General features: G+C 61.1%; 54 protein-coding genes (2 of these 54 cut by a window edge). 29 read left to right on the plus strand and 25 right to left on the minus strand.

The genetic code is table 11. The features are described 5' to 3' along the window. The 3 genes in view from BLR63_RS15045 to BLR63_RS15055 are tightly spaced (at most 31 nt apart) and all read right to left on the minus strand, a layout consistent with a single transcriptional unit that may run on beyond the window. Positions 1 to 99, minus strand: partial view of a TPM domain-containing protein gene (locus tag BLR63_RS15045; RefSeq protein ID WP_010563621.1) — the 5' portion only. It extends 519 nt beyond the left edge of the window; the window shows 99 of its 618 coding nt (coding positions 1-99); the start codon lies at positions 97 to 99; its stop codon lies beyond the left edge, outside the window. Between the two features lie 31 nt (positions 100 to 130). After that, positions 131 to 862 (minus strand): TPM domain-containing protein, encoded by a 732-nt coding sequence (locus BLR63_RS15050; protein ID WP_010563620.1) that lies wholly within the window; start codon positions 860 to 862, stop codon positions 131 to 133. Positions 863 to 880: 18 nt separating this feature from the next. Further along, complete coding sequence (locus BLR63_RS15055) at positions 881 to 1,492, minus strand: LemA family protein (RefSeq protein WP_010563619.1); 612 nt, start codon at positions 1,490 to 1,492, stop codon at positions 881 to 883. A 241-nt stretch (positions 1,493 to 1,733) separates the two neighbouring features. Between BLR63_RS15055 and bglX the strand changes: the two genes are divergently transcribed. After that, entirely contained in the window at positions 1,734 to 4,025 is a 2,292-nt protein-coding gene (bglX, locus tag BLR63_RS15060) for a beta-glucosidase BglX (protein WP_010563618.1), read from the plus strand. A gap of 145 nt (positions 4,026 to 4,170) precedes the next feature. On the opposite strand, the gene BLR63_RS15065 is transcribed toward bglX, so the two are convergent. From BLR63_RS15065 to BLR63_RS15080, 4 genes are all read right to left on the minus strand, one after another. After that, on the minus strand, positions 4,171 to 5,328 hold the full coding sequence (locus tag BLR63_RS15065; RefSeq protein ID WP_010563617.1) for a phospholipase D-like domain-containing protein: 1,158 nt from the start codon (positions 5,326 to 5,328) through the stop codon (positions 4,171 to 4,173). Position 5,329: 1 nt separating this feature from the next. Further along, positions 5,330 to 5,911 carry a YceI family protein gene (locus tag BLR63_RS15070; RefSeq protein ID WP_010563616.1) on the minus strand — a complete coding sequence of 194 codons (582 nt, stop codon included), beginning with the start codon at positions 5,909 to 5,911 and terminating at the stop codon, positions 5,330 to 5,332. Between the two features lie 75 nt (positions 5,912 to 5,986). Next, the gene (locus tag BLR63_RS15075) at positions 5,987 to 6,301 is read right to left on the minus strand and encodes a hypothetical protein (RefSeq protein WP_010563615.1); all 315 of its coding nucleotides are present in this window, start codon (positions 6,299 to 6,301) and stop codon (positions 5,987 to 5,989) included. Next, the gene (locus BLR63_RS15080; protein WP_010563614.1) at positions 6,298 to 7,380 is read right to left on the minus strand and encodes a serine hydrolase domain-containing protein; all 1,083 of its coding nucleotides are present in this window, start codon (positions 7,378 to 7,380) and stop codon (positions 6,298 to 6,300) included. The genes BLR63_RS15075 and BLR63_RS15080 overlap by 4 nt, the downstream gene beginning before the upstream one ends. 185 nt (positions 7,381 to 7,565) lie before the next feature. On the opposite strand from BLR63_RS15080, the gene olsB reads away from it, so the two are divergent. Beyond that, on the plus strand, positions 7,566 to 8,321 hold the full coding sequence (gene olsB, locus BLR63_RS15085) for an L-ornithine N(alpha)-acyltransferase (RefSeq protein ID WP_010563613.1): 756 nt from the start codon (positions 7,566 to 7,568) through the stop codon (positions 8,319 to 8,321). Then, on the plus strand, positions 8,321 to 9,109 hold the full coding sequence (locus tag BLR63_RS15090) for a lysophospholipid acyltransferase family protein (protein WP_010563612.1): 789 nt from the start codon (positions 8,321 to 8,323) through the stop codon (positions 9,107 to 9,109). The genes olsB and BLR63_RS15090 overlap by 1 nt, the downstream gene beginning before the upstream one ends. A 79-nt stretch (positions 9,110 to 9,188) precedes the next feature. Here BLR63_RS15090 and BLR63_RS15095 read toward each other — a convergent pair whose 3' ends face one another. Beyond that, positions 9,189 to 9,776: an acyl carrier protein phosphodiesterase gene (locus BLR63_RS15095; RefSeq protein ID WP_010563611.1), complete on the minus strand. Its 588-nt coding sequence runs from the start codon at positions 9,774 to 9,776 to the stop codon at positions 9,189 to 9,191. A 154-nt stretch (positions 9,777 to 9,930) separates the two neighbouring features. Here BLR63_RS15095 and BLR63_RS15100 point away from each other — a divergent pair, with 154 nt between their 5' ends. The 3 genes from BLR63_RS15100 to BLR63_RS15110 are packed head-to-tail and all read left to right on the plus strand — an operon-like array spanning position 9,931 to position 12,508. Beyond that, the gene (locus tag BLR63_RS15100) at positions 9,931 to 10,245 is read left to right on the plus strand and encodes an ArsR/SmtB family transcription factor (protein WP_010563610.1); all 315 of its coding nucleotides are present in this window, start codon (positions 9,931 to 9,933) and stop codon (positions 10,243 to 10,245) included. A gap of 13 nt (positions 10,246 to 10,258) precedes the next feature. Further along, positions 10,259 to 11,425: an MFS transporter gene (locus BLR63_RS15105; protein ID WP_010563609.1), complete on the plus strand. Its 1,167-nt coding sequence runs from the start codon at positions 10,259 to 10,261 to the stop codon at positions 11,423 to 11,425. A gap of 27 nt (positions 11,426 to 11,452) precedes the next feature. Further along, positions 11,453 to 12,508: an alkene reductase gene (locus tag BLR63_RS15110; protein WP_010563608.1), complete on the plus strand. Its 1,056-nt coding sequence runs from the start codon at positions 11,453 to 11,455 to the stop codon at positions 12,506 to 12,508. Positions 12,509 to 12,742: 234 nt separating this feature from the next. On the opposite strand, the gene BLR63_RS15115 is transcribed toward BLR63_RS15110, so the two are convergent. Continuing rightward, positions 12,743 to 13,375 (minus strand): TetR family transcriptional regulator, encoded by a 633-nt coding sequence (locus BLR63_RS15115; RefSeq protein ID WP_010563607.1) that lies wholly within the window; start codon positions 13,373 to 13,375, stop codon positions 12,743 to 12,745. Positions 13,376 to 13,661: 286 nt separating this feature from the next. Between BLR63_RS15115 and BLR63_RS15120 the strand changes: the two genes are divergently transcribed. Genes BLR63_RS15120 through adeC form a run of 3 tightly spaced genes read left to right on the plus strand, consistent with a single transcriptional unit; the run spans position 13,662 to position 19,429 of the window. Next, positions 13,662 to 14,810: an efflux RND transporter periplasmic adaptor subunit gene (locus BLR63_RS15120; protein WP_010563606.1), complete on the plus strand. Its 1,149-nt coding sequence runs from the start codon at positions 13,662 to 13,664 to the stop codon at positions 14,808 to 14,810. A 3-nt stretch (positions 14,811 to 14,813) separates the two neighbouring features. After that, positions 14,814 to 17,975: an efflux RND transporter permease subunit gene (locus BLR63_RS15125; RefSeq protein WP_010563605.1), complete on the plus strand. Its 3,162-nt coding sequence runs from the start codon at positions 14,814 to 14,816 to the stop codon at positions 17,973 to 17,975. Further along, positions 17,972 to 19,429, plus strand: a complete 1,458-nt coding sequence (gene adeC, locus BLR63_RS15130; RefSeq protein ID WP_010563604.1) for an AdeC/AdeK/OprM family multidrug efflux complex outer membrane factor — start codon at positions 17,972 to 17,974, stop codon at positions 19,427 to 19,429. Before BLR63_RS15125 ends, adeC begins: the two co-directional genes overlap by 4 nt. A gap of 77 nt (positions 19,430 to 19,506) precedes the next feature. Here the strand turns inward: adeC and BLR63_RS15135 are convergent, their stop codons facing one another. Continuing rightward, on the minus strand, positions 19,507 to 19,953 hold the full coding sequence (locus BLR63_RS15135) for a hypothetical protein (RefSeq protein ID WP_010563603.1): 447 nt from the start codon (positions 19,951 to 19,953) through the stop codon (positions 19,507 to 19,509). Positions 19,954 to 20,204: 251 nt separating this feature from the next. Between BLR63_RS15135 and BLR63_RS15145 the strand changes: the two genes are divergently transcribed. From BLR63_RS15145 to BLR63_RS15155, 3 genes are all read left to right on the plus strand, one after another. Beyond that, positions 20,205 to 21,455 carry an OprD family porin gene (locus tag BLR63_RS15145; RefSeq protein WP_010563602.1) on the plus strand — a complete coding sequence of 417 codons (1,251 nt, stop codon included), beginning with the start codon at positions 20,205 to 20,207 and terminating at the stop codon, positions 21,453 to 21,455. Between the two features lie 85 nt (positions 21,456 to 21,540). Then, positions 21,541 to 22,440 (plus strand): polysaccharide deacetylase family protein, encoded by a 900-nt coding sequence (locus BLR63_RS15150; RefSeq protein WP_010563601.1) that lies wholly within the window; start codon positions 21,541 to 21,543, stop codon positions 22,438 to 22,440. Positions 22,441 to 22,806: 366 nt separating this feature from the next. Further along, a complete protein-coding gene (locus tag BLR63_RS15155; protein WP_010563600.1) occupies positions 22,807 to 24,258 on the plus strand; it encodes a M91 family zinc metallopeptidase in 1,452 nt (483 codons plus the stop codon). A 22-nt stretch (positions 24,259 to 24,280) separates the two neighbouring features. Here the strand turns inward: BLR63_RS15155 and pcaC are convergent, their stop codons facing one another. From pcaC to pcaR, 9 genes are all read right to left on the minus strand, one after another. Continuing rightward, positions 24,281 to 24,673, minus strand: a complete 393-nt coding sequence (gene pcaC, locus BLR63_RS15160; protein ID WP_010563599.1) for a 4-carboxymuconolactone decarboxylase — start codon at positions 24,671 to 24,673, stop codon at positions 24,281 to 24,283. Positions 24,674 to 24,683: 10 nt separating this feature from the next. Next, positions 24,684 to 25,475: a 3-oxoadipate enol-lactonase gene (gene pcaD / locus BLR63_RS15165; RefSeq protein WP_010563598.1), complete on the minus strand. Its 792-nt coding sequence runs from the start codon at positions 25,473 to 25,475 to the stop codon at positions 24,684 to 24,686. Between the two features lie 10 nt (positions 25,476 to 25,485). After that, on the minus strand, positions 25,486 to 26,850 hold the full coding sequence (locus BLR63_RS15170) for a 3-carboxy-cis,cis-muconate cycloisomerase (RefSeq protein WP_010563597.1): 1,365 nt from the start codon (positions 26,848 to 26,850) through the stop codon (positions 25,486 to 25,488). 10 nt (positions 26,851 to 26,860) lie between these two features. Beyond that, positions 26,861 to 28,156: an MFS family transporter gene (locus BLR63_RS15175; protein WP_010563596.1), complete on the minus strand. Its 1,296-nt coding sequence runs from the start codon at positions 28,154 to 28,156 to the stop codon at positions 26,861 to 26,863. A gap of 290 nt (positions 28,157 to 28,446) precedes the next feature. Then, the gene (gene pcaF / locus BLR63_RS15180; RefSeq protein WP_193384738.1) at positions 28,447 to 29,655 is read right to left on the minus strand and encodes a 3-oxoadipyl-CoA thiolase; all 1,209 of its coding nucleotides are present in this window, start codon (positions 29,653 to 29,655) and stop codon (positions 28,447 to 28,449) included. After that, on the minus strand, positions 29,652 to 30,431 hold the full coding sequence (locus BLR63_RS15185; RefSeq protein ID WP_010563594.1) for a CoA-transferase subunit beta: 780 nt from the start codon (positions 30,429 to 30,431) through the stop codon (positions 29,652 to 29,654). The genes pcaF and BLR63_RS15185 overlap by 4 nt, the downstream gene beginning before the upstream one ends. Beyond that, positions 30,431 to 31,288, minus strand: a complete 858-nt coding sequence (locus BLR63_RS15190; protein WP_010563593.1) for a CoA transferase subunit A — start codon at positions 31,286 to 31,288, stop codon at positions 30,431 to 30,433. The genes BLR63_RS15185 and BLR63_RS15190 overlap by 1 nt, the downstream gene beginning before the upstream one ends. A gap of 161 nt (positions 31,289 to 31,449) precedes the next feature. Next, positions 31,450 to 32,790 carry an MFS transporter gene (locus tag BLR63_RS15195; protein WP_010563592.1) on the minus strand — a complete coding sequence of 447 codons (1,341 nt, stop codon included), beginning with the start codon at positions 32,788 to 32,790 and terminating at the stop codon, positions 31,450 to 31,452. A gap of 142 nt (positions 32,791 to 32,932) precedes the next feature. After that, positions 32,933 to 33,775: a pca regulon transcriptional regulator PcaR gene (gene pcaR / locus BLR63_RS15200; RefSeq protein WP_010563591.1), complete on the minus strand. Its 843-nt coding sequence runs from the start codon at positions 33,773 to 33,775 to the stop codon at positions 32,933 to 32,935. Positions 33,776 to 34,339: 564 nt separating this feature from the next. Between pcaR and BLR63_RS15205 the strand changes: the two genes are divergently transcribed. Together BLR63_RS15205 and BLR63_RS15210 are read left to right on the plus strand one after the other, a co-directional pair. Next, the gene (locus BLR63_RS15205; protein WP_010563590.1) at positions 34,340 to 34,540 is read left to right on the plus strand and encodes a hypothetical protein; all 201 of its coding nucleotides are present in this window, start codon (positions 34,340 to 34,342) and stop codon (positions 34,538 to 34,540) included. Between the two features lie 313 nt (positions 34,541 to 34,853). Next, on the plus strand, positions 34,854 to 36,329 hold the full coding sequence (locus BLR63_RS15210) for an inorganic phosphate transporter (RefSeq protein WP_010563589.1): 1,476 nt from the start codon (positions 34,854 to 34,856) through the stop codon (positions 36,327 to 36,329). A 155-nt stretch (positions 36,330 to 36,484) separates the two neighbouring features. Here the strand turns inward: BLR63_RS15210 and ccoM are convergent, their stop codons facing one another. From ccoM to BLR63_RS15215, 3 genes are all read right to left on the minus strand, one after another. Continuing rightward, positions 36,485 to 36,601, minus strand: a complete 117-nt coding sequence (ccoM, locus tag BLR63_RS32195; RefSeq protein WP_010563588.1) for a cytochrome c oxidase subunit CcoM — start codon at positions 36,599 to 36,601, stop codon at positions 36,485 to 36,487. A 143-nt stretch (positions 36,602 to 36,744) separates the two neighbouring features. Next, positions 36,745 to 36,906, minus strand: a complete 162-nt coding sequence (locus tag BLR63_RS31510; protein WP_010563587.1) for a hypothetical protein — start codon at positions 36,904 to 36,906, stop codon at positions 36,745 to 36,747. A gap of 178 nt (positions 36,907 to 37,084) precedes the next feature. Then, complete coding sequence (locus BLR63_RS15215; protein ID WP_010563586.1) at positions 37,085 to 37,426, minus strand: hypothetical protein; 342 nt, start codon at positions 37,424 to 37,426, stop codon at positions 37,085 to 37,087. A gap of 218 nt (positions 37,427 to 37,644) precedes the next feature. Between BLR63_RS15215 and rapA the strand changes: the two genes are divergently transcribed. After that, positions 37,645 to 40,491 carry an RNA polymerase-associated protein RapA gene (gene rapA, locus BLR63_RS15220; protein WP_010563585.1) on the plus strand — a complete coding sequence of 949 codons (2,847 nt, stop codon included), beginning with the start codon at positions 37,645 to 37,647 and terminating at the stop codon, positions 40,489 to 40,491. Positions 40,492 to 40,552: 61 nt separating this feature from the next. Here the strand turns inward: rapA and BLR63_RS15225 are convergent, their stop codons facing one another. Further along, the gene (locus BLR63_RS15225) at positions 40,553 to 41,899 is read right to left on the minus strand and encodes a spinster family MFS transporter (protein WP_010563584.1); all 1,347 of its coding nucleotides are present in this window, start codon (positions 41,897 to 41,899) and stop codon (positions 40,553 to 40,555) included. 254 nt (positions 41,900 to 42,153) lie between these two features. On the opposite strand from BLR63_RS15225, the gene BLR63_RS15235 reads away from it, so the two are divergent. Together BLR63_RS15235 and BLR63_RS15240 are read left to right on the plus strand one after the other, a co-directional pair. Then, positions 42,154 to 42,522 (plus strand): YkgJ family cysteine cluster protein, encoded by a 369-nt coding sequence (locus BLR63_RS15235; RefSeq protein WP_042946527.1) that lies wholly within the window; start codon positions 42,154 to 42,156, stop codon positions 42,520 to 42,522. A 347-nt stretch (positions 42,523 to 42,869) separates the two neighbouring features. Continuing rightward, positions 42,870 to 45,047, plus strand: coding sequence for a hypothetical protein (locus BLR63_RS15240; protein ID WP_042946526.1), 2,178 nt, complete (start codon positions 42,870 to 42,872; stop codon positions 45,045 to 45,047). A 221-nt stretch (positions 45,048 to 45,268) separates the two neighbouring features. Here BLR63_RS15240 and BLR63_RS15245 read toward each other — a convergent pair whose 3' ends face one another. Then, positions 45,269 to 45,571: a DUF2288 domain-containing protein gene (locus tag BLR63_RS15245; RefSeq protein WP_010563581.1), complete on the minus strand. Its 303-nt coding sequence runs from the start codon at positions 45,569 to 45,571 to the stop codon at positions 45,269 to 45,271. A gap of 339 nt (positions 45,572 to 45,910) precedes the next feature. Here BLR63_RS15245 and BLR63_RS15250 point away from each other — a divergent pair, with 339 nt between their 5' ends. From BLR63_RS15250 to BLR63_RS15290, 9 genes are all read left to right on the plus strand, one after another. After that, positions 45,911 to 47,038, plus strand: coding sequence for a branched-chain amino acid ABC transporter substrate-binding protein (locus BLR63_RS15250; RefSeq protein WP_010563580.1), 1,128 nt, complete (start codon positions 45,911 to 45,913; stop codon positions 47,036 to 47,038). A 226-nt stretch (positions 47,039 to 47,264) separates the two neighbouring features. Next, the gene (gene livH / locus BLR63_RS15255) at positions 47,265 to 48,188 is read left to right on the plus strand and encodes a high-affinity branched-chain amino acid ABC transporter permease LivH (protein ID WP_010563579.1); all 924 of its coding nucleotides are present in this window, start codon (positions 47,265 to 47,267) and stop codon (positions 48,186 to 48,188) included. Then, a complete protein-coding gene (locus BLR63_RS15260) occupies positions 48,185 to 49,438 on the plus strand; it encodes a high-affinity branched-chain amino acid ABC transporter permease LivM (RefSeq protein WP_010563578.1) in 1,254 nt (417 codons plus the stop codon). Before livH ends, BLR63_RS15260 begins: the two co-directional genes overlap by 4 nt. Next, on the plus strand, positions 49,435 to 50,202 hold the full coding sequence (gene livG, locus BLR63_RS15265) for a high-affinity branched-chain amino acid ABC transporter ATP-binding protein LivG (RefSeq protein ID WP_010563577.1): 768 nt from the start codon (positions 49,435 to 49,437) through the stop codon (positions 50,200 to 50,202). The genes BLR63_RS15260 and livG overlap by 4 nt, the downstream gene beginning before the upstream one ends. A gap of 1 nt (position 50,203) precedes the next feature. Beyond that, positions 50,204 to 50,905, plus strand: coding sequence for an ABC transporter ATP-binding protein (locus BLR63_RS15270; protein WP_010563576.1), 702 nt, complete (start codon positions 50,204 to 50,206; stop codon positions 50,903 to 50,905). 245 nt (positions 50,906 to 51,150) lie between these two features. After that, positions 51,151 to 51,456 carry a BufA1 family periplasmic bufferin-type metallophore gene (locus tag BLR63_RS15275; RefSeq protein ID WP_010563575.1) on the plus strand — a complete coding sequence of 102 codons (306 nt, stop codon included), beginning with the start codon at positions 51,151 to 51,153 and terminating at the stop codon, positions 51,454 to 51,456. A 23-nt stretch (positions 51,457 to 51,479) separates the two neighbouring features. Continuing rightward, entirely contained in the window at positions 51,480 to 52,358 is an 879-nt protein-coding gene (gene bufB / locus BLR63_RS15280) for an MNIO family bufferin maturase (RefSeq protein WP_042946524.1), read from the plus strand. Next, positions 52,355 to 53,131: an HvfC/BufC N-terminal domain-containing protein gene (locus tag BLR63_RS15285; protein ID WP_010563573.1), complete on the plus strand. Its 777-nt coding sequence runs from the start codon at positions 52,355 to 52,357 to the stop codon at positions 53,129 to 53,131. The genes bufB and BLR63_RS15285 overlap by 4 nt, the downstream gene beginning before the upstream one ends. Further along, a complete protein-coding gene (locus BLR63_RS15290; protein ID WP_010563572.1) occupies positions 53,128 to 53,613 on the plus strand; it encodes a DoxX family protein in 486 nt (161 codons plus the stop codon). Before BLR63_RS15285 ends, BLR63_RS15290 begins: the two co-directional genes overlap by 4 nt. Here BLR63_RS15290 and BLR63_RS15295 read toward each other — a convergent pair. Further along, positions 53,610 to 54,518, minus strand: coding sequence for a LysR family transcriptional regulator (locus BLR63_RS15295; protein ID WP_010563571.1), 909 nt, complete (start codon positions 54,516 to 54,518; stop codon positions 53,610 to 53,612). The genes BLR63_RS15290 and BLR63_RS15295 overlap by 4 nt on opposite strands. Positions 54,519 to 54,731: 213 nt before the next feature. On the opposite strand from BLR63_RS15295, the gene BLR63_RS15300 reads away from it, so the two are divergent. The 3 genes from BLR63_RS15300 to BLR63_RS15310 all read left to right on the plus strand — a co-directional run. Then, positions 54,732 to 55,331: a short chain dehydrogenase gene (locus BLR63_RS15300; RefSeq protein ID WP_010563570.1), complete on the plus strand. Its 600-nt coding sequence runs from the start codon at positions 54,732 to 54,734 to the stop codon at positions 55,329 to 55,331. A gap of 96 nt (positions 55,332 to 55,427) precedes the next feature. Beyond that, positions 55,428 to 56,099: a COG3650 family protein gene (locus BLR63_RS15305; RefSeq protein WP_010563569.1), complete on the plus strand. Its 672-nt coding sequence runs from the start codon at positions 55,428 to 55,430 to the stop codon at positions 56,097 to 56,099. 106 nt (positions 56,100 to 56,205) lie between these two features. Then, positions 56,206 to 56,431: the beginning of an NAD(P)/FAD-dependent oxidoreductase gene (locus BLR63_RS15310; RefSeq protein WP_010563568.1), read on the plus strand. It continues 1,388 nt past the right edge of the window; only the first 226 of its 1,614 coding nucleotides appear in the window; it begins with the start codon at positions 56,206 to 56,208; the stop codon falls past the right edge of the window.

Below are 56,431 nucleotides of genomic sequence, written 5' to 3' on the forward strand. Positions count from 1 at the left end.
GGCAGCCAGCACCGTCACCAGTTCGGCGTCGGTCTGTTGCTCGACCCGGGCAATCGCCTCGGCGACCTGGCGCTGCTCGTGTTCACTCAGTAATGCCATGGTTGTAGATGCTCTTTTCTCGTTATTGTCATTACCAGCCGCCCGACGCCCCGCCGCCACCAAAGCCGCCACCGCCGCCCCGGAAACCACCGCCGCCACCGCCTCCGTCATTGCCGCCACGGCCACTGCTGCTGAGGATCGCCAACAGGATCGCCCACACCGGCAGGCCCAGGCGATTGCACAGCCACAACACGCCGATCAACAGGATGAACAAGCCGATGGAAAACCCCGGATTATCCTTGGCGAAGTTGGCATCCGCCACATGGGCCGGCACCGCCAGGGGCTCGCCGCCCACCACCTGGATCATCGCCGCCACGCCATCGCTGATGCCCTGGCTGAAATTACCCGCCTTGAACTTGGGCGTGATTACCTGGTTGATGATCACCCACGACTGCGCATCGGTGAGCACACCTTCCAGGCCATAGCCGACTTCGATGCGCAACCTGCGCTCATCGCGGGCGACGATCAACAGCGCGCCGTTGTCCTTGCCCTTCTGGCCGATGCCCCAGTGGCGGCCCAGTTGATAACCGTAGTCTTCAATGGGCACGCCCTGCAGGTCGGGCACGGTGACCACCACGATCTGGTCGCCACTGCTTTGCTCCAGCGCCTGCAACTGCTGGGTGATGTGCTCGCGTACCTCCGGGTCGATCATCTGGGCGGTGTCCACCACCCGTCCGGTCAACGCCGGGAACGTCAACGCCGCCTGGGCCAGACCCACGCAAGCCAACAGCCACAGCGCCAGGCTTATCCTTAATAAACGCATCGACACCTCAATGAAGCCTTATTTGAACTTCACTTGCGGCGCTTTATCAGCATCGGCGCTGGTGGCTTCGAACGTGGCGCGGATCGGCAGATCGCTGTACATCACGCTGTGCCACAGGCGGCCGGGGAACGTGCGGATCTCGGTGTTATAGGCCTGTACGGCCTGGATGAAATCGCGGCGAGCCACGGCGATGCGGTTTTCCGTGCCTTCAAGCTGCGACTGCAGGGCCAGAAAATTCTGATTGGCCTTCAGGTCCGGATAGCGCTCGGACACCACCATCAAACGGCTCAGGGCACCGCTCAAGCCATCCTGGGCTTGCTGGTACTGCTTGAGTTTTTCCGGGTTGTCGAGAGTGCTGGCATCGACCTGGATCGACGTCGCCTTGGCCCGCGCCTCGATCACGGCGGTGAGGGTGTCCTGCTCATGGGCCGCGTAGCCCTTGACCACTTCCACCAGGTTGGGAATCAGGTCGGCCCGGCGTTGATACTGGTTCTGCACCTGGCCCCAGGCCGCCTTGGCCTGTTCATCCAGGGTCGGAATAGTGTTGATGCCACAACCGCTCAGGACTGTGCTGATCAATAGCAAAGCCGCGGCTTTCAAGCCCCAGCGGTAACCTTGTGCTGCTTGCATGGTGTTTCTCCTGCCCAACCTTTAAGGAATTTGACGACTCGCCCTATAAACCACGCGCATGGGGCATAATCCGCCCCCATCACTGGAATGCATCGAGCCAATCAGCTAAAAAGATGCCCAGCGCGATAAAGAGTTCAGAGTGTGCGGCATTTATCTGAACGACACCCGAATAACAATAGACGCTCCCCACATTTTGGCCGACCAGCCTAACCGCTGTGCAGTGCGCCGAAAAAGGATATTCATGAAGAAGCTGTGTTTGCTCGGCCTTGTTGCCACTTTGGCTACCCAACCCGTCTGGGCAGAAACAAAGCCTGCTGCGCTTAAAGACAAGGACGCCTTCGTCAGCGACCTGCTCGGACAGATGACCCTCGATGAAAAGATCGGCCAATTGCGCCTGATCAGCATCGGCCCGGAAATGCCCCGCGAGCTGATCCGCAAGGAAATCGCCGCCGGCCGCATCGGTGGCACGTTCAACTCCATCACCCGCCCGGAAAACCGTCCGATGCAGGACGCGGCCATGCGCAGCCGCTTGAAGATCCCGATGTTCTTCGCCTATGACGTGATCCACGGCCACCGCACGATCTTTCCGATCAGCCTGGCCCTGGCCTCCAGCTGGGACCTGGACGCCATCGGCCGCTCCGGGCGCATCGCCGCCCAGGAAGCCGCCGCCGACAGCCTCGATCTCACCTTCGCGCCGATGGTCGACATCTCCCGCGATCCGCGCTGGGGCCGGACGTCCGAAGGCTTCGGCGAAGACACCTACCTGGTGTCGCGCATCGCCGAAGTGATGGTCAAGGCCTTCCAGGGCACCAGCCCCGCGAATGCCGACAGCATCATGGCCAGCGTCAAGCACTTTGCCCTGTACGGCGCGGTGGAAGGCGGTCGCGACTACAACGTGGTCGACATGAGCCCGGTCAAGATGTACCAGGACTACCTGCCGCCCTACCACGCGGCGATCAAGGCCGGTTCCGGCGGTGTGATGGTGGCGCTCAACTCGATCAACGGCGTGCCCGCCACCGCCAACACCTGGCTGATGAACGACCTGCTGCGCAAGGACTGGGGCTTCAAGGGCCTGGCTGTCAGCGACCACGGCGCGATCTTCGAGCTGATCAAGCACGGCGTGGCCAAGGACGGGCGTGAAGCCGCCAAGCTGGCGATCAAGGCCGGCATCGACATGAGCATGAACGACTCGCTGTATGGCAAGGAATTGCCAGGGCTGCTCAAATCCGGCGAGATCGAGCAGAGCGATATCGACAACGCCGTGCGCGAAGTGCTCGGCGCCAAATACGACATGGGCCTGTTCAAAGACCCGTACCTGCGCATCGGCAAGGCCGAGGACGACCCCGCCGACACCTACGCCGAAAACCGCCTGCACCGTGCCGAAGCCCGTGATGTCGCACGCCGCAGCCTGGTGCTGCTGAAGAACCAGAACGACACCCTGCCGCTGAAAAAATCCGCGACCATCGCGCTCGTGGGCCCGCTGGCCAAGGCGCCAATCGACATGATGGGCAGTTGGGCCGCCGCCGGTAAGCCTGCGCAATCGGTCACGCTGCTCGACGGCCTCAACGCGGCCATCGGCGGGAAAGGCAAGATCATCTACGCCCGTGGCGCCAATATCACCAACGACAAGGCCGTGGTCGATTACCTCAACTTCCTCAACTTCGATGCCCCGGAAGTGGTGGATGACACCCGCCCGGCCCAGGAAATGATCGACGAGGCCGTCAAGGCCGCCAAGGATGCCGACGTGGTGGTCGCCGCCGTGGGCGAGTCCCGTGGCATGTCCCATGAATCGTCCAGCCGCACCGACCTGAACATTCCGCAAAGCCAGCGCGACCTGATCAAAGCCCTCAAAGCCACGGGCAAACCGCTGGTGCTGGTGCTGATGAACGGCCGTCCGCTGTCGATCCTGGACGAGAAGCAACAGGCCGATGCGATCCTGGAAACCTGGTTCGCCGGCACCGAAGGCGGCAACGCCATCGCCGACGTGCTGTTCGGTGACTACAACCCGTCGGGCAAGCTGCCGATCACCTTCCCACGCTCGGTGGGGCAGATTCCGACCTATTACAACCACCTGACCATCGGCCGGCCGTTCACCCCAGGCAAGCCGGGCAACTACACCTCACAATACTTCGATGACATCACCGGGCCGCTGTTCCCGTTTGGTTATGGCCTGAGCTACACCACGTTCAGCCTCTCGGACATGGCGCTGTCGTCCACCACCCTGAACAAGACCGGCAAGCTCGACGCCAGCGTCACCGTGAAAAACACCGGCAAGGTGGACGGCGAAACCGTGGTGCAGCTGTATATCCAGGACGTGGCGGGTTCGATGATCCGGCCGATCAAGGAGCTGAAGAACTTCCAGAAGGTCATGCTCAAGGCTGGCGAAGAACGCACCTTGCACTTCACCATCACCGAGGACGACTTGAAGTTCTATAACACCCAACTCAAGTACGCAGCCGAACCGGGCCAGTTCAATGTGCAGATCGGGCTGGATTCCCAGGATGTGCAGCAGCAAACCTTCGAGCTGCTCTGACACCCGCCCCCATCCTCTATAGGAGCGAGCTTGCTCGCGAAGACCGTTAACGATGACGCGCTCATGCTGAATGAACGCGTCGTTCTCAGGTTTTTCGCGAGCAAGCTCGCTCCTACAATTGAGCGCGTTAAGCGAGTTGGGCGGGTCAGCCGCGTCGGTTGAGCAGGTTCACCACCAACCGATCGATCCACCCCCACACCCGCTGCTTCACCCGCCGCCACAATGGCCGCGACTTCCACGCCTCCAGGCTCACCGCCTGGCTCTGGGCGAAATCCCGCTCGAAACTGCCCGCCACGGCCAGCGTCAGCTCAGGGTCCAACGCTTCCAGGTTGGCTTCCAGGTTGAAGCGCAGGTTCCAGTGGTCGAAGTTGCATGAGCCGATGCTGACCCAATCGTCCACCAACACCATCTTCAGGTGCAGGAAGCACGGCTGGTACTCGAAAATCTGCACGCCCGAGCGCAGCAAGCGCGGGTAATAACGGTGCCCGGCGTAGCGCACGGACGGGTGATCGGTGCGCGGGCCGGTCAGCAGCAAACGCACGTCCACGCCGCGCCCCGCTGCCCGGCGCAAGGCCCGGCGCACGCCCCAGGTGGGCAGGAAATATGGGGTCGCCAACCAGATGCGCTGGCGGCTGCTGCTCAGCGCGCGGATCAACGAGTGCAGAATGTCGCGGTGCTGGCGCGCATCGGCATAGGCGACGCGGCCAAGCCCAGGCCCGGTCGCCGGCACTTTGGGCAAGCGCGGCAGGCCGAAATGGGTGGCCGGTTTCCAGGCGCGCCGGTCGTCGTTGGCCAGCCATTGGCGGTCGAACAGCGCTTGCCAATCCAGCACCAGCGGGCCGTCGATCTGCACCATCACTTCATGCCAGTCGGCGGTGTCCTGTCCCGGCGTCCAGAATTCATCGGTGACGCCAGTCCCCCCGACCACGGCGACATCCTGGTCGATCAGCAACAGCTTGCGGTGATCGCGGTACAGGTTGCGCATCCAACGACGCCAGTTCAGGCGGTTGTAAAACCGCAGTTGCACACCGGCGTCGGTCAAGCGCTTGCGCAGCCCGAGGGTAAACGCCAGGCTGCCGTAATCATCGAACAGACAACGCACCCGCGCGCCCCGCTCGGCCGCCAGCACCAGCGCCTGCACCATGGCTTCGGCACAGGCTCCGGCTTCCACCAGGTACAACTCCAGATCCACCTGTCGCTGTGCACGGGTAATGCCTGCCAGCATCCGCGGGAAAAAATCCGGGCCGTCGATCAGCAACTCGAACCGGTTGGCGCTGCGCCACGGGAACACCGCGCCGCTCACGTCAGCGCGCCGTAAAGATCAGTACCGCACCCACCGGCACCGACAAACTGATCGACTTGAGCCCCGCCGCTTCGCGCAACGCCGCCACACCCGGCGCCAGGTCGAAATCCTCGGCATGCAGCACCAACGGTTCGAGGGTCACCACCTGGAAACGCCGGTCATCCAGGCGCGTGGCCAACAGCTCGGCGTTGTAGGTCTGGGTCTTGCCGTGCAAGGTGACGCTCAGCGGCAGGCGCAATTCCAGCTGCGCGCCGGGGGCCAGGTCGTTGATGGGCTGCAGGTTGATCTGCGCGTTGATCAACGCTTCGGGGAATGTCTTTATCTCGAACAGCGCATTGCGCATGCGTTGATCGCGCAACGGGATGCCACTGTTGACCGACTCCAGCTCCACTTCCACGGTTGCCGCGCCCTGGCTGTCGACCTTGCCGTGCAACACCAGGAAGCGCTGCACCTCGGCGATCTCGGTGTTTTTGGTGGTGACGAAGGACAAGCGCGAGGATTCGTTATCCAGGTACCAGTCGGCGTGGGCGGGCAAGGCGGCACAGGTCAGCAGCGTGAAGACCAGCGGTTTGACATTGAACATAAAGACTCATGGGGCAAAAAACCTGCACGAACCTTAAGCGCAATGTCACAAACCGCGCAAATCCAATGTGGCAGGTCAGGGATTGAGGCGACAGCCCTGACGATCACCCAGCCACCGCGCCGTGTGCGTACGCCCCAACCCGCTGGCCGTCACTTCACTGCGCTGCGGGTCATCGGCAAGCGCACTGGTGGGCACGTACTGCTTCACATATCCCCGGCAATACTCCGCCGGGTTATTCGCCACATACCGACACGAGCAATATTCCTTGGCCGTATACGCCGCGATGATGTCCGGGAAGGCTTGCAGGTTGACGCGCTCATGCCAGACCCAGCCAATCAGGGCGAGCAACAGTAAGAGGAACAGGCTGGTCAACGGCCGACGACGGATCATGGCTGCACCGCCGCGAGCACACGCTTGAGCAGTTCGTTATGGCGGTAACTGCCGTCGCGATCGTCGCCATAGCGCACGATCACCAGGTGTTCGTCGGGCAGCACATACAGCGCCTGTCCCCAGTGACCAAGGGCGGCGAAGGTGTCGGCGGGGGCGTCCGGCCAAGGTCGCGCAGCGCCCTGCACTTCGCGGTTGAGCCACCAGTGGCCGCCGGGCACGGCTTCGTCCTGGCCGGCTTTATATGCATCGAAGGGTTGGCGATTGAAGTCGACCCAGGCCTTGGGCAGCAACTGCTGCGCGCCCCAGCGTCCATCGCGCGCCATCAACAGGCCGACCCGCGCCAAATCGCGGGCGGTGAGGTAGGCGTAGGACGAAGCGACGAAGGTTTCGTCGGCGTCGGTTTCCCAGGTGGCGTGGTGAATACCCAGCGGCTTGAACAGCGCGTCCCACGGGTAACTCATGTAGGCCTTGTGGCCGAGCATGCCTTTAAGGGCGGCGGACAATAGATTGCTGTCGCCACTGGAATAGCGAAAGGCCTTGCCCGGTGCACTGAAGCTGTCGGTGTCCGCCGCGAACTCGGCCATATCGTGACGGCCACGGGTGTACAGCATCGCGACGACCGAGGATTTCAACGGCGCGACTTCGTAACTTTCCTGCCAATCCAATCCCGACGCCCAATGCAACAGGTCAGCCATGGTCACCGCGGGGTGTTGCTTCATGGGCGGGTAGAAGCATGCCACCGGGTCCGTCAATTTGAAGCGATTGTCGCCGTAGGCCACGCCGAGCACGCTGGCCATCAGGCTTTTGCTGATGGACCAGGTCAGGTGCGGCGTGCGGGCAGTGGTCGGTGCAGCGTAGCGTTCATAGATGATCTCGCCGTCACGAATCACCAGTAGCGCATCGGTGCGGATGCCCTGGCGGGTAGCGTCGTCACGCGTTGGGAAAGCGTAGGTGTTGAGGGCGTCGACAGCGGGGCCTTCGATCGGTGTGCCCTTGGCCCAGTCCTTGTCGGGCCAGGTTTCGGCGCGGGAGGTGAAGGTGACGAACAGCAGCGCAGCACACAACAGGCCTCTGACCATGGACACAGACTCAAGGGGGCATTCAAGCCCGCGAGCCTAGCCGAGACCGATGACAGATTGGCGACATCGGCGCCTGTCATCCAAGCGTCACCGTAACTTCATGGAGATGACACCGGGGCTACATAGCCTGACTTTGGACAAACAAGTCGACCGGCCGAACGATGGCCGGCACTCGGAGATTCGCCATGACTCAGATCGCCCGCATCAGCGACACCGGCAATGAACGCCGTCTGCAAGCCGAACGCCTGATCGGCGCCCAGGCTTTGCAGGAAGCCCAGGCCCTGCGATTCAACGTCTTCAGCGGCGAGTTCAACGCCAAGCTCAAAGGCGCGGAACTGGGCCTGGACATGGATGACTATGATGTTCACTGCAGCCACATCGGTGTGCGGGACTTGAACAGCGGTCGACTGGTGGCCACCACCCGCTTGCTCGATCACCAGGCCGCCAACACCCTGGGTCGGTTCTACAGCGAAGAAGAATTCAGCCTGCATGGGTTGCTGCACTTGCAGGGCCCGATCCTGGAAATCGGCCGCACCTGCGTCGACCCGGCCTACCGCAACGGCGGCACCATCGCGGTGCTGTGGGGCGAGTTGGCCGAAGTGCTCAACCAGGGCAGCTACAGCTACCTGATGGGCTGCGCGAGCATCCCGATGCATGACGGCGGCATCCAGGCCCACGCGATCATGCAGCGCCTGCGCGAACGCTATCTGTGCAACGAACACCTGCGCGCCGAACCGAAAAAGCCGCTGCCGGCACTGGACCTGCCGTCCAACGTGATCGCGGAAATGCCGCCACTGCTCAAGGCCTATATGCGCCTGGGCGCGAAGATCTGCGGCGAACCGTGCTGGGATGAAGATTTCCAGGTGGCCGACGTGTTCATCCTGCTCAAGCGCGATGAACTGTGCCCGCGTTACGCCCGCCACTTCAAGGCGGCCATGTGATGGGCCGCCTGCGCGTATACGGGCGCATCGCCCGCGTGTTGCTGGTGGTGGCGCTGGGCCTGAGCATGGCCAGTGTGTTTGGCGTGTTCGAGCGGATGGGCGTGGCCAACTCCATGGTGCGCCGTCAACGCTGGTCGCGGTTCTTTATGGCACGGCTGACCAATGCCCTGCCCTTCCGGGTGACGGTGCACGGTGAGGTGCCGACGCAGCCGATGCTGTGGGTGAGCAATCACGTGTCCTGGACCGATATTCCGCTGCTGGGCGCGGTGGCACCGATGTCGTTTCTGTCCAAGGCCGAAGTGCGCACCTGGCCGGTGGCCGGCTGGTTGGCGGCCAAGGCTGGCAGTCTGTTCATTCGTCGCGGTGCTGGCGACAGCCAGTTGATCCGCAAACAGATGACCCGCCATCTGGAGCAACAACACCCGCTGCTGATGTTCCCCGAAGGCACCACCACCGACGGGCGCAGCCTGCGCACCTTTCACGGGCGCTTGTTGGCCAGCGCGATCGATGCGGATGTGTCGCTGCAACCGGTGGCGATCCGTTATCTGCGCAATGGTGAGGTGGACCCGTTGGCACCATTCATTGGCGATGACGATTTGCTCTCGCACCTGATGCGCCTGTTTGCCCATGACCAGGGCGATGTGGAAGTCCACGTGCTCACGCCGATTGCCTGCGCCGGGCAGGAACGCGCGGCGCTGGCGTTCCAGGCGCAGCAGGCGGTGCAGAAGGCGTTGTTCGGTGACGTGGTGCAAGCGGCTGAACCGCGTGGCGCATTGATTGCGGCTTGATCGCTGAACCCGGCAGGAGCGAACTTGTTCGCGAAAAACGAATGGGCGACTCGGGCTAGCAGATAGCCCGGCGTAATCGTTAACGACCTTCGCGAGCAAGTTCGCGCCTACAGAAGTCTTGCAACAGCGGGTAGAAAACGCTGAAGTCTTCACTTAGCGGCTCGTATAGCATCCGCAACTCCTGCATGGCATGGCCCAATTCCCCAGGCTGTGTCAGGCGCCGCGAGATCCCCCGCAACACCGGCTCCATCACCGCGAACTCACGGTATGAACCCAGCCAATCATCCGCCGCCATGTACGGCGCAATCTGCGCCAGCCGCCCCGGCAATTGCGGTTCGGCCGCCAGCACGCGGTACACCTGCGAGGTGAAATGCTCCAGGGGCTGCTCGGCATACAGCGCCCAATCCCGTGCCAGACAGTGATCGAAGAACACATCGAGGACGATCCCGGCATAGCGCCTGCGGGTCAGGCTGAAGCGCGACAACGCCTGCCCTACCAGCGGGTGGCTGTCGGTGAAACGGTCGATGGAACGATGCAGCTGGATCGCCGCTTCGATAGACGGACTGAACTGGCCCTGCAGGCGGCCTTTGACGAAGTCGCCATACAGGCTGCCCAGCAGTTGCGCAGGAAGTTGGCCGCCCAGGTGCAGATGTGCGAGATAATTCATGCCGCGCAGTTTATCACTGCCGCCAACGTATCGTTATAACCCGATATACCGATTTAGCCTGTGCTCAGAGCGAAATCATATTGGTATATCGGGATATACCGATTTAAAGTTCGCCTCATCGCGATATAACGCTTTACGACACCGAGCACCTGCCATGTCCATCGACCTCGACGAGATAATAAAAGCCCTGGCGCACCCAGTACGGCGAGACATCCTCAACTGGCTGAAAGACCCGAAAGTGCAATTCCCCGAGCAACTGCACAACCACGAATACGGCATCTGCGCCGGGCAGATCGACCAGCGCTGCGGCTTGTCCCAGTCGACCGTGTCGGCCCACCTGGCCACCTTGCAACGGGCGGGATTGATCAGCAGCCAGAAGGCCGGGCAGTGGCACTTTTTCAAACGCAACGAGGAAACGATCCAAGCCTTCCTCGCTGCGCTCATCACTGAACTCAGCACACCGCTGTAACAAGGACACCCACATGCCCCTCTCGCTACTCATCCTGGCCCTGAGCGCCTTCGCCATCGGCACCACCGAGTTCGTCATCATGGGCCTGTTGCCTGATGTGGCGGCGGACCTGGGCGTGTCGATTCCCGGCGCCGGCTGGCTGGTGACTGGCTACGCATTGGGCGTGGCCATCGGCGCGCCCTTCATGGCACTGGCCACCTCCAGGCTGCCGCGCAAGGCCGCTCTGGTCGCGCTGATGGGCATTTTCATTATCGGCAACCTGCTTTGTGCCCTGGCCAGCGACTACAACGTGCTGATGTTTGCCCGCGTGGTCACTGCGCTGTGCCACGGCGCCTTCTTCGGGATCGGTTCGGTGGTCGCCGCCAACCTGGTACCGGCCAACAAACGCGCATCGGCCGTGGCCTTGATGTTCACCGGCTTGACCCTGGCCAATGTGCTCGGCGTACCGCTGGGAACCGCGTTGGGCCAGGAAGCCGGCTGGCGCTCGACCTTCTGGGCGGTGACCGTGATCGGCGTGATCGCGTTGATCGGCCTGATTCGCTTCCTGCCGGCCAAGCGCGACGAAGAAAAACTCGACATGCGCGCCGAACTGGCCGCCCTCAAGGGCGCCGGCATCTGGTTGTCGCTGACCATGACCGCACTGTTCGCGGCCTCCATGTTCACCCTCTTCACTTATGTCGCCCCCCTGCTCGGCGACGTCACCGGCGTGTCGCCCAAAGGCGTGACCTGGACCTTGCTGCTGATCGGCCTGGGCCTCACCGTCGGCAACATCATTGGCGGCAAGCTGGCGGACAAACGCCTGGCTGCCACCCTGGTCGGCGTGTTCATCAGTATGGCGGTGGTCTCCACGGCGCTGACCTGGACCAGCATCGCGGTGATTCCGACCGAAATCACCCTGTTCCTGTGGGCCACCGCGTCGTTCGCCGCTGTGCCCGCGCTGCAGATCAACGTAGTGACCTTCGGCAAGGCCGCGCCAAACCTGGTGTCGACCCTGAACATCGGCGCCTTCAACATCGGCAACGCCCTCGGTGCCTGGGTCGGCGGCAGTGTGATAGCCCACGGTTTCGGCCTGACCAGCGTGCCTTTGGCGGCGGCAGCCCTGGCGATCCTCGCGCTGCTGGTGACCTTGATTACTTTCCGCCAGAGCGGCGATGCCGACCTGGCCCCTGCGACCAACTGATCAACTTAAAGAGAAAGGTGTTATCCCATGACGACTATTTTCGATCCGATCACACTGGGCGACCTGGAACTGTCGAACCGCATCATCATGGCGCCGCTGACCCGCTGCCGTGCCGACGCCGGCCGCGTCCCCAACGCGCTGATGGCCGAGTACTACGTGCAACGCGCCTCTGCCGGGCTGATCCTCAGCGAAGCCACCTCGGTGACGCCTATGGGCGTGGGCTACCCGGACACGCCGGGGATCTGGTCCAACGACCAGGTGCGCGGCTGGGCCAATGTCACCAAGGCTGTGCATGGCGCAGGCGGCAAGATCTTCCTGCAACTGTGGCATGTGGGCCGGATTTCCCATCCGTCGTACCTGAACGGCGAAATGCCGGTGGCACCCAGCGCGATCCAGGCTAAAGGCCACGTCAGCCTGGTCCGCCCACTCGCCGAGTACCCTACCCCACGCGCCCTGGAAACCGCTGAAATCGCCGACATCGTCGACGCTTACCGCACCGGCGCCGAGAACGCCAAGGCTGCCGGCTTCGACGGCGTGGAAATCCACGGGGCCAACGGCTACCTACTCGACCAGTTCCTGCAAAGCAGCACCAACAAGCGCACCGACCAGTACGGCGGTTCCCTGGAAAACCGTGCGCGCCTGCTGCTGGAAGTGACCGACGCCGCTATCGAAGTCTGGGGCGCCGGCCGCGTAGGCGTGCACCTGGCACCCCGGGCCGACGCCCACGACATGGGCGACGACAACCTGGCGGAAACCTTCACCTACGTCGCCAGCGAGTTGGGCAAGCGCGGCATCGCGTTCATCTGCGCCCGTGAAAAGGAAGGCGCGGACAGCCTCGGCCCACAACTGAAAAAAGCCTTCGGCGGCCCATACATCGCCAACGAGCGCTTCACCAAGGACAGCGCCAATGCCTGGCTCGCAGCGGGCAAGGCGGATGCGGTGGCGTTTGGCATTCCGTTCATTGCCAACCCGGACCTGCCAGCGCGCCTGAAGGCCGATGCACCGCTCAATGAAGCGCACCCGGAAACGTTCTACGGTAAAGGTCCGGTCGGTTACATCGATTACCCAACGCTGGCGCTGTGATGTAAGGCGCTGAAACGAAAAAGCCCCGACTCACAGGAGTCGGGGCTTTTTCGTCAACGCAAGGACACATTCCTTCACAGCCTTGCAACAAAATCCCTACAAAATACTTAGGCGGCTACCTATCAACTCCCCACCCGCCCGTATATAAAGTCATCCCACGAACAAGTCAGAAGGACGATTGCGCATCCTTGGGCTTTACTGTTGACATAATTTGAAGCAATTACACATTTTGACTTAATTGCGCAGACTAGGGCTCAAGCGCAGCATGTCCAGCCCCGCATCAACCCAGCGCTCGGCTTCCTGATGCAGCTCGAAACTGTCAGGTACGAGCAGCCACTGGCCCAGCAAGCCGTTGATGTAGGCATGAATGCAGACCGCTGCACGCGTGGTATCGAGGTTTTCCGGAAGTTGCCCGCGATGGACGGCGTTACGCAAGGTCAGGCTGATACGCAGGTTGCACTCCAGGCTATGGGTCTGGCGCTGGCGGCGCATGTCACACATTTCATCGGTGAACTCGCACTTATGGAACAGGATTTCGTTGATGCGCCGGGTTTTCGGGTCAAGGACGACTTGATGAAAAAGATGAATCAACAGCTTGCGCATACACCCCAGCGGGTCGACTTCGTCCTCGCTTTCACTGGCCCTGGCCAGTTCGTCCAGGGGTTCGTGCAGGGTGTCGAGCAATGCCTGCAACAGGTCGGACTTATTGCTGAAGTGCCAGTAGATGGCGCCGCGGGTTACGCCCGCCAGCGCGGCGATGTCCGCCAGCGTGGTCCGCGCGACGCCGCGCTCATAAAAGGCTTGCTCGGCGGCTTCGAGAATTTGGCTTCGCGTTTCCTGAGCTTCCTCTTTGGTGCGACGAACCATGGCAGTAAAACCTCAATCAGAACACGTGGGACTATCGGTAACGCGGCTTTAATAGGCGGTAACGATGATTTGCATCATTGTGGGACGACACCGTCATGGGCGCCGAACGTACTAAAATCGAGGCTTGGCGCGTTGCTTTGTAAGCAATCCGCCAAGCCTGTCAAGAGTTTACAAACAGCCATGAACGTAAGTATATTGCGTAGCAAGCTACTTATCTACTCACAGCTTGTTTTTTACCCTTCCACCCTTCTTGTGCGCACTCTGCGTGCCTGACCCGAGGATCTTCATGCAACTTAAGCCAGCTGTTACCGCTCTGGTCACTGCCGTCGCCCTGGCATCGCTGCTCAGCGGATGCAAAAAGGAAGAGGCGGCTCCGCCCGCTCAAGCTCCTCTGGTCGGCGTGGTAACCCTTCAACCGCAAGCCTTTACCCTGACGTCCGACCTGCCAGGCCGCACCACCGCCTACCGCATCGCGGAAGTCCGTCCTCAGGTCAATGGCATCATCCTCAAGCGCCTGTTCAAGGAAGGCGCGGATGTAAAAGAAGGCCAGCAGCTCTATCAGATCGATCCGTCGGTCTATGACGCCACCCTGAAAAGCGCCCAGGCCAGCCTGTCCCAGACCAAGTCGATCTCCGACCGCTACAAGCAGTTGGTCGATGAGCAGGCCGTCAGTCGCCAGGAATACGACACCGCCGTCGCCAATCGCATGACGGCAGAAGCAAACGTTCAAACCGCCCAGATCAACGTGCGCTACACCAAAGTATTCGCGCCAATCTCCGGGCGTATCGGGCGTTCCTCGGTCACTGAAGGCGCGCTGGTCAGCAACGGCCAGGCCGATGCCCTGGCCGTGATCCAGCAACTGGACCCGATCTACGTCGACGTCACGCAGTCTTCGGCTGAAATGCTCAAACTGCGCCGCGACCTGGAAAGCGGCCAACTGGAGAAAGCCGGCGCCAATGCCGCCAAAGTCAAGCTGACCCTGGAAGACGGAAGCAGCTATGGCCTGGACGGCAAGCTGGAGTTCTCCGAAGTGTCGGTCGACCAGACCACCGGTTCGGTCACCCTGCGCGCCGTGTTCCCCAACCCTGACCACACCCTGCTGCCCGGCATGTTCGTACACGCCCAGTTGCAAGCCGGTGTGAACAGCAAGGCGATCCTGGCCCCGCAGCAAGGCGTGACCCGAGACCTCAAGGGCATCCCGACGGCACTGGTGGTCAACGCAGACAACAAAGTTGAACAGCGTGTCCTGGTCGCCAACCGCACCGCCGGCGCTTACTGGCTGGTGGAAAAAGGCTTGAACGCCGGTGACCGCGTGATCACCGAAGGCTTGCAGTACGTCAAGCCAGGCGTCGAGGTCAAGGTCAAGGACGCCGACAACGCCAAGCCCGCCGGTACCGCCGCTCCTGCTGCCGCTGCAGCTGGCAAAGGGGAGTAACACATGTCGAAATTTTTTATCGACCGTCCCATTTTCGCCTGGGTAATTGCCCTGGTGATCATGCTGGTCGGGGCTCTATCGATCCTGAAATTGCCCATCAACCAATACCCGGCGATTGCGCCGACCGCCATTGATATCCAGGTGACCTACCCAGGCGCATCCGCACAGACCGTGCAGGACACCGTGGTGCAGGTGATCGAGCAACAGCTCAACGGTATCGACAACCTGCGTTATGTGTCATCGGACAGTAACTCCGACGGCAGCATGACCATCACCGTGACGTTCAACCAGGGTACCAACCCAGACATCGCCCAGGTCCAGGTTCAGAACAAGCTGAACCTGGCGACCCCGCTGCTGCCGCAAGAAGTGCAGCAGCAGGGGATCCGCGTGACCAAGTCGGTGAAGAACTTCCTGATGGTGATCGGTCTGGTGTCCCAAGACGGCAGCATGACCAAGGACGACCTGTCCAACTACATCGTGTCCAACATCCAGGACCCGATTTCGCGGACGGCCGGTGTCGGTGACTTCCAGGTGTTCGGTTCGCAGTACGCCATGCGTATCTGGCTCGATCCGGCCAAGCTGAACAACTACCAGTTGACCCCGGTAGACGTCAGCACCGCGATCTCGGCACAGAACGTACAAGTGGCCACCGGCCAATTGGGCGGCCTGCCTGCCCTGCCCGGCACCCAATTGAACGCGACCATCATCGGCAAGACCCGCCTGCAGACTACTGAGCAGTTCGGCAACATTCTGATGAAGGTCAACACCGACGGCTCGCAGGTTCGCTTGAAAGACGTCGCGCGTATCGAGCTGGGCGGCCAGACCTACAGCATCAGCGCGCAGTTCAACGGCGACCCGGCGTCCGGTATGGCAATCAAGTTGGCCGCCGGTGCCAACGCCCTGGACACCGCCAAGGCCATCCGTGCCACGATCGCGTCCCTGGAACCGTTCTTCCCGCCAGGCATGAAGGCGGTGGTGCCGTATGACACCACCCCGGTTGTGACCGAATCGATCTCCGGCGTGGTACACACCCTGGTCGAAGCGATCGTGCTGGTGTTCCTGGTAATGTTCCTGTTCCTGCAGAACTTCCGCGCCACCATCATCACCACCATGACCGTACCGGTGGTATTGCTGGGTACCTTCGGGATCCTGGCCGCGTTTGGCTTCACCATCAACACCCTGACCATGTTCGGCATGATCCTGGCCATCGGCTTGCTGGTGGACGACGCCATCGTCGTGGTGGAAAACGTCGAGCGGGTCATGGCCGAGGAGCACCTGTCGCCCAAAGAAGCGACGGTCAAGTCCATGGGCCAGATCCAGGGCGCCCTGGTGGGTATTGCGCTGGTACTGTCGGCGGTACTGTTGCCGATGGCATTCTTCGGCGGCTCCACCGGCGTGATCTACAAACAGTTCTCCATCACCATCGTTTCGGCCATGGCGTTGTCGGTACTGGTTGCGTTGATTTTCACCCCGGCCTTGTGCGCCACCATGCTCAAGCCGATCGATCCCGAGAAGCACGGCCAACCCAAGCGTGGTTTCTTCGGCTGGTTCAACCGCACCTTCGACCGCAGCGTACTGAGCTACGAACGCGGCGTGGGTAACATGCTCAGGCACAAGATTCCGGCGTTCCTCGTTTACGCATTGATCTTTGCCGGCATGATCTGGCTGTTCATGCGCATCCCTGCCGCATTCCTGCCCGACGAAGACCAAGGCGTGATCTTTGCCCAGGTACAGACGCCAGTAGGCTCGACGGCCGAGCGCACGCAGAAAGTCATCGACGACATGCGTATCTTCCTGCTCAACGACAAGGAAGGCGAACCGGGCGAAGGCAAGGGCGTGAAATCGGTCTTTACCGTGAACGGCTTCAACTTCGCCGGTCGTGGTCAAAGCTCGGGCCTGGCATTCGTGATGCTCAAACCGTGGGATGAGCGTGACGCGTCCACATCGGTGTTCGAAATCGCCAAGCGCGCCCAAGGTTACTTCATGCAGACGTTCCAGGACGCCATGGTGTTCGCCATCGTGCCACCGTCTGTACTGGAGCTGGGTAACGCGACCGGTTTCGACGTGTTCCTGCAGGACCAGGGCGGCGTTGGCCACGATAAGTTGATGGCCGCGCGCAACCAGTTCCTGGGCATGGCTGCCCAGAGCAAGATCCTGGCGGGTGTACGCCCCAACGGCGTGAACGATGAGCCGCAGTACGAGCTCACCGTCGACGACGAAAAAGCCAGCGCCCAAGGCATCACGCTGTCGAACATCAACCAGACCCTGGCCATTGCCCTGGGTGGCAGCTACGTCAACGACTTCATCGACCGTGGTCGTGTGAAGAAGGTCTATGTGCAAGGTGAAGCCGCCAGCCGGATGTCCCCTGAAGACCTGAACAAATGGTACGTGCGCAGCGACTCCGGGAAGATGGTGCCGTTGTCGGCCATCGCCTCGGGCAAGTGGATTTACGGTTCGCCGAAACTCTCGCGCTATAACGGTGTGGCGGCGATGGAAATCCTCGGTACCCCGGCACCGGGCTACAGTACCGGTGAAGCCATGGCCGAAGTCGAACGCATCGCCAAGCAATTGCCGGCGGGTGTCGGTTACGCCTGGACGGGCCTGTCGTATGAAGAACGTCTGTCCGGCTCCCAGGCGCCTGCGCTGTACGCCTTGTCGCTGCTGGTGGTGTTCCTCTGCCTCGCGGCGCTGTACGAAAGCTGGTCGATTCCGATCGCGGTGGTACTCGTTGTGCCGCTGGGTGTGGTGGGTGCGTTGATCGCCACCAGCCTGCGCGGCCTGTCCAACGACGTGTTCTTCCAGGTGGGCTTGCTGGTGACGGTGGGCCTGGCGGCGAAGAACGCCATCCTGATCGTGGAGTTCGCCAAAGAGCTTCACGAACAAGGCAAAGGCATCGTCGAATCGGCCATCGAAGCGTCGCGCATGCGTCTGCGACCGATCATCATGACGTCCATGGCGTTCATCCTCGGCGTACTGCCGTTGGCGATCTCCTCGGGCGCCGGCTCAGGCAGCCAGCATGCGATCGGTACCGGCGTGATTGGCGGTATGATCACCGCCACTGTGCTGGCGATCTTCTGGGTGCCACTGTTCTTTGCAACCGTGTCCGCCATGGGCGAGCGCAAAACGACTGAACCCAAGCAAACTCCTAAAGAGGCTGGCCAATGAGCAAGTCGCTACTTTCCTTAGCCGTCACGGCATTCGTGCTCAGTGGCTGCTCGCTGATACCTGACTATCAGCGCCCCGAAGCGCCAGTGGCTGCGCAGTTCCCGCAGGGGCCGGCGTATTCGTCGGCCCAGGCGCCGAACCAGGCCGCCGCCGAGCAGGGCTGGAAGCAGTTTTTCCATGACCCTGCCCTGCAACAGCTGATCCAGACCGCACTGGTGAACAACCGTGACCTGCGCGTGGCGGCCTTGAACATCGACGCCTACGCCGCGCAGTACCAGATCCAGCGCGCCGACCTGTTCCCCGCCGTGTCGGCCACCGGCAGCGGTAGCCGCCAGCGCGTACCGGCACGCTCGTCGCAAACCGGTAAAGAGGGCATCAGCAGCTCGTACTCGGCCACCCTGGGTATCAGCTCCTATGAGCTGGACCTGTTCGGTCGCGTACGCAGCTTGAGTGAAGAAGCGCTGCAAAAGTACTTCGCCACCGAAGAAGCCCGTCGCAGCACCCAGATCAGCCTGGTGGCCAGTGTGGCCAACGCCTACCTGACCTGGCAGGCCGACAAGGAACTGCTCAAGCTGACCCAGGAAACCCTGAACGCCTACGAGCAGAGCTTCAAGCTCACCTCGCGCAGCAACGAAGTCGGCGTGGCCTCGGCCCTCGACTTGAGCCAGGCACGCACCTCGGTGGAAAACGCCCGGGTGGCACTGGCGCGCTACACCCGCCAGGTGGCCCAGGACGAAAACAGCCTGACCCTGCTGCTGGGCACCGGCCTGCCGGCCAATCTCGCCAGCAAGCCGCTGTCGGATGACGTGCTCAGCGAAGTGCCGGCCGGTTTGCCATCCGACCTGCTGCAACGGCGTCCCGACATCCAGCAGGCCGAGTACAACCTCAAGGCGGCCAACGCCAACATCGGCGCAGCCCGCGCGGCGTTCTTCCCGAGCATCAGCCTGACGGCCAACGCCGGTACCCTGAGCCCGGACCTGGGCGGCCTGTTCAAAGGCGGCTCGGGCACCTGGTCGTTCGCCCCGCAGATCAACATCCCGATCTTCAACGCCGGCAGCCTGCGTGCGAGCCTGGACTACTCGAAGATCCAGAAAGAGATCAACGTGGCGAACTACGAGAAGGCGATCCAGACCGGCTTCCAGGAAGTTTCCGACGGCCTCGCCGCGCGTGAGACCTACAAACAGCAACTGGAGGCCCAACGCGGTTTCGTCGCCGCCAACCAGGATTACTACCGCCTGGCCGAGCGTCGCTACCGCATTGGTGTCGACAGCAACCTGACCTTCCTCGACGCCCAGCGCCAACTGTTCAGTGCCCAGCAATCGCTGATCACCGACCGCCTGGCGCAGCTGACCAGCGAGGTCAACCTGTACAAGGCCCTTGGCGGCGGCTGGAATGAGCAGACCGGGAAGAACGAGCCGTTGAAAGAAGAAGCACCGGCGTTGAAGTTGTTCTGATACCTGCGCTGTAGACAAAAACGCCTCCCTTACAGGAGGCGTTTTTTTATGTGCTTTTTGGGCCAATGAATGCCAAATCATTCACTGATCTGAAAATGGGTACACCTGAGTTCCATCTCCTCCTGATTCGGTGCAGTGAAATAAATCGAGAAGCTGCCACTCAAAACAGTCTTGTCATCGGTCTTGGACATTTGCTTGATGGTCACGCTCCCTGAGTAATCCGGCGGGAGAAACTCGAGGTAGCCCTCCCATCCAAAAGTCGCCTGTACAGCGCATGGTTTCGGGCCCAACGGGTACGTCATACCCGGCCTTAGCTGAAGCTGTCCCGCTTCAAGGGTCAATTCATTTTTGGAGCCTGGCCTGTGCTCCAGACCCAGGCGAATAAAACAGTAACTGCCTTCGATATAGATCAACTCAAAGGCATCGAAATCCACAGAGTCCTTCTCGTCGCGCTCATTGACCAAGTACCCGCTAAATTCATTGTCGGACGGTAAAAAGTTACCCATATCTGATCCAAAGCCCATGAGATCGTCTCCCCTGAACACCTAAAAAAGATACTGCCATCACGGCGAAAATAGGCGCTTGAAACCCGTGAATCTACTGTCAACCCTGACAGTAGACAGCGCCCCCCGCCCGCCGGAAGCTGACGAATTAGCCCCGCACAATTACGTTCGATCATCGCCCACAACCCGCCCTCCCCCGATTGAAGCCCCCCCGCACCACCACGCACCATGGCCGCCACCTGCATAAACCCAATAACAACAGGTCCGACACCATGAGCACTTTTCACCCGCGCCGGCTCTTGCTGGCATCCGCTATCGCCAGTCTTGCCCTGCCTGTCGTCGCCGAAGAACACGGTTTTCTCGAAGACGCCAGTGCCAACCTCAACCTGCGAAATTTTTTCATCAACCGTAACTTCACCAACCCGACCAAAACCCAGGGCGGTGCGCAGGAGTGGACGCAAAGCTTCATCCTCGATGCCAAGTCCGGCTTCACCCAGGGCACCGTGGGCTTCGGTGTGGATGTGCTGGGCTTGTACTCGCTCAAACTCGATGGCGGGCGCGGTACCGGCGGTACGCAGTTACTGCCGCTGGACCACGATGGCCGCCCGGCGGATAACTTCGGGCGGCTCGGTGTGGCATTCAAGACGCGGATTTCAAAGACCGAATTGAAAGTCGGCGAATGGATGCCGGTGCTGCCGATCCTGCGTTCGGACGATGGCCGCTCGCTGCCGCAAACCTTGCGCGGCGGGCAGATCACCTCGAAGGAAATCGACGGCCTGACCCTTTACGGCGGCCAGTTCCGTGCCAACAGCCCACGGGACGACGGCAGCATGAACGACATGTCGATGACCGGTAAAGCCGCGTTCACCTCCGACCGTTTCAACTTCCAGGGCGGCGAATACACGTTCAACGACAAGCGCACCCAGGTCGGCCTGTGGAACGCCCAGCTCAAGGACATCTACCGCCAGCAGTTCGTCAACCTGATCCACACCCAGCCCCTGGGCGACTGGACCCTGGGCGCCAATCTCGGCTTCTTCTATGGCAAGGACGACGGCAGCGCTCGCGCAGGCAGCCTGGACAACAGGACCTGGTCCGGCCTGTTCTCGGCCAAATACGGCGGCAACACCTTCTACGTCGGCTTGCAAAAACTCACCGGCGACAGTGCGTGGATGCGTGTCAACGGCACCAGCGGCGGCACGCTGGCCAACGACAGCTACAACTCGAGCTACGACAATGCACAGGAAAAGTCCTGGCAAGTGCGCCACGACTACAACTTCGCCGCCCTCGGCGTACCGGGCCTGACCGTGATGAACCGCTATATCAGCGGCAGCAACGTGCACACCGGTACCGTGACCGACGGCAAGGAATGGGGCCGCGAGAGTGAACTGGGCTACACCGTGCAAAGCGGCAGCCTGAAAAACCTCAGCGTGCGCTGGCGTAATTCGAGCATGCGTCGCGACTACAGCAACAATGAGTTCGACGAAAACCGGTTGATCGTCAGCTACCCGATAAGTCTGCTGTAAACCGGCGCCGCACTTACGGTATGGTGCGCGCCTGCCGCCATTGAGCTGACTCAGTGGCGGCCTCCAGACGAGCCCGGCCCATACCATGAAGTCCTTTGCCCTTGCCTCCCTTTTGCTGAGCTTGACCTTGAGCCTCGGCGGCTGCATCGGCGCGCCTATCGCCCTGACACCGCAGACCGAGCAACGCCTGCACACCCAGGCACCGATCCGCTTTCTGCTGACCTTCGACGATGGCCCGAGCGCGTCGGGCTATAACAACCCAACCCGCTCGGTCCTCGCCGACCTGGCGCACAACCCGGTGCTGCCGGGGATCAAGGCGGTGTTTTTCCTGCAGACCGAAGCGGCGCGTTCCGGCGGCAGTTCCCGCGGGCACAAGACCATGGAGCGTGAATTTGCCGGCGGCCATGTCCTGGCCTTCCACACCGCCACGGCCTTTCATACCAACCATCGCTGGCTCAATGACGCCGAACTGGAAAGCACCCTCACCCAAGGCGCGGCCGATATCGCCGCCATCACCGGCGCACCGCCGGCACTGGTACGCCCACCGTTCTGGAACTACGACCGTCGCACCTTCGCCGCCTACCAGCGCCATGGCATGCAGGTCTTACTGACCGACCTGAGCGCCAATGACGGCAAGATCTGGGGATTCAACGCCAGCCCACGGCGTCGCGCCAACCTGTATCGACAACTGTCGGTGGTCCGCGAGCGCATTGCACTGGGAGAGTTGCCTACGGTGGACGGCGTGATCCCGGTGGTGGTGACCTTCCACGACATCAACCGCTACACCGCACGGCACCTGCAGGAGTACTTGCAGATCCTGATGGACAGCGCCCGGATCAACGGCGTGAAGACCGCTGCCGAACCGTTCTATACCGACCATGCCACCCTGGAGCGCGCAGCGCTGGCACGCACGGTGAAGGATGTGAACGAACCGGTGCATCTGCCGGGGGTGTGGAACTGGGTGTGGGATGCTGATGCCCACTAAGCTCACCTTGGCGTAGCGACACCTCTTCCCACTTCTTGCACATTTCCCCACAGCGCACGATCACACTTTCCTCAAGCCGCAGCGATGCATTCGTGGCCATCGTGGAACTCTTTCGCTCGAATGTTCAACTCACACCCTGCGCCTACAATCCTGTCAGCGCAGGGTGCAGAACCCCGGTTCTGCTGAAACAGCATTCGAATAGAACGTTCGCCTATGAATACCATCGCCCCACGCGCCCTTACGCCGGTCCCGTCCTCCCATACCGCCTCGCCGCCCGCAGCGCCCAGCCCATCGACCGAACATCCACCCGCCCCTACGCAGGCCCAGCCTCGAGGACTCCCAGCCTCATATGAGGTGCATGATCTGGTGCCAACAATCAAAGAGACGAGACTGGTCGATGACGGCAATCTCACTGCGCACAATACCGCGCTGACCTTTCAGTTCACGCCCCAGAAAAAGGCCGTGATGGAAGATAGCCTGACGCTTGAAACGGGCGACCGCTCAGACACGATTCATGTCAGTAACGGCGCCGACGGGCGACTGAATGTCGAGGTCAATGGCAAGGCTTATGCCTTCAACGTCAGAAGCGAGAAGGAAGGCAACCCCACGCAGCTCTATATCAAAAGCAAGGCCGGTGACGACCGGATAAAAATCGATGCCGACGTCATGCTTCCCGTCAGCGTTGAAGCCGGTGACGGCAACGATTCCGTCACGGCGGGAGGCGGACCGAGCCGCCTGTTCGGTGGCAATGGCAATGACCGTCTTCAGCTCGGCAGCGGCCCAGGGTATGCCGAGGGCAATGAGGGTGACGACACAATAATGGGGGGCACTGGCAATGCCATCCTGTATGGCAACAACGGAAACGACCGCCTGTATGCGGGGCATGGTCCCGCCAACAAAAAAAGCCATTTGGACGGCGGCAGTGGGGCAGATCACCTGTATGCCGGCAATGGGCACACCGTGATGAATGGTGGCAAGGGTGACGACCTGATGGTGGGCCATGACCGCACCACTTTTTATAGCGCAAAGGGCAAGGACACCATCCGATCCAATAACCGCACTGATCGTATCTATGGGAAAACCAGCGACAGGGTCATCGCGCCTGCGGGAGCAACCTTCGTCCCGATCACACCCGATGAGTCCGGTAAAAAAGGAATCAATGTCCAAGGCACACCTGACTTCAAACAGCGTGTGGAAGACGACTTGGACCTTCTGCGCAGCTCACCCGTCGGGCAAAAAATGCTCGCGGCCTTGGACGACGCAGCAATAAAAAACGGGGCACCGATCAACATCAAATCAGGAGCGAAAGAGCAGTTTGATCTGGACGAACTCCAGAGAGAGAAAACGCAGTACGTGGTCGAAGGCGAGCAGGTGGACGACAGCAGCGCGCCACTGGCTCAAGAGGATCCAGAGTCGCCAAAGAATGGCTTTATTCGCAACGGAGTCCGGGGTACCGCCAACAGGGGTGGCGCTATCTTCTATGACCCCTCGAGCCTGTACGACAACCCCGTACTCAAATCCTCTCCGGTGACAAATTTCTACCATGAGATGTCACACGCCTATAACGGCGCAACCGGCTCTTTTCTCCCCGGCAGCACCCCGGAGCAAGTGGGTGACAAACCGGCGGCGGATACGCCGAATGCCGAACGGCAGGCTGTCGGCCTACCGACGAGCGCCGAACCGTTCGACTTCGACAACGACCCACTGACCCCGCCGACCTCAACCAATCCCACGGCACTCACGGAAAACGCGATTCGTGAAGAAATGGGCCATGATCGGCGCGATAACTACAGGGTGCAGGCTCGCTCACGGCACTGATCGTTCCCACCCGGAGCGCCGATCATTCGCGGGACTCGACCCCCAACTCATCCCACACCGACTCGGCCAGGTGAAACGTCGCGTTGGCCGCCGGAATCCCGCAGTAGATCGCGCTCTGCATCAACACTTCCTTGATCTCGGCGCGGGTCACGCCGTTGCTGGCGGCCGCGCGCAGATGCAGCTTGAGTTCGTCGTTGCGGTTCATGCCGATCAGCATGGCGATGGTGATCAGGCTGCGGGTATGCCGCGGCAGGCCGGGGCGGGTCCAGATGTCACCCCAGGCGTGGCGGGTGATCATTTCCTGGAACTCGCTGTTGAACTCGGTCAGGGCATTGAGGCTGCGGTCGACGTGGGCATCGCCCAGCACTGCGCGGCGCACTTTCAGGCCATCGGCGTAACGTTGTTTCTCGTCCACAAAAGACTCCTCAGCGGGCCAGCAGAAATTGAATCACCCGGTCGCTGAACGCAGCACCGGCCTGGACATTGGACAGGTGCGCGGCATAGAACTCAGCATACTCGGCGCCCTGCACATGCTCCTGGATAAAGTGGCTGCCGGCCGGCGGAGTGACGGCATCTTCAGTGCCGGCAATTACCAGGGTCGGCACCTGGATCGCGGCCAATTGCTCACGGAAATCGGCATCGCGCACCGCCGCGCAGTTGGCCGCATACCCTTGGGGCGACGTGGCCGCGAGCATGTCGGTGATCTGCTTGGCCTGGTGCGGGTTGGCCTGCGCGAAATCGGCGGTGAACCAGCGTGCAATCGAGGCATCGCGCAACGCGACCATCGCTGCCGCACCGTCGCGCAGGACCATTTCGATACGCGGGTTCCAGATCTCCGGCGTGCCGATTTTGGCAGCGGTGTTGCACACCACCAGGCGTTGCAGGCGCTCCCCGGCGTTGATGCCGAGCCACTGGCCGATCAGGCCGCCCATGGACAACCCGCAGAAATGCGCGCGCGGAATATCCAGCGCATCGAGCAGCGCGATCACGTCGCGGCCCAGTTGCTCGATGCTGTAGGGGCCCTCGGTCACCAGGGATTCACCGTGGCCACGGGTGTCGAACCGCAACACACGAAAATGCTCGGTGAAGGCGGGGATCTGGAGGTCCCACATATGCAGGTCGGTGCCCAGGGAGTTGGACAGCACCAGCACGGGCGCGCCCACAGGCCCATCCAGTTGGTAATGCAGTTCGCCCTCGGCGAGTTGTACAAAAGCCACAGCAATCTCCTCAAGCGTTCAATGCAAAGTGTTCGGTCACGGCGCGGGTGACCCAGGTCCGGGCCTGGCCCAGGTAGTGGGCCGGGTCGAGCAGGCGGTCCAGTTCAGTCGCCGAGAGCTCGGCGGTGATCTGCGGCTCGTCCGCCAGCACCGCCCGCAAATGGCGCCCTTCGGCAACCGCGCGTTTGCAGCAGTGCTCCAACAGGTGGTGCGCGGTTTCCCGGCCCAGGCGTTGGGCGAGCACGATGCTGACGGCTTCGGCCAGCACCAGGCCCTGGGTCAGGTCGAGGTTGTAGGCCATGCGCCCAGGATCGACTTCCAACCCTTCGCTCACCAGCAACGCCTGTTGCAACGCCCCGGACACCAAACGACAAATCTCGGGCAAGGTGTCCCATTCGGCATGCCACAGGCCCAGGCTGCGCTCGTGCTCCTGGGGCATGGCGCTGAACATCGTCGCCACCAACCCTGGCACGCGGGTCGCCGCGCTGATCAACACGGCGGCGCCCACTGGGTTGCGCTTGTGGGGCATGGTGGATGAACCGCCCTTGCCCGGCGCCGACGGTTCGAACACTTCCGCCGCTTCGGTCTGCATCAGCAGGCTGATGTCGCGGCCCAATTTGCCGAGGCTGCCGGCGATCAGGCCGAGCACGCTGGCGAACTCCACCAGGCGATCACGCTGGGTGTGCCAGGGTTGTTCGGGCAGGCTCAGTTGCAGCTCAGCCGCCAGGGCTTCGGCCACCGGTATGGCGTGTTCGCCGAGTGCCGCCAACGTGCCGGACGCACCGCCGAATTGCAGCACCAGAAGGCGCGGCTTGAGCTCGACCAGACGCTGGCGACTGCGCGTTACCGCGCCCAGCCAACCGGCGATTTTCATGCCCAGGGTGACCGGTGTCGCATGCTGCAACCAGGTGCGCCCCGCCATCGGCACCTCGGCATACCGCTGCGCCTGGGCGGCCAGGATGTTCCCCAAACGCGCCAGGTCGGTTTCGATCAACGTCACGGCCCGACGCAGTTGCAGGACCAGGCCGGTGTCCATCACATCCTGACTGGTTGCGCCCAGATGCACGTATCGCTCGGCCCCGGCATCGTCGGCGGCAATCAACTTGCCCAGCGCCTTCACCAGCGGAATCGCCGAATTGCCCGCAGTGGCAATCGCCACACCGAGGGCATCCACGTCGTACAGCGACGCCAGGCATGCCTGGGCAATCGGTGCGACGGCGGTCAGGGGGATCAACCCCACCTGAGCCTCGGCGCGGGCCAACCCGGCTTCGAAATCCAGCATGCCCTGCAGGCGTCCCTGGTCGCAGAACACCTCGGCCATGCTGTCAGCGGTGAAGTAAGCGTCGAACAGCTGATTGCTCGTGCGCAGTGTCATGACTCACCCCTTATAGATCGTGATGCAAGTACGCCGCCTGCTTGGGCAGGCGCAGGCTGAACAGGAAAGCCACCGCCATCATGCCGGTGACGTACCAGTAAAAAGTGTTTTCCATGCCCAGGGACTTGAGGCCCAACGCCACATATTCGGCCGAGCCGCCAAAGATCGCGTTGGCCACCGCATAGGCCAGGCCTACGCCCAGGGCGCGTACTTGCGGCGGGAACATTTCGGCTTTCACCAGGCCGCTGATCGAGGTGTAGAAACTCACGATGGCCAGGGCCAGGGTGATCAGCACAAAGGCCAGGAACGGATTGCTGACGGTCTTCAGGCTGAGCAGGATCGGCACTGTGCACAGGGTCCCCAACGCGCCGAACCAGAGCATCGAGTTACGGCGGCCGATCTTGTCCGCGAGCATGCCGAACAGCGGCTGCATGCACATGTACAGGAACAGGGCGCCGGTCATGATGTAGCTGGCGGTCTTGGCGTGCATCCCGGCGGTGTTCACCAGGTACTTCTGCATGTAGGTGGTAAAGGTATAGAAAATCAACGAGCCGCCAGCGGTGTAGCCGAGCACGGTGATAAACGCGGCCTTGTGGTCGCGGAACAGCGCGGCGATGCTGCCGGCGTCCTTGTCTTCGCGCATTTCCTTGCTGGTGGTTTCCTTGAGGGTACGACGCAGCAGCAGGGAGATCAGCGCCGCGATGGCGCCGATCACGAACGGAATCCGCCAGCCCCAGGCGCGCAGTTCGTCTTCGCTGAGGATCTGTTGCAGGATCACCACCACCAGCACCGCCAGCAATTGCCCGCCGATCAGGGTCACGTACTGGAACGACGCGAAAAAGCCGCGCTGGCCCTTGAGTGCCACTTCACTCATGTAGGTCGCAGTGGTGCCATATTCGCCGCCCACCGACAGGCCCTGGAACAGCCGCGCCACGAGCAGCAACGCCGGGGCCCAGGCGCCGATGTCTTTGTAGGTGGGCAGGAAGGCGATGACCAGGGAACCGGCGCACATCATCAGCACCGAGATCATCATGGAATTCTTGCGCCCGTGCTTGTCGGCCACCCGGCCAAACAGCCAGCCACCGATGGGCCGCATCAGAAACCCGGCGGCGAACACACCGGCGGTGTTGAGCAGTTGGACCGTGGGGTCGTCCGACGGAAAAAACGCCGGGGCAAAGTAAATGGCGCAGAAGGCATAAACGTAGAAGTCGAACCATTCGACGAGGTTGCCGGAGGAGGCACCGACAATCGCAAAAATCCGTTTGCTGCGTTCTTCTCCGGTGTAGTGACTGGTCGTTGTTGTCATGTTTTTTTTCACTCAGTGGGAACGGTTATTAGCCTAGACATACTTTGCAATAACCATGTTCCGCAAGCAGACATTTACAGAGATATCGCCTGCCCCCCATTCCTTGTAGGAGCGAGCTTGCTCGCGAAGTCGTCCAACACACCACGCTCCATCAGGAAACCTGCGTTATCGTTGACGATTTTCGCGAGCAAGCGCGCTCCTACATAGGGGCGCGTCAGTCGTTGAAGAACACCGCTTTCTTATCTGTGCCCTGCAAAATCACATTCCACTGATGCACAAGCGGTCTTCTCTTACTCCATGCGTTCAATCGCCAGGGCCAAGCCTTGACCGACGCCCACACACATGGTCGCCAGGCCTTTGCGGCCGCCGGTTTTTTCCAATTGATGCAGTGCCGTCAGCACCAGCCGCGCACCGCTCATGCCCAGGGGATGGCCGAGGGCGATGGCGCCGCCGTTCGGGTTGACCTGGGGCGCATCGTCAGCGATGCCCAGTTCACGCAGCACCGCCAGGCCTTGGCTGGCGAAAGCTTCATTGAGTTCGATCACGTCGAAATCGGTGACGGCCAGGCCCAGGCGCTCCACCAGTTTGCGCACCGCCGGCACCGGGCCGATGCCCATCACCCGTGGCGCGACACCGGCACTGGCCATGCCCAACACGCGGGCGCGGGCGGTCAGGCCGTGTTTTTTCACCGCGTCGGCAGAAGCAAGAATCAGCGCCGCCGCCCCATCGTTCACGCCCGAGGCATTGCCGGCGGTAACGGTCTTGTCCGGGCCATTGACCGGCTTGAGTCTGGCCAGGGTTTCCAGAGTGGTGTCGGCCCGTGGGTGCTCATCCTGATCCACCACGGTTTCGCCTTTTTTATGGGCGATGCGCACCGGCACGATCTCTTCGGCGAAGAAACCGGCGGCTTGCGCGGCAGCGGTGCGTTGCTGGCTACGCAGGGCAAAGGCGTCCTGGTCGGCGCGGGAGACGTTGTAGTCATCGGCGACGTTATCGGCAGTCTGCGGCATCGCGTCCACGCCGTATTGGGCCTTCATCAACGGGTTGATAAAGCGCCAGCCGATGGTGGTGTCTTCGAGCTTCATATTGCGTGAAAACGCCGCGTCGGCCTTGCCCATCACGAACGGCGCGCGGGACATCGACTCGACACCGCCGGCAATCGCCAGCTCCATTTCGCCACTGGCGATCGCACGAAACGCCGTGCCGATCGCGTCCATGCCCGAGGCGCACAGGCGGTTGAGGGTCACGCCGGGAATACTCTCCGGCAGGCCCGCCAGCAACAGCGCCATACGCGCCACGTTACGGTTGTCTTCACCGGCCTGGTTGGCACAGCCGAAGAACACTTCGTCGACCGCTGTCCAGTCCACCGACGGGTTGCGTTCGATCAGCGTCTTGATCGGCAGCGCCGCCAGGTCATCGGCGCGCACGCTGGACAGGCCACCGCCAAAACGGCCGATGGGGGTGCGGATGGCATCACAGATAAATACTTCGCGCATCAGGCTTCTCCCGGTGCTTGGCCATGGGCGGCGGCGGTGCGTGCTTCCAGATCACGCAAGGCCGTCAGCTCGACCTCGGTCGGCGCCTCGGTGGTGCTCACCTGGTCGGCGAAGCGAACCGCCCAACCGGTGGCGGCCACCACTTGCTCGCGGGTCACGCCGGGGTGCAGCGCGGTGACCACGAACTCATGGGTACCCTCCTCCGGCTCCATGATGCACAGGTCGGTAATAATTCCGACAGGACCGGCACCCGGCAGGCCCAGGCGCTTGCGCGAATCGCCGCCTTCGCCGTGGCCGACCGAGGTGATGAAGTCCAGCTTGTCGACGAACGAGCGCGACGACTGCTTGAGGATGATCAGTACGCTCTTGGCGGAACCGGCGATTTCCGGCGCACCACCGGCCCCCGGCAGGCGCACTTTGGGCCGGTGATAATCGCCGACCACCGTGGTGTTGATGTTGCCGAAACGGTCGACCTGGGCCGCGCCGAGAAAACCGACGTCTATGCGTCCGCCCTGCAACCAGTAGCGAAAAATCTCACCGGTCGGCACCACGGTGTCAGCGGTTTCCGCCAGCTCACCGTCACCGATGGACAGCGGCAGTACGCTGGGCTTGGCGCCAATCGGGCCGGATTCGTAGATCAGCACCACGTCCGGCGACGAGGTCAGGCGCGCCAGGTTGGCGGCCTTGGACGGCAGGCCGATGCCCACAAAACACACCGAGCCGTTCTTGAGGCGGCGCGCGGCGGCGACGGTCATCATTTCATTGGTCGAGTAGGTCATTACTTGGCCCCCTGCGCGGCGGCCAGCTTGGCCTGGAATTCACTGAAATCGGCGGTGCCGTGGATGTACTCGTCAATCCAGGCGGTAAACGTCCCACGGTCGCGGGCGATTGGGTCCCAGGCCTGGTAGAAGCGGTTATCCCGCTCGTTGTAGCCGTGGGCGTAGGACGGATGTGCGCCACCGGGTACATGACACACCGCCGTCAGCGCCCAGGTCGGCAGCACGCAGCTGTTCATCGGTGCATTGAGGTCATCGACGATTTCCTCGACGGTGACGATGCAGCGCTTGGCCGCCAGGGCCGCTTCCTTCTGCACCCCGAGAATGCCCCAGAGCAGCACGTTGCCCTTGCGGTCGGCCTTTTGCGCGTGGATCACGCTGACGTCCGGACGCACCGACGGCACCGCCGCCAGCACTTCACCCGTAAACGGGCAGGTGACGGTCTTGATCAGCGGGTTGACCTTGGGCAAGTCGGAACCGGCGTAGGCCCGCAGCACCGCGAAGGGCAGGCCCGAGGCACCGGCGACGTAGGCATTGGCCAGGTCGGCGTGGCTGTGTTCTTCGATCTCCAGCGGTTGCGGCCATTGCTTCTCGACCGCGTCGCGCAGGCGGTGCAAGGAACCCACGCCGGGGTTGCCGCCCCAGGAGAAAATCAATTTGCGCGCGCAGCCGGCACCGATCAACTGGTCGTAGATCAGGTCAGGCGTCATACGCACCAGCGTCAGGTCTTTCTTGCCCTGACGAATGATTTCATGACCCGCAGCTGTAGGGATCAGATGGGTGAAACCTTCCAGTGCGACGGTATCGCCGTCGTTCACGAATTGCTTCACCGCGTCACGCAACGCAAGAATTTCAGCCATGGGGTTGGGCTCCCGGTGTCGATCGAAAAAGGCGCTGAGATGGCGCCGAAGTGCTTGAAGGTTAAGCTGGGGACATGGGCCAAACAATCCGATAATCGACTCAGTGTTCGATTATCGAACGAATTGTTGTCTAGCTAATCTTCCTGTAAGCGGGGTCGCCTTCAGGTGGCGTCGGCGTGGCTGACCATGCCTTTGATCACCACGGCAGCCGTGGCCAAGGCGGCCGGAATCACCAGCGCCGTGAGCACCTGCTCGAAGTTCCAGCCCAGGCCCAGCAATGTGGCGCCCATCCAGGCGCCGAGGATCGCACCGAAGCGGCCGATGCCGAGCATCCACGACACACCGGTGGCGCGGCCTTGGGTCGGGTAGAAACGGGCAGCCAGGGACGGCATGGCCGATTGCGCGCCGTTGACGCACATCCCGGCGATCAGCACCAGGGTTGCCAACAGGGTAATGTTGCCCAGGCTCTGCCCCACCGCGTAGGCAAACACCCCGGCCAGCAGGTAAAAGGTGCCGATGACCTTGTGGGGATTGAACCGGTCCATCGCCCACCCCACAGCGACCGCGCTTAACACCCCACCAAATTGGAACAACGCGCCGATGAATGCAGCCTGTTCCATGCTCGCGCCGCTGTCGCGCATCAACGTCGGTAGCCAGCTGGTGAGCAGATACACAATCACCAGGCCCATGAAGTACGTGAGCCACAGCAGCAAGGTGCCGGCGCTGTAGGTACCGGAGAAGATCACCGCCAATACGTTGCGCGCCTTGACGGTTTTTTGCTCGGGCACACTGAAACCCGTGGCCTGGGCGACGATGCCGGGGTCGATGGGCGACAAGGTTTTGCGCACCTTGTCGGTCCCGCGGTTGCGCACCACCAGAAAGCGCGCCGACTCCGGCAGCCACGCCAGCAGCACCACCGCCAGAATCAACGGCAGGATGCCGCCGATCATCAACAAGGCATGCCAGCCGAACGCCGGGATCAGCTTGGCTGAGATAAACCCGCCGCCCGCCATCCCCAGGTTGAAGCCGCAGAACATGCTGGTCACCAACAGCGACTTGTGGCGTTCGGGGGTGTATTCGGAGAGCAAGGTGGTGGCGTTGGGCATGCCGGCGCCCAGGCCCAGGCCGGTGAGAAAGCGCAGCACCAGCAATTGGTCGACGTTGCTGCTGTAGGCCGAAGCCAGGCTGAAGGCACCAAACACCAGCACCGCACCAACCAGCACGACCTTGCGCCCGAAGCGGTCAGCCAGCGGGCCGGAACCCAGGGCGCCAAACACCATGCCGATCAGCGCGGCGCTCATCACCGGACCGAGGCTGGCGCGGTCGATGCCCCAGTCCTGGGACAGCGCCGGCGCGATAAAGCCCATGGCGGCGGTGTCGAGGCCGTCGAGGAAGACAATCAGGAAACACAAGATCACGACACGCCACTGGTAGCGTGACAGCGGTTGGGCATTGATGAAGGACTGCACGTCCAGAGTGGTACCGACAGAAGGCTGATTCATTATTCTTATTTCCACACCGATGGCGGGCCAACGACCTGGGGTCGTCATTATGGTTGGAGCGCCAGAGCGCTGCCGCACCTTAATGAGCCAGGGGAAACAGCGTCAATTCATCCGACCCGTATCTGTGCGATCACCGAACAGCTTAGGCGAACAGCTGCGCGCTCAGCTCACGGCTGGCACTGAGCATGCTCGGCAGGAAGCGCTGTTCCAGCTCGCTGCGGCTGACCCGCCCGGCATGGGTGCTGACGTTGAACGCGGCCAGCACCTGGCCCGAGGCGTCATACACCGGCACGGCGATGGAGCGCAGGCCCTGTTCCAGTTCCTGGTCGACGATGCACCAGCCCTGTTGCCGCACTTGTTGCAGGCATTCGAACAAGGCTTCGGGGGTGGTCAGCGTACGGCTGGTCTTGGTTTGCAGGTCGGCGTGGTCGAGGTAATCCTGCAACGAAGCGTCGTCCAACGCCGCGAGCAGGATGCGGCCCATGGAGGTGCAATACGCCGGCAAGCGTCCGCCCACCGACAAGTCTACGGAAATCAGGCGCTGGGTGGTGGCCGAACGGGCGATATAGAGGATGTCGTCGCCTTCGAGGGTGGCCATGTTGCAGGCTTCGTGCAGTTGCTCGCTCATGCGGTCCAGGTACGGCTGCGCCGAGACCGCCAGCGGCGTGGACGACAAATAGGCATGACCCAGGGTCAAGACTTTGGGCAACAGCGAATAAGTGCGCCCATCGGTGGTGGCGTAGCCGAGTTTGATCAGGGTGTGCAGGCAACGGCGCACGGCAGCGCGGGGGATTTCCGTGCGGTGGCTGATCTGGGCGATGGTGAGGTGGCGCTTGCGTTCCTGGAACGCCTGCACCACGGCGAGGCCACGGGCCAGGGAAGTCATGAAGTCCGGATCACCGGTAAATGCCTGGATACGCTTGGCCGGTGAGGCAACGATCGGCGGCGCCGCTGACGCAAAAGAGTTGCGCAATTGATCGTTCATGTCGGGTTCCTTTCTCTTATTGTCAACCGCAAGGGAGGTTTGGCCGTCATTACAAGCCGCGTCGACCGGGATGCACAAGGCAAGGCCGGCAACATTGTGCGATTATCGGACGATCATTCGATAATCGCAATTTGGCAATCTCACCGCCCGGTGCACCCTATCAGCGCGCGCCTGCAAAGTTTCAGCGCGGTTTTATAACGCCGATAGTTAGGTGGAACTTATGACGTCAAATTTTCCACCCATACCGACGACCTCGCGTAACAAAACCCTCACACAACGTTGACGCTTTTTAACTTTATGCCGATAGTGTTATTCAAATGCGCCGTTATAATGCACCCTGTGTGTGGGTCCGCCCGGTTTCATCACCGGGACCGAAGCCCACCAGGTGATGCACAGGCTGTGCATGCCGATAAAAATAACCGGCTTCGAATGACAGCACTTAACACGTGTTCGCTCGCGCCTAGTTCAAACTTGAACACCGCAAGGGTTCAACTTTGAATAGCCCGAGGGCGGCATTCGGGCATAACACTGCAATGTAATTACTCAACTCAATTAGGTAGCAATGTGACGAAAGATGAACTGCGCGCGGAACTTGAGCGCCAGGAGCAACGTTACAAGGAAGTTTACGGCGGGGAAGTCACCACCTACGCCGCCCAGCCTGAACCTGAGCGCAAACCATGGCGCAAACGAGCTAGCCTGCTCGACCAGGCATTCGCCCAGGAAATCCAAAAGATTGAACAGGAACTCAAAACCGAAGAGTCATAAGCGACTCGGTTGGAGCCCCAAGGTTCGGCCTCGGTTGCTGGCATGTAGCTAGCGACCGGCTACCTTGCATTTCACTGCCGTCAGTGAAATTTCATACAAATGTTTCAGAGATGACGTTTGGGTGACAAATTCCTGTCCCTCGCGCCCTCCGCTTTATAAATCAAAGACTTGCCAAAGCCCCAAAAACCCTGGGATGCACGCCTTTCCTGGCTGTTTTTTCATTGAAGAATGTTACCGATGAGCAGCTAGTGCATCGATTACCAAGGTTTTCTGGCATAATCGCGCCCCCTTACGACCGGGTCAGAAAACCTTCATGATCGATTTATTCAGCGGACTGGATGCTTGGGTTCTAGTGAGCCTGTTGCTCGCCCTGGCCTTTGTCCTCGCCTTCGAGTTCATCAATGGCTTTCATGACACCGCTAACGCGGTGGCCACAGTCATCTATACCAAAGCCATGCCGCCGCACCTGGCCGTGTTCTTCTCCGGGGTATTCAACTTCCTCGGCGTATTGCTCGGTGGTGTCGGTGTCGCCTATGCCATCGTGCACTTGCTGCCGGTGGAGTTGCTGATCAATGTGAACACCGGCCATGGCCTGGCGATGGTCTTCTCTTTATTGGCCGCGGCGATCACCTGGAACCTGGGCACCTGGTACTTCGGTATCCCCGCCTCCAGCTCCCACACCCTGATCGGTTCGATCCTCGGTGTCGGCCTGGCCAATGCACTGATCAACGACATCCCCCTGGCTGACGGTGTGAACTGGCAGAAAGCGGTCGATATCGGCGCATCCCTGGTCTTCTCACCGATGGCCGGCTTCCTGGTCGCAGCCCTGGTACTGATGGGCCTCAAGTGGTGGCGTCCGCTGTCGAAGATGCACAAGACCCCGGACCAACGCCGCAAGGTCGACGACAAGAAACACCCGCCGTTCTGGAACCGTCTGGTGCTGGTGATTTCCGCCATGGCCGTGAGTTTCGTACACGGCTCCAACGATGGTCAGAAAGGTATCGGCCTGATCATGCTGGTGCTGATCGGTATCGTGCCGGCCCAGTTCGTCCTCGACCTGGGCAGCACCACTTACCAGATCGAACGCACCCGCGACGCCACGGTGCACTTGAACCAGTTCTACCAGCGCAATCACGAAACCCTGGGCGAGTTCCTGGCCCTGGGCAAAAGCGTAAAGGATGATCTGCCGGGCAAGTTCCGCTGCAACCCGCAGCAGACCGAGCCCACTATCAATGCGCTGGTTGACACCCTGAAAGGCGTTTCCGACTACCACTCGCTGAATGCCGACCAACGCATTGAGGTACGCCGCTACCTGCTCTGCCTGGACGACACCGCGAAAAAAGTCGGCAAATTGCCAGGTCTGGATCCGCGCGAGAAGTCCGACCTCGACAAATTGCGCAAAGACCTGACCGCCACCACCGAATACGCCCCGTTCTGGGTGATTCTCGCAGTCGCCATGGCCCTGGGCATGGGCACCATGGTGGGCTGGAAGCGTGTGGTACTGACCATCGGTGAGAAAATCGGCAAGCAGGGCATGACCTATGCCCAAGGCATGTCGGCCCAGATCACCACGGCCAGCATGATCGGCCTGGCCAATATCTTCAGCCTGCCGGTATCGACCACCCACGTACTCTCGTCGGGTGTGGCCGGCACCATGGTCGCGAACAAAAGCGGCCTGCAAAGCGGCACCGTCAAGACCATCCTGATGGCCTGGGTATTGACCCTGCCGGCGACCGTGGGCCTGTCGGCCGGGTTGTTCTGGTTGGCATCCACGGCGTTGGGCAACTGACAACCGCGGTTGAATAACAAAAAAGGTGCGGCTTCGATGAAGACCGCACCTTTTTTTATGCGCCTGTATTAATGAGCGTCGTTAAATAGCAGGCAAAAAAAAGGGCGACCGAAGTCGCCCAAAATGCCTTGCGTGCTCATGTAATCTGGAAAAACCTATGGTTTTTTACGCTTGTTCGCGTCTTTCCAGATAAAAAATCCAAACCCTACAAAAAACAACACCATGAGGCCTACAGTCAGCACTCCGGCGAACACCACATTGTCGATAAACATGACCGGCCTCCTGGACTTGCCTTGTTGCGATAGGGCTAAGTTAATGGAGAAGGCGGAATGGAAAATTGACGCGGATCAATGTCGCCAGCAACGTGGCGTAAAGAAGGGCAATAACTGACCTGCATCAATAGATACAGGCTGTTTCAACGCTTTTTGGGTTTGTTTTTCGACTTTTTCTTAACTTTGCCCAGTGGCATCGCTTGCTCAAATGCCTGGCGCACTTCATTCAGGCGCTTGTCATTGAGGTCATGCACACGCTTGGCACGTTCGGCATTCAGGTCGATCAGCTTGTCGTCGTCGCTCATGGCTTGGCTTACTACGTCGTGGCGGGAATGGCTCAATAATGCAACGTCCCCCACTCCACGGCAAATCAGCCGCGGCGACACTGCTGCCGAAGCGTTGAACCCAGGAAGTGTCGTTTGCTTTGCTGGCAAGGTCGGGTGAACGTGTCACGGAAACGCTATTGGGCGGGGGATTGCGCGATTAAACCTCGACATCCACCCACAGGCCCTGGCGCGGCGCGTCTTCGATCAACGGCACCACCGGCACGGTATTGTCGGCGTTGAGCACATCGCCAGGAATCGCCAAGTGCTCCTCCGGGTCTTCATCGGCTTCGCGTCGACGTTTCTGTTGTTCCTGCTGACGGCGTTGTTCTTCACGCAGCAGAAAGGTCGACTGCTCGGCATCACCCTTTTTCAGATCGATCGTGCTTTCGTTGGAACCCGCCTGAACGGGCACCACGGGCGGGATATCCGGTTTCGGGCGCACCGGATCGAGCTGTGAGGTGACCGGCACGACGCTCACGGGCAGCATGGGTGGAAACATAATAATTATTCTCCTGATCAACAGGCTGTCGGCGGGTTGCAGGGCGACTTGAGCGCTGGCTCGCAAACCTGTGACCCAGTCGACACTGACAAGTGCCCGCCACCCGTCGATTCAGCTGTCGAGCGCCCCTGCAAGGCAGTAGTTTTTGTCAGAGTCCTTGGGCGTGGGGCCTTGTTCCGTTAACATAGTCGGCTTTTTCACGGCGGGAGTCAGGCAGCATGGCGCAGCAGTATCAACCGGGGCAACGCTGGATTAGTGACAGCGAAGCAGAGCTGGGGTTAGGCACCGTTCTGGCACAGGACGGTCGCTTGTTGACCGTGCTCTATCCGGCCACTGGCGACACGCGCCAGTATGCGCTACGGAATGCGCCCCTCACCCGCGTGAGGTTCTCGCCGGGTGACACCATCACCCATTTCGAAGGTTGGAAAATGACCGTGCAGGAAGTCGACGACGTCGATGGCTTGCTGGTGTATCACGGCCTCAATGGACAGAACGAGCAGGTCACCCTGCCGGAAACCCAACTCTCCAACTTCATCCAGTTCCGCCTGGCCAGCGACCGCCTGTTCGCCGGGCAGATCGACCCGTTGGCCTGGTTTTCGCTGCGTTACCACACCCTGGAACACACCAGCCGTCAGTTGCAGTCCTCGCTGTGGGGCCTGGGTGGCGTGCGTGCGCAACCGATCGCGCACCAACTGCACATCGCCCGGGAAGTCGCCGACCGTATCGCGCCTCGGGTATTGCTGGCCGACGAAGTGGGCCTGGGCAAGACCATCGAAGCCGGCCTGGTAATCCATCGCCAACTGCTGTCGGGCCGCGCCAACCGTGTGCTGATCCTGGTGCCGGAAAACCTGCAACACCAATGGCTGGTGGAAATGCGCCGCCGCTTCAACCTGCAGGTCGCGCTGTTCGACGAAGAACGTTTCATCGAAAGCGATGCCGCCAACCCGTTCGAAGACACCCAGTTGGCCCTGGTCGCCCTGGAATGGCTGGTGGACGACGAGAAGGCTCAGGACGCGCTGTTCGCCGCCGGCTGGGACCTGCTGGTGGTCGACGAAGCTCACCACCTGGTCTGGCATGAAGACAACGTCAGCCCCGAGTATTCGCTGGTCGAGCAACTCGCCGAAGTGATTCCGGGCGTACTGCTGCTCACCGCCACCCCGGAACAACTCGGCCAGGACAGCCACTTCGCACGCCTGCGCCTGCTGGACCCGAACCGTTTCCACGACCTGCAAGCCTTCCGCGCCGAAAGCGAGAACTATCGCCCGGTGGCCGAAGCCGTGCAGGAGCTGCTGGACAAGGGCCGACTGTCGCCTGAAGCGCACAAAACCATTCAGGGCTTCCTCGGCAACGAAGGTGAAGCGCTGCTGACCGCCGTCAACGATGGCGACACCGAAGCCAGCGCGCGCCTGGTGCGTGAGCTGCTCGATCGCCATGGCACCGGCCGCGTGCTGTTCCGCAACACCCGCGCCGCCGTGCAAGGCTTCCCGGAGCGCAAGCTGCACGCCTACCCGCTGCCGAACCCGGACGAATACCTTGAGCTGCCGCTGGGCGAACACGCCGAGTTATACCCGGAAGTCAGCTTCCAATCGCAGCCGGACATCGAAGAAGACAACCGCTGGTGGCGCTTCGACCCACGGGTCGAGTGGCTGATCGACCAGCTGAAAATGCTCAAGCGCACCAAGGTTCTGGTGATCTGCGCCCACGCCGAAACCGCCATGGACCTGGAAGACGCCCTGCGCGTGCGCTCCGGCATCCCGGCCACGGTGTTCCATGAAGGCATGAACATCCTTGAGCGTGACCGCGCCGCCGCCTACTTCGCGGACGAAGAATTCGGCGCCCAAGTGCTGATCTGCTCGGAAATCGGCAGTGAAGGCCGCAACTTCCAGTTCTCCCATCACCTGGTGCTGTTCGACCTGCCGGCCCACCCCGACCTGCTGGAACAGCGGATCGGCCGTCTGGACCGGATCGGCCAGAAACATGTGATCGAACTGCACGTGCCCTACCTGGAAACCAGCCCGCAAGAGCGCCTGTTCCAGTGGTACCACGAAGCGCTGAACGCATTTCTCAACACCTGCCCGACCGGCAACGCCTTGCAGCACCAGTTCGGCCCACGCCTGCTGCCATTGCTGGAAAACGCCGACGACGACGATTGGCAAGCCCTGATCGACGAAGCCCGTGCCGAGCGCGAGCGTCTGGAGCAGGAACTGCATACCGGTCGCGACCGCCTGCTGGAGCTCAACTCCGGCGGCGCGGGTGAAGGCGATGCATTGGTTGAAGCGATCCTCGAACAAGACGATCAGTTCGCCCTGCCGATCTACATGGAAACCCTGTTCGACGCCTTTGGCATCGACAGCGAAGACCATTCGGAAAACGCCCTGATCCTCAAGCCCAGCGAAAAAATGCTCGACGCCAGCTTCCCCCTGGGCGACGACGAAGGCGTGACCATCACCTACGACCGTCACCAGGCGCTGTCACGGGAAGACATGCAGTTCATCACCTGGGAACACCCGATGGTGCAGGGCGGCATGGACCTGGTGCTGTCCGGTTCCATGGGCAACACCGCCGTGGCGCTGATCAAGAACAAAGCGCTCAAGCCGGGCACCGTGTTGCTGGAACTGCTGTACGTCAGCGAAGTGGTCGCCCCGCGCTCGCTGCAACTGGGCCGCTACCTGCCACCGGCCGCCCTGCGCTGCCTGCTGGATGCCAATGGCAACGACCTGTCCAGCCGCGTGTCGTTCGAAACCCTCAACGACCAACTGGAAAGCGTACCGCGGGCCAGCGCCAACAAGTTCGTGCAAGCCCAGCGCGATCAACTCACCCCGCGGATCAACGCCGGCGAAGAGAAGATCACCCCGCGCCACGCCGAGCGCGTGGCCGAGGCGAAACGCCGCCTGGCGGCCGACACCGACGAAGAACTGGCACGCTTGACCGCACTGCAAGCGGTCAACCCGACCGTGCGCGACAGCGAACTGGTCGCCCTGCGCCAACAACGTGAGCAAGGCCTGGCCATGCTCGACAAGGCCGCGCTGCGACTGGAAGCGATCCGGGTGCTGGTGGCGGGCTGATTACTGCTCTGCCCTGCTAAAAAGAAGGCCCGCGCAATGCGGGCCTTCTTTATTCATGGTTTCAAGCCGTCGCAGCAGCAGCCGGCACCTCCACCGCCCCCAACCCGTCCTTCATCCGCTTGGCATCGCGCACAAAACTGCGCGACGCCTGGAACAGAAACAGCAGGGTCAAGAACAGCGCCACCGGAATCAGGTACATGGCGTCATGCAGGCCCACCGCTTTATAAGCCTCGGTCATCTGCTCCGCCCCGGCGGCATACATCGCCGAATGGGCGAAGTGATCGGACAAGCCCCCCACCACAATCGGCCCCATGCCGCCGCCCAGTAAATACAACCCGGCAAAGAACAGCGCCATGGCCGTGGCCCGCAGGCGCGGTTCCACCACGTCCTGGATCGCCGTGTACACGCAGGTATAAAAGTTGTACGCAAACAACCAGCCCACGCTGAACAGCGCCACAAACACACCAATCTCGATACGCCCGGCATGTAAAGCCCAGGCCGTGGTGACGGTGGAGATAATCAGACTGAACGCAGCGAACAACAGGCGACCGTTGGCCACCCGTTGATGGATCTTGTCGGCCACCCAACCGCCCAAGGTCAGGCCCACCAGACCGGTCACGCCTACAATCACGCCGGTCGCGACCGCAGCCTCCTGCAACGGCATCAGAAAGTAGCGCTGCAGCATCGGCACCAGAAACGAGTTGCACGCGTAGGTCGCGAAGTTGAAGCACAGCCCGGCCAGCACCAGCCAGAGGAAGGTCGGCACCGCCAGCACACGACGGATCGGGCGGTCGACGCGCGCCTGGGCGACCTGCACGGTTTCGGCCGCACCGCGCTTGGGCTCCTTGATATAGAACATGAAGATCGCGAGGATCAGCCCCGGTATGGCGGCAATAAAGAACGGCGCGCGCCAACTGTCGAACGCCTTGACCATCGCGCCAATGGTGAAGAACGCAAGCAACAGCCCCAACGGCAGGCCCAGCATGAAAATCCCCATGGCCCGCGCGCGACGGTGCGCCGGGAACAGGTCGCCGATCAGCGAGTTGGCCGCCGGCGCATAGCTGGCCTCTCCAATGCCGATACCCATGCGCACCAGCAGAAAGCTCCAGAAACTGCCGACCAGGCCGTTGATCGCCGTCAGCCCACTCCAGGCGAACAGGCCCCAGCCCATCAGTTTGCTGCGGGAGCCGGTGTCGGCCAGACGCCCGAGCGGTAAGCCGGCAATGGCATAGACGATGGTGAACGCGGTGCCGATGATGCCGAGCTGGAAGTCGCTCAGGTGCCATTCCATGCGGATTGGCTCGATGATGATCGCCGGGATCGTGCGGTCGAAAAAGTTGAACAGGTTGGCGAGGAACAGCAGGAACAGAATGCGCCAGGCATTCGCCGCTTGGGTCGAGTTCTGCATGGGTCCGTCTCTTTTATTGTTATGAGAGCTGCGATGCCCGATGCATCCTGCTCAGGTCCCTGCAACATAGTCAGGCCGGCGGCGGTTGTCTGTAATGATTCGTAAAGCTGATAGGGCATGATTTCACCCAGAACTACGGGGTTTTTCCTACGAAAAATATAAGTGCGCGCCCCTCTTCCCAACGACCACGGCGCGATTAGAATGGCGGGCCTTCCTGTAACAACCCCTCTTACCTTTCTTAATCGATGACGCCCATGTCCGAAGCCAGTCCGTGTCTGAATTGCGGTGCCTGCTGTTCACACTTTCGTGTGTCTTTCTTCTGGGGTGAGTGCGCCTCCTCGGGTGGCACAGTGCCCGACGACCTGGTGGTGCAGATCAGCCCCTCTCGTGTGGCGATGATCGGCACCGACCAGAAACCCGCACGCTGCTGCAGCCTGGAGGGCACAGTCGGCCAGGCCACCAGCTGCTCGATCTATGCACAGCGTTCCAGTGTCTGCCGCGAGTTCGAGTCATCATGGAGCCAGGGCGTGCAGAACATCGATTGCGACACCGCTCGCGCCGCGTTCGGCCTGGCGCCGCTGGAAGCAGCGCCCTACGAGCTGGAGTTGCCCATCAGCGCCTAGCATCGATTAGTGACGCGGCTGCACAGGGAGCGCGACCGGCACCCGATCATCGCCCGGCTCAGCGAAGTGGATCAGGCCCGCGTCGAAACAGCCATTCCATGGTCACGCCCGCACCATCTCGGTCATCAGGCCAATTCGCTGACGCCCAATCTTTGGCATTTCGCCACTATTTTGCCTAAAGAACGCCGAGAAACGGCCGATTCATCAGAGTCCGGCCAGGTTTTCTCTGGGCATACCAGGGTCAAGCCCGATAGCCCCGGACAAGGACGCACTGTAAAGTCGCGAACTCTCATTCCGTGATGGCCACTTGATATCTTTCAGCCATCCGCTCAGGCACTTGGCGCACAATGACTCCTAAAAATAATGCTTCCACCGTGGTATCCGACGTGTTGCTCCCAGCTCCTGCGGAAAAGCCCTCAGGTTCGAAGTCATTGAGCACCGCCCGCCCGTTGGCCACTCAGCAGTACCTTTACTTCACCGAAACCAATACCGATCGCATCCTGGATAACCTGGACGGCTTGCGCGACATGGTGTTCCCGCGCCCGCCCCACACGGAAGGCGACGGCGAACTGCGCAGCGAGCAGGAGTTTCCTTCGGTATGCCTGATCGGCCTGGGCCGCTGCGGCTCGAACATCGCGCTGGACGTGGCCGAATTGGTCTACAACGCACGCAAGTTCTACCTGAACGAATTCAGTACCGAAGACAAGTCGCTGGACAAGGGCTACAGCCCCGCCCAGTGGATTCGCAACAACCTGCGCCTGGGCAGCGGCAAGGCCAGCAAACCGGTGTTCCTGGTAGAGCCGCTGGTGATGCTGGGCGACTTGGACAAGGACATCGCCGGGCGCATCCGTTTCTCGCGCAAGGGCGAAAAAAGCGGTTTCCTGCGCGACTACAGCAAGATGAAAATCATGGACCTGTCGGAAGTCCATGCCGGCGGCGCCGGTAACGCGCCGATCCTGGGCCAGTACCTGGCCAAGATCATCCTCAACAAAGACACCCAGCGCTTTTCCAGCCCCGACTGGAAGATGATCCACTCGTACCTGATCGACTCCTGCGGCATCAAGGCCAACCAGTCGCGCCTGTACTTCTCGATCTTCAGCGCCGGCGGCGGCACCGGTTCAGGCATGGCCTCGGAGTTCGGCCTGGCGCAACAGCACTCGTACATGAACAAGACGTTCGACACCAAGCCTGCCGACGAGCACGACAGCAAGAGCGGCCACGCCTTTGTCTTCGAGCCGATCTTCACCAGCGGCATCTGCGTGCTGCCGAATATTTCCGATCACCGCAGCGAAATGTCCGAGGCGCTGCACATCAACGCCGGTCGGCTGCTGTGCAAATACCTGTCGGAAGAGTGGGATTTCTCATACAACTTCGCCAATGAAGACAGCAGCGAAGCCAGCGTGAAAGGTCGCATCCGACCGTGGAACGCGATGATGCTGATTTCCAATGACATCATGCGCTATGCCGAAGAGAGCGATGACGGCAACATCCAGAACATTGACGTCAATGCCATGGAAAAACACGCCAACCAGTACATCTCTCAACAGATCTTCAACATCCTGACGGCCCAGGCCGTAACCACCGACTACGACCAGAACTATTTCCGTCGTGCCGGTATCGACATCGGCGAAACCATTCGCCTGGATGCCAATGACCTGTTCATGAGCCTGGCCGGCCCGGTGGCGATTGCCTACGCCGAATCCGTGGTCCCGGAAACCCCGGCGCCGTCGAACGACAAGTTCAAGGTGTTCGACAAAGAACCCCAGCGCCTGAACATCGACGACCTGTTCTTCCGTTCCATCGACCTGCCGCACTTCAACAAGGTCACCCAGGCCATCGAAGGCATCAGCCTGCTGCCGATCGAATCCAAGCGCTACAAGGCCTCCCTGGAACAGTACAAGAACTCCGGCTACGACGCCGCGGCGCTGCATGACCTGCACTTTTTCAAGAACTGCTCGTCGGTGGTGTCGATCGTGTCCTTGCCCAAGGACTACAAGCTGTCCTACATGGACCTGAACCGGCTCAAGACCCACCTCAACAGCCTGTTCCCCAACACCACCCTCAAGCGCTATGCCCTGGTGATCGGCGCTTCGGCGAACCTGTCGCTGACCACCTTGATCGCGAAAAGCCCATGCCTTTCGGATGATTTTCTCACCCTGATCGTGGCCTTTATCAAGCGCTGCTTCGCGCGCAACCCGTACCGCTTCGACGACACGCTGGACAACTCGATCCTGGATTTCATCATCCACGAGGAATTCGACGAAGGCCGTATCGATGAGTTGCTCAACGAGTTCGAAAACCCGGCGAAGATCCTCGATACCAACTGGTACGCGATCAAACCAATGTATGAGAAGAAGTACCGCGAATTGATCAACGACAAAGAGAAGTTCGTGTCGATCAATGACATTCGCCTGTCACGGGATTGCGTGAAGAAGGCGATCAAGTACCTGCGTGAGATCTACCGTCACCGCATCGGCAAGACCAAGGTCATTTCGTTGAATAACCATACCGGCAAGACGGCCTAAGCGTTTGTGGCGAGGAAGCACGCTCCCTCGCCACGACAACCTGCTTACACCGAGAAACAATTGCTCGCACATTCCCCGTCGCGCAAAACTGTTGCCATGACGCACACGTCACCCTCGCATGTGACCTTTCTCCACGGCAACGTGCCATCAGGATCCTAGCGGTTACTCCGCTACCCACTTCGTCCCGGACACAACACGCACCATATTGGCGCGTCGCGTTCCTACGATGCCCTTTCCTGGATCAAAATCCACGGTGAAACCACCACCGCCCACAGGCCAGGGTCGCGCTCCACCAGGTCCAATGCCCGCGTCGCAGACACTTCGCCCAGGCTGCCCGCGGCCAGCCAGGCAGCGACTTTGTCACGGTTATCGTCGGCCATTGCCTCGGCGGCCTCGATCAAATCCAAGCCGGCGTCGACCCACAATAGGGCACCCTTGGCAAAGAACGGTTCAAGCTCCTTCCAGGAAATTTCGGCGGTTTCACCGAGCAGCTTGGCATAGAGGGTGCTAGGTTCTTGCGTCATGGGCGTCTACCTGAAGAAAAAATCGGCGCAATCATAACGTCGTGCGTCAGGTAGAAAAACCCGGTTGCAAATGAGTCATCGATAGAAAGTGTCAGGAAAGCCAAGGATTGCCTGAAACGCTGGCATCACCCGCCGCAATTCTGTCTTTTTCTTTCATTAAAGCGACACACCCCGGTTTTGCCCCCAGCAGCCAGCTTTTCAAGCGATCGACCGGCGCTCTACACTGTACCGGTACAGTTGCCAGGGCACTGCCGGGGGATATCCGAGATATCCGATCCGGTTCTACAGCTCACAAGGCCGCTAGAACTATAAAAAAGACAACAGTAAGAGTGGAGCACTATGAATAAGGCTACTAAGCAGATTTCCAAACTGTTTGCCGCTATGGTCCTGGCTGGGGTTGCCGGCCATTCGTTCGCAGCCGACACCATCAAGATCGGCATCGCCGGCCCCAAGACCGGCCCGGTGACCCAATATGGCGACATGCAATTCATGGGTGCCAAGCAGGCCATCGCCGATATCAACGCCAAGGGCGGCGTCGACGGCAAGATGCTCGAAGCCAAGGAATACGATGACGCTTGCGATCCGAAACAAGCCGTTGCCGTGGCCAACAAAGTGGTCAACGACGGCGTCAAGTTCGTGGTCGGCCACCTCTGCTCCAGCTCCACCCAGCCAGCGTCCGACATTTATGAAGACGAAGGCGTGATCATGATTACCCCGGCCGCCACCAGCCCGGAAATCACCGCGCGTGGCTACAAGCTGGTGTTCCGCACCATCGGTCTGGACAGCGCCCAGGGTCCTGCGGCTGGCAACTACATTGCCAACCACGTGAAGCCGAAAGTCGTTGCCGTCATCCACGACAAACAGCAGTACGGTGAAGGTATCGCCACCGCCGTCAAGCAGACCCTTGAAAGCAAAGGCGTGAAAGTCGCCCTCTTTGAAGGCATCAACGCTGGCGACAAGGACTTCGGCTCGCTGATCCAGAAACTCAAGCAAGCCAACGTCGACTTCGTCTACTACGGCGGCTATCACCCTGAGCTGGGTCTGATCCTGCGCCAAGCCAAGGAAAAAGGCGTGAACGCCAAATTCATGGGCCCAGAAGGCGTCGGCAACGACTCCATCTCGCAGATCGCACAGAATGCTTCCGAAGGTCTGCTGGTCACCCTGCCGAAGTCGTTCGACACCGATCCGGCCAACAAAGCCATCGTTGAAGAGTTCACCAAGAACAAGCAGGACCCTACCGGCCCGTTCGTGTTCCCGGCCTACTCGGCGGTTGAAGTGATTGCCGGCGGTATTGCTGCCGCGAAAAGCGAAGACACCGCCAAAGTGGCGGCAGCTATCCACGCGGGTACCTTCAAGACCCCAACCGGCGACCTGAGCTTCGATGCCAAGGGCGACCTGAAGGACTTCAAGTTCGTGGTCTACGAATGGCACTTCGGCAAGCCGAAAACCGAAGTTTCCCCTCAGTAAGCCAGGCGTTACTGGTCAACAAGCCCACTGTGAGAGCAGTGGGCTTTGTTTTACGAGGTTTATGGGCCTGTCACCCGCGATCCGGGCGCTGGCTCACCTGAAAATCTTAAAACCGTCACCAGCGGTTCGCTGGCAAACGCTTCGTGCAACCTGGCCACAGAACAGGGCACCGAGCCGGAAATGACTCCACCAGTGAAATGCGTATCGGGTTTTTAGGAGCGCTGTAATGCCTGAGATCTATCATTTTTTCCAAACGCTGGTTAACGGGATGACCGTTGGCAGCACCTATGCCTTGATAGCCATTGGCTACACAATGGTTTACGGCATCATTGGAATGATCAACTTCGCCCATGGCGAGGTATACATGATTGGTTCCTACGTGGCCTTTATCGCCCTTGCCGGGCTGGCCATGATGGGTATCCACTCCCTGCCGCTGCTGATGACCGCCGCGTTCCTTGCGTCGATCGTCGTAACCAGTGCCTATGGCTACAGCATCGAACGGGTTGCCTATCGCCCCCTGCGTGGCAGCAACCGTTTGATCCCGCTGATTTCCGCCATCGGCATGTCGATTTTCCTGCAGAACACCGTATTGCTGTCCCAGGACTCCAAGGACAAGTCCATTCCCAACCTGATCCCGGGGAGCTTCTCCTTCGGTCCAGGCGGCGCACAAGAAGTGCTGATTTCGTACATGCAGATCCTAGTCTTCGTCGTCACCCTGGTGGCGATGCTCGGCCTGACCCTGTTCATCTCCCGCTCTCGTCTGGGCCGCGCCTGCCGGGCCTGCGCCGAAGACATCAAGATGGCCAACCTGTTGGGCATCAATACCAACAACATCATTGCCCTGACCTTCGTCATCGGTGCCGCGCTGGCGGCCGTCGCGGCCGTCCTGCTGAGCATGCAGTACGGCGTGATCAACCCCAACGCCGGTTTCCTGGTGGGCCTGAAGGCCTTTACCGCGGCGGTACTGGGCGGCATCGGCAGCATTCCGGGCGCGATGCTCGGTGGCCTGGTGCTGGGTGTGGCAGAAGCCTTTGGCGCCGATATCTTCGGCGACCAGTACAAGGACGTCGTGGCGTTCGGCCTGTTGGTTCTGGTGCTGTTGTTCCGTCCGACCGGCATTTTGGGCCGTCCGGAGGTTGAGAAAGTATGAGCAGATATCTTAAATCGGCGTTTTTCAACGCCCTGTTGGTGTGGGCCGTGGCGTTCCCGGTACTCGGTCTCAAACTGAGCATCGTCGGCATCAACCTGGAAGTGCATGGTACCGGCCCCGTGACCCTGAGCATCATCGCCCTGTGCTCGGTGCTGATGTTCCTGCGCGTGCTGTTCACCCAGCAGGTCGGCGCCTTGTTCAAGCGCAACCGTGGCCCTCTGGTCTCGCCCAAGGTCAGCCAGTTCCTGACCCTGCCGCGCACCCAGCGCTACATCATCATCGGGCTGATCATCGCCGCGCTGATCTGGCCGTTCTTCGGCTCGCGCGGTGCGGTCGACATCGCCACCCTGATCCTGATCTACGTGCTGCTGGGCCTGGGCCTGAACATCGTGGTGGGCCTCGCCGGCCTGCTCGACCTGGGTTATGTGGGTTTCTACGCGGTAGGTGCCTACACCTATGCCCTGCTCTCGCACTACCTGGGCTGGAGCTTCTGGATCTGCCTGCCGCTGGCCGGTATGGCGGCAGCCACGTTCGGCTTCCTGCTGGGCTTCCCGGTGCTGCGCTTGCGCGGTGACTACCTGGCGATCGTAACCCTGGGCTTCGGTGAAATCATCCGCCTGTTCCTGCGTAACCTGACCGACATCACCGGTGGTCCCAACGGCATCAGCAACATCCCCAAGCCAACGTTCTTCGGGCTGTCGTTCGACCGCACCGCTGCCGAGGGCCTGCAGACCTTCCACGAATACTTCGGGATCGACTACAACCCGGTGAGCAAAGTGGTGTTTCTGTACCTGGTGGCGCTGTTGCTGGCCTTGGCGGCACTGTTCGTGATCAACCGCCTGCTGCGCATGCCGATCGGCCGCGCCTGGGAAGCGTTGCGCGAAGATGAAATCGCCTGCCGTGCCCTGGGCCTGAACCCGACCATCATCAAGCTGTCCGCCTTCACCCTCGGTGCTGCATTCGCCGGGTTCGCCGGCAGCTTCTTCGCTGCCCGCCAAGGCCTGGTGACCCCGGAGTCGTTCACCTTTATCGAATCGGCGATCATCCTCGCCATCGTGGTACTGGGTGGCATGGGCTCGCAACTGGGTGTGATCCTCGCGGCGATCGTGATGATCCTGCTGCCGGAAATGATGCGTGAGTTCAGCGAATACCGCATGTTGATGTTCGGCGCCATGATGGTGCTGATGATGATCTGGCGACCTCAAGGCCTGCTGCCCCTGCAACGTCCACACATGGAGCTGCGCAAATGAGCCGCGAGATCCTGAAAGTCGAAAACTTGAGCATGCGCTTCGGCGGCTTGCTGGCGGTCAATGGCGTGGCCCTGACCGTTAAAGAGAAACAGGTCGTGGCATTGATCGGCCCGAACGGCGCCGGCAAGACCACGGTGTTCAACTGCCTCACCGGCTTCTACAAGCCGACCGGCGGTACCATCCTCCTGGATGGCCAACCGATCCAGGGCCTGGCCGGTCACGAAATCGCCCGCAAGGGCGTGGTGCGGACCTTCCAGAACGTGCGGTTGTTCAAGGACATGACAGCGGTCGAAAACCTGCTGATCGCCCAGCATCGTCACCTGAACACCAACTTCTTCGCGGGTCTGTTCAAGACCCCGGCGTTCCGCAAGAGTGAGCGCGAGGCCATGGAATACGCGGCCTACTGGCTGGACAAGGTCAACCTCACCGAGTTCGCCAACCGCCCTGCCGGCACCCTGGCCTATGGGCAGCAACGTCGCCTGGAAATCGCCCGCTGCATGATGACCCGCCCGCGGATCCTCATGCTCGACGAACCGGCGGCCGGCCTGAACCCCAAGGAAACCGAAGACCTCAAGGCCCTGATCAGCGTATTGCGTGAAGAAAACAACGCCACTGTGCTGTTGATCGAACACGACATGAAACTGGTCATGAGCATTTCCGACCACATCGTGGTGATCAACCAGGGCACGCCATTGGCGGACGGGACGCCGGAGCAGATCCGCGACAATCCTGAAGTGATCAAAGCCTATCTGGGGGAAGCGTAAAATGCTGCAATTCGAAAACGTTTCCACTTTCTACGGCAAGATCCAGGCTCTGCACAGCGTCAACGTGGAAGTGCGCCAAGGCGAGATCGTCACGCTGATCGGTGCCAACGGCGCCGGCAAGTCGACGTTGCTGATGACCCTGTGCGGTTCGCCGCAGGCCCACAGCGGCAGCATCCGCTACATGGGTGAAGAGCTCGTTGGCCAGCAGTCCTCGCACATCATGCGTAAAAGCATCGCCGTGGTCCCGGAAGGCCGCCGGGTGTTTTCGCGCCTGACCGTGGAAGAGAACCTGGCCATGGGCGGGTTCTTCACCGACAAGGGCGACTACCAGGAGCAGATGGACAAGGTGCTGCACCTGTTCCCCCGACTCAAGGAACGCTTCAGCCAGCGCGGCGGCACCATGTCCGGCGGCGAGCAGCAAATGCTCGCCATCGGTCGTGCGCTGATGAGCAAGCCCAAGCTGTTGTTGCTGGACGAACCATCCCTGGGCCTAGCACCGATCATCATCCAGCAGATCTTCGACATCATCGAACAGCTGCGCAAGGACGGTGTGACGGTGTTCCTGGTGGAGCAAAACGCCAACCAGGCGCTGAAGATCGCCGACCGTGCCTACGTGCTGGAAAACGGCCGGGTGGTGATGCAAGGCTCGGGCGAGCAGTTGCTGACCGATCCTAAGGTGCGCGAGGCCTACCTGGGCGGTTAAAAAAACCGCTGGTTGGATGAACCGGACCTGAATGTGGGAGGGGGCTTGCTCCCGATGGCAAAGTGTCAGTCACCATCATTGTTGACTGATTCAGCGCCATCGGGAGCAAGCCCCCTTCCACATTTTTTTGCGTGGCGCCTGAAGAATTATTTTCGGGCGGCCTGTAACGAAATTCGCCATACCGCCTCTAGTGGTGTAAGCAGGCACTCAAGCCCGCTCCCTCAACCCACTGCTGGAGATACACCATGACCACCAAAACCCGTTCACTGTCCGCCGCCGCCCTTGTCCTCTCCCTGGGTTCGGCCCTGAGCCTGTCCGCCCTGAGCACCACCGCCCACGCTGCCGACGACATGCAGAAATGCTTTGGCGTCGCTGAAGCCGGCAAGAACGATTGCGCCGCCGGCGCCGGTACTTCCTGCGCCGGCACCTCGAAAACCAAAGACCAGGCCGACGCCTGGAAACTGGTCCCGGCCGGCACCTGCACCCAGACCCCAAGCTCCACCTCGCCGACCGGTTTCGGCCAGGAAGCTGCATTCTCCGCCAAGTCCTGAAACCCGGCGCTGCCTGAGTACTGATGATGACGCTTTCATCCCTGCAAACGCTCGCACCGGCTCAGGTGCCCGGCCTCCCTTGTCGGGCCGGGCTGGGGCTGAAAAACGAGCACTTCGCCGAAGTGCTCGAGACTTCTCCCGACATCGGTTTTTTTGAAGTGCACGCCGAAAACTACATGGTGGCCGGCGGGCCGTTTCATCACTACCTGGGTTTGATCCGCGAGCAGTACCCGCTGTCGCTGCACGGCGTGGGCCTGTCCATCGGCGGTGAAGGCGAACTCGACCGTCAGCACCTGGCACGGCTGGCGGCACTGCTGGAACGCTATCAACCCCAATCCTTTTCCGAACACCTGGCCTGGTCGAGCCACGGCCCGGTGTTTCTCAATGACTTGCTGCCCCTGGCCTACGATTCAGCCACCCTGAAACGGGTATGCGAACACGTCGACCAGGTACAAAGCACGCTCAAGCGCACGATGCTGCTGGAAAATCCGTCGACATACCTGCAGTTCCAACGCTCCACCCTGGACGAGACTGACTTCATCGGCGAAGTCATCCGTCGCACCGGTTGCGGCCTGCTACTGGACGTCAACAACGTCTATGTGTCGTGCATCAACCACCAGCGCGACCCGCTCGCCTATATCGACGCATTGCCGTTACACGCGGTGGGTGAGATTCACCTCGCGGGCTTTGCCGAAGACACCGACAGCCTCGGCGACCGCTTGCTGATCGATGACCATGGCGCGCCGATCGATAACGCCGTTTGGCAGTTGTACGAACAGGTCCTGTCGCGCATCGGTCCGGTGGCGACGCTGATCGAACGGGATAACCAGGTGCCGGCTTTCAGCGTGCTGCTGGCCGAAGCCGATCATGCCGAATGGCACTTGTCACAGGCACGCCCATGAGCCTTCAAGAAGCATTTGCCAGTGCCCTGCTGGCACCTGACCGGGCCTGCCCCGATGGGCTGTTCAGCAGCAACGGTGCCGACCCCGCCAGCCGTTTTGCGGTGTACCGCAACAATGTGCACAGCTCGTTGATCAATGCATTGGCGACGGCTTATCCGGTGACGGCGCAATTGGTGGGCGACAAGTTCTTTCGCGCCATGGCGGGGCTGTTCGTGCAGACGAATCCTCCCGGCAACCCGCTGATCAGCGAATATGGCAGCGCTTTCGCCGATTTCATCCAGGGTTTCGAACCGGCGGCCAGCGTGCCCTACCTCGCCGATGTCGCACGGCTTGAACGCTTGCGAGTGCGCGCCTATCACGCTGCCGATGCCCAGCCGCTGGACCCGCCAACCGTTGTGCATGCCCTGCAAAACCAAGAGAGCCTGGGTCAGTTGTGCCTGCAACTGCATCCCTCCCTTGCCACCTTGAATTCCCGCTATGGGGTGGTGGCGGTGTGGGCAGCACATCAGACCGAGGGCGCCATGGCCACGTTGAATCCCTGGCACGCCCAAGGCGCACTGGTGCTGCGCCAAGGCCTGGGGGTCAAGGTGTTTGCCATCGACAGCGGCTCGGTCGCGTTCATCGACAGCCTCAAGCGAGGGGCGGCGCTGGAAACCGCAGTGACTCACGCCCTCGAAGCCTCCACCGAATTCGACCTGCACCAGTGCCTGAACCTACTGATCAGCCATGATGCCATTACGCATTTACACCCAGAACAAAAGGTATCGCCATGAACACATCCCCATCGTGCTCGGTTAAACGGGCCATCGTACTTTTCGAGCGTATCCCCTACAGCGTGATCGCCTTCCTCGCCCGGTTTTCCATTGCCGCGGTGTTCTGGAAGTCCGGACAAACCAAGGTCCAAGGCTTTGCCATTGACCTGATCGGCGGCACCTTCCAGTTCGGCGAACCGAAGCTGGCAGCCTCCACATTGTTTCTGTTTCGCAACGAATATCGCGTGCCCTTGCTGCCACCGGATGTGGCGGCGTATATGGCAACGTTTGCCGAACACTTTTTCCCGGTGCTGATCCTGCTGGGCATCGCCACGCGCTTTTCGGCCCTGGCCCTGATCGGCATGACCCTGGTTATCCAGTTGTTCATCTACCCCGAAGCCTACCCGACACACGCCACCTGGCTGGCGTTGCTATTGCTGTTGGTCGCCAAGGGCCCCGGACGCCTGTCCATCGATCACTTGATCGCCCGTCGCTACCGCTAGAGTCGATCCAGGGCTTCGCCGCTGCGCTTGAACCAATCCACCAGGTAGTCGGCCAGTACCTGGGTGCGACGCGGCAGGCCGCCCTGATAGGGATGGACCAGGTACATCGGCATGCTCCGTGTCTGATAATCGCGCAGGAGCCAGCGCAATCGGCCGTCAGCCAGTTCCGCCGGTAACACGTAGGACGGCAGACGGGCGATACCAGCGCCCACCAAGGCCGCCTTCTTCAATAAGTTGTAGTGGTTGGAGGCGAACGTACCGCTGACCCGTACCCGCAACAATTCATGTTGCTGGTGATACAGCCATTCCTCGCGACCGCTGTAATGGCTGTTGAGCAGACAGCGGTGGGCGACCAGGTCCGCAGGGGTCTGGGGTTCACCGTATTGCTCGAGATAAGCCGGGCTGGCGCAAGTCATCTCGTGCCAGGCCAGCAACGGCTTGGCCACCAGGCGCTCGTTTTCAATGGCGCCGGAGCGCACCCCCAGGTCAAAACCATCCCGCGCCAAGTCCCGGTAGCGGTTGTTGAGCTCCAGCTCGATCTGCACTTGCGGGTACTGCTTGGAAAACTCCAGCAACAAACCGTCAAAGAAGGTTTCGCCCAGGGACACCGGAACCGTCATACGCACCGGACCGGCCAGATCATCCTTGAGCCGGGCCAATGCCTGATGGGCGCGATCCACTTGCACCACCAGCGCCTGGGCCTGGGGCAACAACGCCGCACCGGCGGCGGTCAGGCTGAGCCTGCGCGTGGTGCGATGCAGCAGCACCACCGAATACCGTGCCTCCAATTGGCTGATGCGCTTGGACAACTGGCCCTTGCTGCAGCCCAGTTGCTCGGCCGCCACGGTAAAACTGCCGGCTTCGATCAGTACGGCAAAGGCCGCCAGGTCATCCATCTCGCTCATGGATTGTTTCCAATTGAAAACCAAAGGTTGCCTATTAGCGCGTTTATCCCATCAAAAAGCCACTCTAGACTGGCTACCAACCCCTGTAGGAGCGAGCTTGCTCGCGAAAATCGCCAACGCTGACGCGGTCAACCGGGTACACCACAGCGCTCTCGAGTTTTTCGCGGGCGAGCCCGCTCCCACAGCGCCTAACCCCTCTAGAGGAACATCACTATGAAAATCTTATTGATTGGCGCCAATGGCACCGTCGGCTCAGCGGTCAAGGCAGAACTGGCTCCACGTCACGAGGTGATCAGCATCGGTCGCACCCGCGGCGACTTCCAGGTGGATATCAGCGACAGCGCCTCGATCCGCTCGCTGTTCGAACAGACCGGTCAGTTCGACGCATTGATCTGTGCCGCCGGCAGCGTGAACTTCGTGCCGCTGGGCGACATGAGCGCCAGCGATTTTGAATTGGGCTTGCGCGACAAGCTGATGGGCCAGGTCAACCTGCTGCTGATCGGCCGCGAGTACGCCAACGATGGTGCCTCGTTCACCTTCACCAGCGGCATTCTCAACCGTGATCCGATCCGCACCGGCGCTTCGGCCGCACTGGTCAATGGCGCGCTGGATGCCTTCGTCAAAGCCGCTGCAATCGAATTGCCACGCGGCCTGCGCATCAACGCCGTGAGTCCGACCGTCCTGCTGGAAGCCATGGACAGCTACGCGCCGTACTTCCGCGGCTACAAGCCGGCTCCGGGCGCCGAAGTGGCATTGGCCTACGCCAAAAGTGTGGAAGGCTTGCAGACAGGTCAGACCTTTATCGTCGGTTGAATCGGGCGTCTGTCAGAATTGCCTGAAGCTGGCACGCGGGGTTGTGATGCGACGCCAGCCTGCGTAACGTGGCGGCACTTGTCTGGAGACCCGATAATGCGCGCCGCCCGTACCCTCGTTCTGTTTGCCTTGCTTCCCCTGTTCGCTGCCTGCCAGATGTTCGAAAGCGAGCCGGCCAAACCGTCCCTCGCCGGCCTGACCCGCATGCAAGGCGAACTCACGGCAGTCGGCGGCAAGCTGCTGTTCCAGCCGTGCAACGACACACGCAACTACGTGGTCAATGACACCGGCGGCACCAGCGTCCTGCAGGAAGCCGCGTCCCTGGCCGGCCAGCAAGGCGCATTGTTCGTCGACTTGCGGGGCAAATTCTCCGGTGTCGCCAGCGGCAGCCAGGGCAGCGTCGACCTGCAACAGCTCTACCGTGTCGAGCGTTCGACCTCCGCCTGCAACGACCCGGACTTCAAACGCATGACCCTGCGGGCCAATGGCCACAAGCCGGCCTGGGCAATGAACGTGACAGCCAAGGGCATGGTGCTGGAACGCGAAGGCCAGCCACCATTGGCGGTGCCTTATGTGGAAGAGCAACTGGGCGACGGCCGTTTCAACCTGATGACCGAAGCCAATAACCAGCACATCGAGCTGTGGGTGGCCCCGCAACGTTGCATCGACAGCGTCAGCGGCAGCTTGCAGCACATGACCGCCGAGTTGCGGATCAACGGTCAAGTCCAGCGTGGCTGCGCGGCATTCGGCGGTTCGCGGGACGATTGATGGGCGCCAGCGCTGTTTTAGCATGACGGGAAACCACGGTTGGGGCTTATAATCGCCGGTTTGCAAAACTGCCGGCCTTACCAGGCGCCGCACACCGGATCCCGTCATGTTACGAATCACCGAACTCAAGCTGCCCATCGACCATCCCGAAGAAGACCTGCGGCCCGCCATCGTGCAGCGCCTGGGCATCGCCAGTGATGACCTGCTCGATTTCACCCTGTTCAAGCGCAGCTACGACGCCCGCAAAAAATCGTCGGAGCTGTGCTTCATCTACACCATCGACCTGAACGTCAAGGGCGAAGCCGCCCTGCTGCTCAAGTTCGCCGATGACC

It is taken from the genome of Pseudomonas extremaustralis, from assembly GCF_900102035.1.
GTDB classification, from domain to species: domain Bacteria; phylum Pseudomonadota; class Gammaproteobacteria; order Pseudomonadales; family Pseudomonadaceae; genus Aquipseudomonas; species Aquipseudomonas extremaustralis.

What these genes read in the sequence shown, in the direction of transcription:
- BLR63_RS15050 (WP_010563620.1), bottom strand. Translation starts at nt 862, where the DNA reads ATGCGTTTATTAAGGATAAGCCTGGCGCTGTGGCTGTTGGCTTGCGTG.
- BLR63_RS15055 (WP_010563619.1), bottom strand. Translation starts at nt 1,492, where the DNA reads ATGCAAGCAGCACAAGGTTACCGCTGGGGCTTGAAAGCCGCGGCTTTG.
- bglX (WP_010563618.1), top strand. Translation starts at nt 1,734, where the DNA reads ATGAAGAAGCTGTGTTTGCTCGGCCTTGTTGCCACTTTGGCTACCCAA.
- BLR63_RS15070 (WP_010563616.1), bottom strand. Translation starts at nt 5,911, where the DNA reads ATGTTCAATGTCAAACCGCTGGTCTTCACGCTGCTGACCTGTGCCGCC.
- BLR63_RS15075 (WP_010563615.1), bottom strand. Translation starts at nt 6,301, where the DNA reads ATGATCCGTCGTCGGCCGTTGACCAGCCTGTTCCTCTTACTGTTGCTC.
- BLR63_RS15080 (WP_010563614.1), bottom strand. Translation starts at nt 7,380, where the DNA reads ATGGTCAGAGGCCTGTTGTGTGCTGCGCTGCTGTTCGTCACCTTCACC.
- olsB (WP_010563613.1), top strand. Translation starts at nt 7,566, where the DNA reads ATGACTCAGATCGCCCGCATCAGCGACACCGGCAATGAACGCCGTCTG.
- BLR63_RS15090 (WP_010563612.1), top strand. Translation starts at nt 8,321, where the DNA reads ATGGGCCGCCTGCGCGTATACGGGCGCATCGCCCGCGTGTTGCTGGTG.
- BLR63_RS15095 (WP_010563611.1), bottom strand. Translation starts at nt 9,776, where the DNA reads ATGAATTATCTCGCACATCTGCACCTGGGCGGCCAACTTCCTGCGCAA.
- BLR63_RS15100 (WP_010563610.1), top strand. Translation starts at nt 9,931, where the DNA reads ATGTCCATCGACCTCGACGAGATAATAAAAGCCCTGGCGCACCCAGTA.
- BLR63_RS15105 (WP_010563609.1), top strand. Translation starts at nt 10,259, where the DNA reads ATGCCCCTCTCGCTACTCATCCTGGCCCTGAGCGCCTTCGCCATCGGC.
- BLR63_RS15110 (WP_010563608.1), top strand. Translation starts at nt 11,453, where the DNA reads ATGACGACTATTTTCGATCCGATCACACTGGGCGACCTGGAACTGTCG.
- BLR63_RS15115 (WP_010563607.1), bottom strand. Translation starts at nt 13,375, where the DNA reads ATGGTTCGTCGCACCAAAGAGGAAGCTCAGGAAACGCGAAGCCAAATT.
- BLR63_RS15120 (WP_010563606.1), top strand. Translation starts at nt 13,662, where the DNA reads ATGCAACTTAAGCCAGCTGTTACCGCTCTGGTCACTGCCGTCGCCCTG.
- BLR63_RS15125 (WP_010563605.1), top strand. Translation starts at nt 14,814, where the DNA reads ATGTCGAAATTTTTTATCGACCGTCCCATTTTCGCCTGGGTAATTGCC.
- adeC (WP_010563604.1), top strand. Translation starts at nt 17,972, where the DNA reads ATGAGCAAGTCGCTACTTTCCTTAGCCGTCACGGCATTCGTGCTCAGT.
- BLR63_RS15135 (WP_010563603.1), bottom strand. Translation starts at nt 19,953, where the DNA reads ATGGGCTTTGGATCAGATATGGGTAACTTTTTACCGTCCGACAATGAA.
- BLR63_RS15145 (WP_010563602.1), top strand. Translation starts at nt 20,205, where the DNA reads ATGAGCACTTTTCACCCGCGCCGGCTCTTGCTGGCATCCGCTATCGCC.
- BLR63_RS15150 (WP_010563601.1), top strand. Translation starts at nt 21,541, where the DNA reads ATGAAGTCCTTTGCCCTTGCCTCCCTTTTGCTGAGCTTGACCTTGAGC.
- BLR63_RS15170 (WP_010563597.1), bottom strand. Translation starts at nt 26,850, where the DNA reads ATGACACTGCGCACGAGCAATCAGCTGTTCGACGCTTACTTCACCGCT.
- BLR63_RS15175 (WP_010563596.1), bottom strand. Translation starts at nt 28,156, where the DNA reads ATGACAACAACGACCAGTCACTACACCGGAGAAGAACGCAGCAAACGG.
- BLR63_RS15185 (WP_010563594.1), bottom strand. Translation starts at nt 30,431, where the DNA reads ATGACCTACTCGACCAATGAAATGATGACCGTCGCCGCCGCGCGCCGC.
- BLR63_RS15190 (WP_010563593.1), bottom strand. Translation starts at nt 31,288, where the DNA reads ATGGCTGAAATTCTTGCGTTGCGTGACGCGGTGAAGCAATTCGTGAAC.
- BLR63_RS15195 (WP_010563592.1), bottom strand. Translation starts at nt 32,790, where the DNA reads ATGAATCAGCCTTCTGTCGGTACCACTCTGGACGTGCAGTCCTTCATC.
- pcaR (WP_010563591.1), bottom strand. Translation starts at nt 33,775, where the DNA reads ATGAACGATCAATTGCGCAACTCTTTTGCGTCAGCGGCGCCGCCGATC.
- BLR63_RS15210 (WP_010563589.1), top strand. Translation starts at nt 34,854, where the DNA reads ATGATCGATTTATTCAGCGGACTGGATGCTTGGGTTCTAGTGAGCCTG.
- ccoM (WP_010563588.1), bottom strand. Translation starts at nt 36,601, where the DNA reads ATGTTTATCGACAATGTGGTGTTCGCCGGAGTGCTGACTGTAGGCCTC.
- BLR63_RS31510 (WP_010563587.1), bottom strand. Translation starts at nt 36,906, where the DNA reads ATGAGCGACGACGACAAGCTGATCGACCTGAATGCCGAACGTGCCAAG.
- BLR63_RS15215 (WP_010563586.1), bottom strand. Translation starts at nt 37,426, where the DNA reads ATGTTTCCACCCATGCTGCCCGTGAGCGTCGTGCCGGTCACCTCACAG.
- rapA (WP_010563585.1), top strand. Translation starts at nt 37,645, where the DNA reads ATGGCGCAGCAGTATCAACCGGGGCAACGCTGGATTAGTGACAGCGAA.
- BLR63_RS15225 (WP_010563584.1), bottom strand. Translation starts at nt 41,899, where the DNA reads ATGCAGAACTCGACCCAAGCGGCGAATGCCTGGCGCATTCTGTTCCTG.
- BLR63_RS15235 (WP_042946527.1), top strand. Translation starts at nt 42,154, where the DNA reads ATGTCCGAAGCCAGTCCGTGTCTGAATTGCGGTGCCTGCTGTTCACAC.
- BLR63_RS15240 (WP_042946526.1), top strand. Translation starts at nt 42,870, where the DNA reads ATGACTCCTAAAAATAATGCTTCCACCGTGGTATCCGACGTGTTGCTC.
- BLR63_RS15245 (WP_010563581.1), bottom strand. Translation starts at nt 45,571, where the DNA reads ATGACGCAAGAACCTAGCACCCTCTATGCCAAGCTGCTCGGTGAAACC.
- BLR63_RS15250 (WP_010563580.1), top strand. Translation starts at nt 45,911, where the DNA reads ATGAATAAGGCTACTAAGCAGATTTCCAAACTGTTTGCCGCTATGGTC.
- livH (WP_010563579.1), top strand. Translation starts at nt 47,265, where the DNA reads ATGCCTGAGATCTATCATTTTTTCCAAACGCTGGTTAACGGGATGACC.
- BLR63_RS15260 (WP_010563578.1), top strand. Translation starts at nt 48,185, where the DNA reads ATGAGCAGATATCTTAAATCGGCGTTTTTCAACGCCCTGTTGGTGTGG.
- livG (WP_010563577.1), top strand. Translation starts at nt 49,435, where the DNA reads ATGAGCCGCGAGATCCTGAAAGTCGAAAACTTGAGCATGCGCTTCGGC.
- BLR63_RS15270 (WP_010563576.1), top strand. Translation starts at nt 50,204, where the DNA reads ATGCTGCAATTCGAAAACGTTTCCACTTTCTACGGCAAGATCCAGGCT.
- BLR63_RS15275 (WP_010563575.1), top strand. Translation starts at nt 51,151, where the DNA reads ATGACCACCAAAACCCGTTCACTGTCCGCCGCCGCCCTTGTCCTCTCC.
- bufB (WP_042946524.1), top strand. Translation starts at nt 51,480, where the DNA reads ATGATGACGCTTTCATCCCTGCAAACGCTCGCACCGGCTCAGGTGCCC.
- BLR63_RS15285 (WP_010563573.1), top strand. Translation starts at nt 52,355, where the DNA reads ATGAGCCTTCAAGAAGCATTTGCCAGTGCCCTGCTGGCACCTGACCGG.
- BLR63_RS15290 (WP_010563572.1), top strand. Translation starts at nt 53,128, where the DNA reads ATGAACACATCCCCATCGTGCTCGGTTAAACGGGCCATCGTACTTTTC.
- BLR63_RS15295 (WP_010563571.1), bottom strand. Translation starts at nt 54,518, where the DNA reads ATGAGCGAGATGGATGACCTGGCGGCCTTTGCCGTACTGATCGAAGCC.
- BLR63_RS15300 (WP_010563570.1), top strand. Translation starts at nt 54,732, where the DNA reads ATGAAAATCTTATTGATTGGCGCCAATGGCACCGTCGGCTCAGCGGTC.
- BLR63_RS15305 (WP_010563569.1), top strand. Translation starts at nt 55,428, where the DNA reads ATGCGCGCCGCCCGTACCCTCGTTCTGTTTGCCTTGCTTCCCCTGTTC.